Consider the following 57040-nt stretch of genomic DNA (forward strand, 5'->3'; position numbering starts at 1 on the left):
GAGCGCGTCCTGCATCGGCTTAATGCCCTGGCTGACGTAATCGCCATAGCTTTTCGCCACCTTTGCCAGCAGCGCCGCGCCCTGCTCATCATCAACGCCCGCGCTGATAACGCCAGTTAGAGAGTGCTCACCGAGCGCGATTTCGTTATTGATCAGTTTTACGGAGTTGGCTGCATCATCAAGCAGGCCCACCTCCATCATACGCACCGCCTGGCCGGCTTCGTTGCGCGCGCGCAGAATCATGGTGTAGCCGCTATTCAGGCGCGCCATCTTTTCGCCCTGAAGCTGGTTGATTCGCGCCAGCGAAGCGGAGCTCTTATTGAGCGCATAAATACCGATACCGCTGACCAGCAGCAGCAGAAGAGTCATAACAGCCAGCAGAGAAAGTAAGCCCGTACGGATCGAAAGCGTTTTAAGCATGATGTGGATTCCGGTAGCGAAGAACTTTTTGGCGTAAATTAAGCCCATTCGTCAGTTATCGACCGCTACCGGAATTCCTTTAGAAGAAAAATAGCAATTTCAATATCTTGTTACTTTGTTGCCGTTGGGCTTACTCGCGTCACCGGCGAGTTCTGTCGGCTCTCCCACAGCACCGTCAGGCCGCGTTGCAGGGCGATAAAGATAAACAGTAGGATGCCGATGGCGATCTTCGTCCACCAGGAGCTGAGCGTACCGTCGAAGTTGATATAGGTCTGAATTAGCCCCTGAATCCCCACGCCGAACAGCGTGCCGAGCACCGTGCCAACGCCGCCGCTCAGCAGCGTGCCGCCGATCACCACCGAGGCAATCGCATCCAGCTCGACGCCCACGCCCGCCAGTGCATAGCCCGCCTGGGTGTAGATGGAGAAGACAATCCCGGCAAGCGTTGCCAGCCCCGTTGAGAGCATATAGATGCGAATGGTGGTGCTGCGCGTCGAGATGCCCATCAGGTTCGCCGAGGTGGCGTTACCGCCAATGGCGTAGACTTCGTTGCCAAAACGGGTGCGGTGAGCAAGGAAAATACCGACCACCACCACCATCAGCATCAGCAGCCCCATCGCGCTCAGCCGCCCGCCGCCTGGGATGGTCCAGGCGAGGCTGGAGAGGGTGTCATACATCGGGTGGTTAATGGGAATCGACTCTTCCGACAGCAGATAGCTGACGCCGCGCAGGAAGAACATCCCGGCGAGGGTGATGATAAAGGCCGGGATTTTCAGCGCGTCGATCAAAAGCCCCATAAAGGCCCCGAAAGCGCAGCCGATCAGCAAAATCAGCGGGAAGGCGAGCAGCGGCGAGATGCCCCAGGCACCAATCGCTTTTGCCAGGAAGACGCCGGTAAAAGCAATCACCGAGCCAACGGAGAGATCGATACCGCCGGAGAGGATCACAAAAGTCATACCGACGGCAATAATGCCAAGAAAGGCGTTATCCGTCAGGATATTACAGATGACGCGCGTCGAGGCGAAGCCGGGAAACTGCGTCAGGCAGTAGAGATAGCCGAGCACGAAAACGCCCAGCGTGATCATCAACGGCAGGTTACGTTTTATCATGACCGCGCACTCCTTTAAGCAACGCAATAAAGCGCGGCGACTGGACAATCAGTACACACATCACCACCACCGCTTTCACTACCTGGTTAAGCTCCGGCTGAAAACCGGAGAGCAGGATGCCGGTGTTCATGCCCTGAATAATCAGCGCGCCCACCACCGACAGCACAATGTTGAAACGCCCGCCCATCAGCGAGCCGCCGCCAATCACCACCGCCAGAATGGCATCCAGCTCCAGCCACAGCCCGGCGTTGTTGGCATCCGCACCGCGAATATCCGCCGTGACAATCACCCCGGCGATGGCCGCGCAAACGCCGCTCAGCACGTAGGTCAGCATCACCACCAGCCGCGTATTCACCCCGGCGTTTTTTGCCGCGCGGATATTAATCCCCACCGCTTCGATAAACATGCCCAGCGCCGTTTTGCGGGTAAAGAGCCAGAAGATAACTAATGTCACCAGCGCGATGATCACCGGAGTCGGGAAGAGCAGCAACGAGCCGCTGCCGAGCCATGCCAACGACGGCGCGTTAAAGGTGACGATCTGCCCGGAGGTGATCAACTGCGCGACCCCGCGCCCGGCGACCATCAGGATCAGCGTGGCAACAAAGGGCTGGATCTTGAGGATCGCCACCAGAATGCCGTTCCACAGCCCGGCCAGCACGCCGGTGGCCAGCGCCGCCAGCAGCACTACCGTCAGGCTATGGCCGGAGACGGTTAATGACGCCGCCGTTGCGCCAGCAATCGCCATCACCGCGCCGACCGAGAGATCGATGCCGCCGGTGGCAATCACCAGCGTCATGCCAATGGCCAGCAGCGCCACCGGCGCTGCGCGGTTAAGAATATCGATCGGGCTGCCAAACAGGCGGCCATCCTGCAACACCACCTGGTAAAAATGGGGCGCGACCAGGCTGTCCACCAGTAAAACCAGCAGCAGGGCTAAGATCTGCGGCGTGCCGGTCGGCCAGCTAAAACGGCGCTTCGGCTGCGCTTGTTGGCCCAGTGATTGAGGCATCACACTCTACTCCTTACGCCGCAATGGCATTCATGATCGCCGGAACGGAAAGCTCGGCGAGCGGGATCTCGGCGACCTGCTTGCGATCGCGCATGATGATCACCCGATCCGCATAGCCCACCAGCTCCTCCAGCTCAGAGGAGATCACCAGCAGCGCCAGCCCGTCGGCGCAGAGGGTCTCGATCAGGCGGATGATTTCAGCATGCGCGCCAACATCAATCCCGCGCGTTGGCTCATCGAGGATCAGGAACTGCGGGCGCGTCAGCAGCCAGCGCGAAAGCAGCACTTTTTGCTGATTGCCGCCGGAGAGAAACTCAATCGGCTGTTCGGCGCTCGGCGTGCGAATGCCCAGCTGGCGGATAAAGAGCTCGGCAATCGCGTTCTGCTCTTTACGCGGGATTGGACGCAGCCAGCCGCGCTGGGCCTGTAGCGCCAGCACGATATTCTCGCGTACCGAAGCGGCAGCGATAATGCCGTCCGTTTTGCGATCCTCCGGGCAGAAACCGATCCCGAGGCACGAGGCGCGATGGGGCGATCGCAGGGTTTGCGGCTGGCCTTTGATCATCGCACTGCCGCTGTCGGCGGGCTTGATACCAAAGATCACCTCTGCCGTTTCGGTGCGCCCGGAGCCCAGCAGCCCGGCGAGACCGACGATCTCTCCGGGGCGAACCTCAAGATCGAACGGGGCGATAACCCCTTTCTTGCCATAGTTGTTAAAGGCGGCCACCGGCTTGTTGCTAAGCAGCGTGCGCCCGGCGCGTTGCAGGGCGTTACTCTCCAGCTCGCGGCCCAGCATCATCTTCACCAGCTCAATTTGCGGCAGCTCGCGTGTTTCGCGACAGCCGACAAAGCTGCCGTTGCGCAGCACGGTGATGCGGTCGCAAACGGTGTAAACCTGGTCGAGAAAGTGGGTGACGAAGATGAGGCTGACGCCCTGATCGCGCAACTGGCGCATCAGGGTGAAGAGCATCTCCACTTCCTGGGTATCAAGACTGGCGGTTGGCTCATCGAGGATCAGCACTTTTGCCGAGAGATCGATAGCGCGGCAGATGGCGACAATTTGCTGCATCGCCACGGAGAAGCGGTTAAGCGGCTCGCGCACGTCGAGCGAGAAGCCGTAAGATTGCATCAGTTTGCTGGCGCGCTGCTCCATCTCTTTGCGGCGCAGCAGGCCGAAGCGGCGCGGCTCTCGGCCAATAAACAGGTTATCCGCCACCGACATATTCGGCAGCAGGTTCACTTCCTGGTAAACGGTGCCGATCCCCAGTTGTTGGGCATGGGCGGTATTTTTGGGATTGATAGCCTGGCCTTCGAGCCAGATGGTGCCCTTATCCGCGTGGTAAACCCCGGTCAGCGCTTTGATAAGCGTCGATTTTCCCGCGCCGTTCTCACCGAGCAGGGCCATGATTTCACCGCGTCGCAGCGAGAAATCCACGTTATCGAGCGCTTTTACGCCGGGAAAGAATTTACTTAAGCCTTCGGTACGCAGGATTTCCTGGTGTGCTTCCGCGTTCATTGTTGACCCCTTACACAGATGCCCTCTCCCCGGCGGGGAGAGGGACGACAGGACTCAGTAACCCATGTTTTTCTTCTTCTCCAGCTCCTCTTTCGCCGTATCCGGCAGATAGAGGGTGGATTTGGTAATGGTCAACTTCGGCGGCTCGGTGCCATCCTTTTTGAATTTCTCCAGCGCGTCAAATGCCGGGCCTGCCATGTTCGGCGTCAGCTCGACGCTGGCATTGGCTTCGCCATCGATCATCGCTTTATAGATATCCGGTACGCCGTCGATAGAGCCGGTGAGGATATCTTTGCCCGGTTTCAGGCCCGCTTCTTTAATGGCCTGAATGGCACCAATCGCCATGTCATCGTTATGGGCGTAAACCATGCAGATGTTTTTGCCGTTGTTCTCGGCTTTGATAAAGCTCTCCATCACCTCTTTACCTTTACTACGGGTAAAGTCACCGGACTGAGAGCGGATAATTTTGATGTTAGAGGCTTTAGAGATCGCTTCTGCGAACCCTTTCTTACGGTCGATGGCAACGCTTGCGCCAACGGTGCCCTGCAACTCAACCACGTTACACGGTTTGCCAGCGACGGTTTTCACCAGCCATTCACCAATCAGCTTCCCTTCGAGGACGTTGTCAGCGGTGACGGTAGTCATGTAGAGCGATTTGTCTTTCACATCGATGGAGCGATCCAGCAGGAAGACCGGGATCTTCGCCTCTTTCGCCTCTTTCAGCACCGGCTCCCAGCCAGTTGCAACCACCGGGGCGATAAAGATGGCGTCAACGCCCTGCGCGATGAAGGAGCGCACCGCTTTCAGCTGGTTCTCCTGCTTTTGCTGACCGTCAGCAATCTTCAGGGTAATGCCGCGTTTGCTGGCTTCGCTTTTCGCGACGTTGGTTTCAGCGGCACGCCAGCCGGACTCCGAACCGACCTGCGAAAATCCCACGGTTAACGACGCAGCCATCGCCATAGACGACATAGCTGCCGAAACTGCTGTGACAAGAAGTAAACGCTTCCACATAAGAGCATCCTCGTAGGGTTATTGTTGGCTACTACTTCGCCTGCGGGGAAACTATAGACAATCGGAGATGTAACAAAATGAGTTACATCACAAATCGGAAAAGTGAATGAATTGTTAGTTATCAGTTGCGATCTGGCGCGCGAAAAGGGGAGGCGAAACACAGCAGGAATCTCCCTTGAAATTGCAGAAATTTACTGACGCAGCAAAATCGCATTTTTACGCTGTAACCGCTTACACAAAATTATTCAGTATGCTGCTATGGATATGGACAAAGTTGTCATTAAATGGCGCCGGTAAAGGCTCTGAAAAGTCGCTGGCGAGTAAAAGAGCCCAAGACATTCACCGCCAGTTGGCTATAATACCCGGCACTTGTTTGCCACACATTTTAAAGGAAACAAACATGAGCTTACTCAACGTCCCGGCGGGTAAAGATCTGCCAGAAGATATCTATGTTGTTATCGAAATTCCGGCTAACGCTGACCCGATCAAATACGAAGTCGACAAAGAGAGCGGCGCGCTGTTCGTTGACCGCTTCATGTCCACCGCAATGTTCTATCCGTGCAACTACGGTTACATCAACCACACCCTCTCTCTGGATGGTGACCCGGTAGACGTGCTGGTGCCGACGCCGTACCCGCTGGAGCCAGGCTCTGTGATCCGCTGCCGTCCGGTTGGCGTGCTGAAAATGACCGACGAATCTGGTGAAGATGCCAAGCTGGTTGCGGTTCCGCACACCAAGCTGAGCAAAGAGTACGATCACATTAAAGATGTGAACGACCTGCCGGAACTGCTGAAAGCGCAGATCACTCACTTCTTCGAGCACTACAAAGATCTCGAAAAAGGCAAATGGGTGAAAGTGGACGGTTGGGACAACGCTGAAGCGGCGAAAGCTGAAATCGTTGCCTCCTTCGAGCGCGCTGCCAAGAAGTAAGCCGTTTTCGTAAGAGAAGCCCTGTAGCGCCCTGTGCGCGCAGGGCTTTTTTTATGTGTGCGGGTTGGGGATGGCGGGTTAGCCCTCCGGCTTTCGGCGCTGACCTGCATTGCCGGATGGCGGCGGGGCCTTATCCGGCCTACGAAGTGCACACGTCCGGCTTTCGGCGCCGGCCTGCATTGCCGGATGGCGGCGGGGTCTTATCCGGCCTACGGAGTGCGCACGTCCGGCTTTCGGCGCGGGCCTGCATTGCCGGATGGCGGCGATGCCTTATCCGGCCTACGGAGTGCGCACGTCCGGCTTTCGGCGCGGGCCTGCTTTGCCGGATGGCGGCGGGGCCTTATCCGGCCTACGAAGTGCGTCGTCGGCATGCGGGATGACAGAGGTTGCGGTTAAACGTAGGCCGGATAAGCGCAGCGCCATCCGGCAAAAATGCGCGGTGCAAAAAAAACCGCGCCATTGGCGCGGTTCTCTGTGACTGATTACTACTTTTGATAATGGTCGCGGTCAAGCCAGTCGCCGCTTTCAATCAAGGTTTTCCCCTCAACCGAACGCTGGTAGACGTACATCCATGCGCCACCGTACGGCGTCTGGATCAACTGCCGTTTATACTCGCCGCCTGCGGTACGCAGGGCGTCCAGCTCACCGAGCGTTGAGGCGTCGATGCGATAGACTTCACCCAGCACGCTGCCGTTGCCCGGCACCGCGCCTGGGTAGTGCCCCAGGCTGTACAGCTGATGATTTTCAACGCTGAAGTCGCCCAGCCACTGAGCGTTGGTCATCCAGTGGCTGTTGCCCTGCTTGCGTCGTAAACTGCCGTAGACAAATATTCGCATTGCTAAAACTCAAACTGATAGAGCAAATCAAGTGCCTGATCTACGCCAGACACCGCTTCAAGATACAGCTTAGGCATCAGACGATAACGTAACGTGAGAGTCGCCAGTGAGTCAAAAATTCCTACACCATATTTTACTTGTAGACCCGGCAGCACATAGCCGCTGACCACCACTTGTGAGGAGTCGCCGACGCCCTGTGTGTCCAGCGCCAGGTTGCTGACGCCAAAGGTCTCGCCGATTTTACCCACAACCTGCCCACTTTGCGCAACCCCCAGACCAATTAGCATTGACGTCATTGCCGCACTATCGCTCTGTTCGCTCTCCAGCCCCTGCCCGCGAAGCAGGTAGGACAACGCTTCCTGCTGCGACATCGCCGGGTCGGAGAAGATCTCCGCTTTCGGCTCATCCGCAGAGCCGGTGACGCGCACCCCGGCAATCACATCGTTCTCCGTGGCTTCCGGGTTACGGATCGCTTCGAGGTTGAGCAGCGGCTGATCCGGCGGGCCGGAGAAGAGCAGCTCACCTTTACGCACAATCAGATCCTGCCCGTATGCGCGGAAGCGCCCTTCCGGAATATTGATCTGCCCGTTCAGCCCAAGGCCCTGCTTATCCTGCGCCACTTTCAGATCGCCCGTCAGCCGCGCTTTCAGGCCGAAGGCCGAGAGCCGCACGTTATTGCCGACATGCACCGTCACATTGCTGTTGATCGGGATCGACGCGCGCTGCTCCTCTTCCGGTTGCAGTTGGTCGTTGAGCATCACCTCATCGCTGGAGACACCGACCGCGCTCTCCGGCACATCGTGCACCACAATGCGCGCCCACGGCACATCAACATCGCCGTCGAGGGTAAACAGGCTCGGCGTCGCTTCAAACACTACATCCGGCGAGACATCGAGGCGCACCATCGGCGGCACGGTGATGCGCACCTTGCTGCCTTTCGCCGCAATACGCGCGCGCCAGTTGTCGATCTGGCTCCAGTCCGCATCGCCGCTGAGGTTAATCTGCCCCTGGCTGGTGCGCACCACACCCTGCAACGTGGAAGTGGTTCCGTTAAAGTTCATCGCCAGCTGGCTCGGCTGCATGTCGAACGGCATAAAGTTGCCCTCAACATCCAGCGCATTCAGCCCAAGCTGACCAAACAGCTGCGGGCTTTGAGCGTTGCCGCCAAGGCGCAGGTTGGCATTGAGCGTCCCCGCCGCTTTCTCGCCGCGACTGAAGATGGCATTCGCCATCGCCAGCGAGAAGTTGCGAATGTTCACCGTTCCGCCGAGATTGCGTCGCCCTTGCGGATCGGTGACCTGGATCTGGCCGTCGAACTGGCCATTATTGGTCAGCCGCATCAGCCAGCCGAGATCGGCGCGATCGTTTTGCAGCTTCGCATTCAGGTTCAGCGTGTCGAAGGCGACCGGCAATGGCGCACCATTGACCTCCTGCGTCACTTTCACCCCACGCCCGGCAAGCGTCACCTGCCCCTGCGGCAGACCCGGTTTGGTGCTGTCCCAGCTGACATCCGCTTTGCCGCTAAAGACACCGCTCGCCTGCGTCGCTTCCGGCATAAACGGTTTCAGCATCGCAAGATCGAAACGATTGAGATTGACCACCGCGCGCCCTGCCGCACCGGCATCAATGGTCTGCGGCACGCACAGCTCGGCATTCGGGTTGAGCCAGCAGTGCGGGCCAATGGCGATCTTCTGCTCCTGGTTGCGGTAATCGAGCGCAATCTGGCGCGTCAGCGACCATGGCCCCACCGGCGTGGCGAAACGCGTGTCGCTGAGCGTCCCTTTCCAGCGCTGCTGCTGGCGATCGAAACTGCCTGCCAGCGCCAGCTGACCGGAGACCGGTTCACCCTGCACGCGCAGCTGCAACTTGTGCTGCTTCTCATTGCCGTCGGCGGCCAGCGTCACCAGGCTGATGTTGACGCCAGGCTGGGCGATACGCTCAACGCGCACGTTCAGCTTGCCGCCAATCTGATCGCTGGATTTCACATCCCCTTCCACGCGCACGCGGGCGATGGAGAGTTCCTGCCAGCGCAGATTGTTGGCAGTAATGTCCGCCAGTGCCTGCGGCGCATCGACGGTGCCGCGCACTTTCACTACCCCTTTCGCCGTGCCGCCAAGACCCGGCAGCGCGTTATCGAGACCTGGCGCATTGATAGTGGCGTCAAGGTTGAGATCTTTTACCCCCAACTCGCCTTTGATGTCAGCACTGTTTTTGCCCAGCTCAAGGTGCAGGCCGGGGATCACCCATTGCAGGTAGCTGTTGCCTTTCAGCTGCCCGTCGACCTTGACCCGGTTCTGCTTAACGTTACCGTCAAGCTTCAGCTCCGGTACATCCATCTGCCAGCTGCCGCCGTAAAGGCTGCCACGGGTTTTCACCAGGCCATTGAGCTTCGCAGGCCAATCGGGGAAGGCTTTTGCCGTATCGATGTCCTTCAGCGTCAGTTCGCCGCGCCAGCTGATCGCCTGCTGCCAGTCGAGCAGCGCTTTCAGTTCGGTGGTGCCCTGTAGTGCGGCGATGGAGAGCTTATCGATACTGATCTGCTGCGCATTGCCTTTACCGTCCAGCGTGATGGTGGCCGGCGGAACCTGCTGCCCTTTTACCGCCGTGCGGAACGAAAGCGCATAGTCGGTCATTTTGCCGCTGAGCTTCAGCTTCAGGTTATCGGCCTGGTACTGCTTCTCGCCGGTAAAGGGCCAGTAGAGCTGCTGGCTGGTGATATCAAGATTGAGCGGTAACCCCGCTTCGGCCAGCCGCGTCTGCGCCCGAAGCACCATATCCACCGGGCCAGAGAGGTTAACGCCAAGCTCCAGCTGCTTGCGCAGTTCGCCGCCCACTTTCAGCTTCACCTTCTCGCCTTTCAGCGGATCGACATTCAGCGTCGAGTTGAGCGTGATATCGACCGGCCAGCTGTCGCGCAGCTGCGCGGTGCCGGTGGCGTTGACCTGGCCCTGATTCGAGTCGATATCGAAGGCGTCGAGCTTCATCTGCCCGTCAATGCTGCTCACTTTCAGCAGCAGGCTGCGCACGAGGATATCGGTGTCGCCGGTCAGGCGCAGCTGCTCGCCGCGAAACGCTTCAATATTCAGATTGAGCGGCAGATGCACATCCTGCATCTCCGGCAGCAGCGGCTTCTCAAACAACGCTTTCAGCGTTTCGCCCAGCGGTTTCTCTTCCGGTTTGGGGTTGTGAACCTTCGGATCCAGAACCTCTTCCTGCGCCACATCGGCCGCTTTCGGCAGGGCAATCAGCAAGCCCTGTAGCGAGGTCGGTTTCAGGGTCAGGTTTTTCTCCTGCCAGTTGAGACCGGAGCTAAAATCCATCAGCGAGACGGTGGTGTCATCGATTTTGATATTGATGTTTTCCAGCGCCACCCGGCTCAGCGTAATCGGGTACGGCGTGGAGAGGTTCAGCGGCCCGCTATCTTCCTCTTCCACCTTCTGCGCAGGCGGCATCTTTTTGGTGTCGATCGCCACGTTGATATCTTTCAGCGACAGATCGTTAACGCAAACACTGCTGTTGCGCAGGCAGCCGAGGTTAAGCGCAAAGTGGATCTGCCCCGCATCGACCGCCACGCCCGGTTGGGTATAGCGGATATTTTTCAGCGACAGATCGCGCCAGCCGCCGGTGACCTGGCCAATCTCCAGCCCCGGCACCCAGCGGTTCGCTGCTTTAAACAGCAGATGCAGGCCGCTGGTGGTGCCGACCAGAAAGATCGCCGTGCCCAGCAGTAACACAAGAAACGCCACCACGCCGAGGCTGATCTTCTTCCATAAACTCATAATTCTGGCCCCAACCCGATGTAAAACTGCAACCCGTGCTCCTCTTTATCGCCGACCGGTACCGCGAAATCGAGCTTGATCGGCCCGACCGGTGACTGCCAGCGCACGCCGACGCCGGTGCCGGTTTTAAAGTTGCTGCGGCGGATATCGCTCACCGCTTCGCCGCTGTCGACAAACACCGCGCCCCACCATTTCCCGGTGACATTGTACTGGTACTCCAGCGAGCCGGTGGCCAGTTTTGAGGCGCCGATCAGTTTGCCGCGTTCGTTCTCCGGCGAGATCGATTTGTATTTATAACCACGAATGCTGCGATCGCCCCCGGCGAAGAAGCGCAGATCCGGCGGCACGCGCTGGAAATCCCCGGTTTCAATCCAGCCGAGGTTGCCACGCGCGATAAAGCGGTGGCGATCGTAGAGCGTGCGGATCCAGACGTTCTGCGCCTGCAAGACGAGGAAGTCGACATCCGATCCCCACGCGGTGTTGGAGTAATCGACCGAGTAGCGCTGAGAGTCGCCCCAGGTCGGCATCAGGCCGCCGCGCGAGCGGGTACGGCTAATCATCACGCCCGGATAGAGCAGCATGGTGGTGTTAGTAACGTTGGCCTGGGTAAAGTGATCGAGGCTCCAGCGCAGGTTGATCGCCCGCTGCCAGCCGCTGGAGAGGTCCCAGTAGCGCGACAGCGCGAGCGTCGTTGAGTCCGCTTCCGTATCGTTAAGATCGGTACGCTTGAACCCGCCCTGCACCAGGTAATACTGCTCCAGCGGATTTTTCAGCAGCGGCATTTTGTAGCTGAAATCGAGCTGCTGCTCCGGCGCCGAGACGCTCATGCTGGTGGTAAAGCTGTGGCCGTAGGAGTTGACCCACGGTTTTTTCCACGTCGCTTTGACGCGCGGCCCGACATCGGTCGAGTAACCGACGCCGGTCTCAATGGTGTTTTCCGTGCGCGGCGAAACCACGCCTCTCAGCGGCAGCACTTTGGTCTTACGCGCTTTATCAAATTCCGGCGCGACAATCACCGAGTTAAACCAGCCGGTGGCGGAGAGGCGGCGGTTAAGCTCTGCCAGATCCTGGGTCTGGTAATAGTCCCCCTCGTGGAAAGGGATGAGGTTTTGCAGATACTCGTCGCGAATTTGCGAGCCCTGGAAGGTGACATCGCCGAAGCGGTAACGCTGACCGCTGTCATAATCGATATCCCAGAACGCCTGGCGGCGATCCAGCGCAATGCCCAGCTGGCTTTTGTTGAACTGGCTGTCGAAGTAGCCTTTACGCAGCGCAACGCTGGTCAGGGATTTTTTAAAGCTGTCGTAGTCGTGGTGGTTTAACACCGTGCCGATAGCCGGGCGCTTTTTCAGCAGCGAAAGGTAGTCGCTGTCGGTGCGCGCGCCGCCGCGCAGGATCACGTTGTTGCCGCCGATGCGCACAGGCTCACCCGCCGTAACGCGGGCGATCAGCACCTGGCGCCCCTTTTCCGGCGGTGGACGCAGTTCGAAAACAATGGTTGGCTCGTAGTAGCCTAACGCTTTTAACCCTTCGCGGATGGCATCATCAACGCGCGCCTGGAAACGGCGGTCGGGCGTCACTTCATCACTCTGGATAGTCGACAGTTGGGCGCGCACATTTTTTTGCAGTTGCCCGGTTAACCCCTCAAGTTGCAATCGCACATTGGCGGCGAATGCCGTTTCGCTCACCAGCAACAAACCGGCAAAACATAAAAGACGGATCTTTGGCACGTTCTCTCCTGAATATCCTCGCTCCCACTCCTGGAAGGAAACGTAAGCGCAGCTCCGCGCTGGGCCTGATTGTGCCACGACAGCAGCAGCCAGGCTGATAAAAACCCGCATTATCGGGTTGAAAAACGGACGACTAGCCCAAAATTTCTTATGTTTAAATCTAGTCTGATTTAGGTCGTACATTGTGTTAAAACACCATCCTTAACACAACCCTAACCGCAATGACACTCGCCGGGAGGTATTACCGTGAGCCTGTTCGATAAAAATAACCTTGTTTCTCAGTCTGATGCTCTGCCCGGACGCCCGACGCCGATGCCTGTCGCCAGTTTACACGCTGTTAACGAGCACTCGATGACACACGTCCCGGAAGGGATGGAGGTGGCGATTTTCGCCATGGGTTGCTTCTGGGGCGTGGAACGCCTCTTCTGGCAGCGCGAAGGGGTCTACAGCACCGCCGCAGGCTACACCGGCGGCTACACGCCAAACCCGACCTACCGCGAAGTGTGCAGCGGCGATACCGGGCATGCCGAAGCGGTACGCGTGGTTTACGATCCGAAGGTGGTGAGCTACGAGCAGCTGTTACAGATCTTCTGGGAGAACCACGATCCAGCCCAGGGGATGCGTCAGGGCAACGATCGCGGCACGCAATACCGCTCCGCCATCTATCCGCTCACCCCGGAGCAGGACGCCGCCGCCCGCGAAAGCCTGGCGCGCTTCCAGGCCGCAATGCGTGAAGCGGGTGACGCACGCACCGTCACCACTGAGATCGCCAGCGCCAAACCGTTCTATTACGCGGAAGATGAGCACCAGCAATATCTCTATAAAAATCCGCAGGGCTATTGCGGGATTGGTGGTATCGGCGTGTGCTTGCCGCCGCAGCTTAACCAGTAACGGGATAGTCGACCTGAAAAGGTCGGCTTTTTTTGGTGTTCATGGAAGTCAGATAAATGGAGCTATTTCAGCCTCTGCCGATATGGCCGATTATTCTCTATTACACTCTTTCAATAGCGATATTCGCGCTACTTTTTACTATCAAAACTAAGATCAACAACAGAAATTATTATTGGCTCTTTGTGTTTTATACTTTTTTTGTCGTTGCGGTGGCCGCCATTCAGTTTTGTATTTTGATGCATGGCACCTCTTTTATGAAAGGCTTCTTGCATATCAACCTCGATGTCGATCGATACGACTCAATACGCTGGGGTGCCGGATTTTTTGCCTTGATAAGCTATTTCGCTATGCCGCAAAACAAATACGTTAAAGTTGCCAAATAACCTTAATTATTGTGCGTAATTTTAACTATCAGGCGGTAAGTAATCCGGAAAAGACCCGATGTTTTTCTGCACGGTAACAAAGCGACTACGCCTCTGGCAGCGTCACCTGAGCTTACGCTATACTAACGGCGCAATTGCCGGTCCACCGCTTCGGGCCGGCATTCATTGTGTTTACCACATGGATATTCCAAAAAAACCTTCCGAGGATCCGGTTAATAGCTGGATAAATTATGTTAAACAGTATCTTAGTCATACTCTGTCTGATCGCGGTGAGCGCGTTTTTCTCGTTATCTGAGATCTCGCTTGCCGCATCGCGAAAAATCAAACTTAAACTGCTTGCCGATGATGGCAACATCAACGCTCAACGCATCCTGAAAATGCAGGAAAATCCCGGCACCTTCTTCACCGTGGTGCAGATCGGCCTGAACGCCGTCGCCATTTTGGGTGGTATCGTCGGTGACGCCGCCTTCTCCCCCGCGTTTTACAATCTGCTGCTCAATGTCGTTTCACCACAGCTTGCCGATCAGCTGAGCTTTATCATCTCGTTCACGCTGGTAACGAGTCTCTTTATCCTGTTTGCTGATTTGACGCCGAAACGCATCGGTATGATTGCGCCTGAAGTTGTGGCTTTGCGCATCATCAACCCGATGCGCTTCTGTCTCTTCGTTTTCCGCCCGCTGGTCTGGTTCTTTAACGGCATGGCGAACGTCATTTTCCGCATCTTCAAGCTGCCGATGGTGCGCAAAGATGACATCACCTCTGACGATATCTACGCCGTGGTGGAAGCCGGTGCGTTAGCCGGGGTGCTGCGTAAGCAGGAGCATGAACTGATTGAGAACGTGTTTGAGCTGGAGTCGCGCACCGTTCCCTCGTCGATGACTTCGCGTGAAAACGTGATTTGGTTCGATCTGCACGAAGATGAGCAGAGCCTGAAAAACAAAGTGTCGGAGCATCCGCACTCGAAGTTTCTGGTCTGTAACGGCGATATCGACCATATCGTCGGCTATGTTGACTCAAAAGATCTGCTTAACCGCGTACTGGCGAACCAGAGTATGGCGCTTAACAGCGGCGTGCAGATCCGCAACACCCTGATTGTGCCGGACACGTTGACGCTCTCTGAAGCGCTGGAAAGTTTCAAAACTGCGGGTGAAGATTTCGCCGTGATCATGAACGAATATGCGCTGGTGGTGGGGGTGATTACCCTCAACGACGTAATGACCACGCTGATGGGCGATCTGGTCGGCCAGGTGGAAGAGATGATCGTCGCCCGCGATGAAAACTCGTGGCTGATTGACGGCGGTACGCCGATTGACGACGTAATGCGCGTGCTGGATATCGATGAGTTCCCGCAGTCCGGCAATTATGAAACCATTGGCGGTTTTATGATGTTTATGCTGCGTAAAATCCCGAAACGCACCGATGCGGTGAAGTTCTCCGGCTACAAGTTTGAAGTGGTGGATATTGATAACTACCGCATCGATCAGCTGCTGGTGACGCGTATTGATGCCCGCACCACGGTGCTGACGCCGAAGTTACCGGATATGGAAGATAAAGGCGCGGCGTAATGCCGGAAGCGGAAACATCAACGGCCCCATTGGGGCCGTTTTTTATAGGACTTTATTACTGCATAGCACAACAGATTAAGCCATTTCGGTCTGCAGGCGCAGAACCTGGCGGTTAACTTCAGACATAACAGAAAAGTGCTGTTTGTCTTTCACTTTCGGCAGAAGGATCTTGCCCTTATCAAACTCGAAAGCGCCAACGTCCTTGATATACAACCGTCCACGGAACAGGATCTTGACGTACTTAGCCACCTGAAGTGGGTTGTAACGCTGGAAAATTTTCATTCTTCTATCTCTCCTGTAAAACAGATTACGCCCTTGCGGTGCCACATTTGGTCCGACGTTGATGAGCGCAAATTTTGATGCCCAGTGACTATAGTCCACAACATGAGCGATACATAGTCTGAATGGGTTTATTTACCTTTTGATGACAATTAATCAGAATTTTCTTTTCAAACCCTGAAACTTCGCAGTATAAGCCTACGTTTTTTAACCGATATGTGCGTTAACCCGCAAACTGGCACCCCAATTGCGGGAAAAGCGTATTGATCGCACATATGATTAAACTGCCGTACCGAGTGGTCGGATCACCTGCATATAAACATGAGAGATGGAGACACCATGACCCTACGTAACATTCTGGCAGCGACATGCTTGTTACTGCCGCTGGTCGCTTCAGCGCATAACTTTGAAACCAACCAGCGCGTGCCGCCTGTGGGCGTTGCCGACCGCGGGGAGTTGCTGCTGAATAACGACAAGTTTAGCTACAAAAACTGGAATAGCGCGCAGCTGGCTGGAAAAGTGCGCGTGGTGATGCATATTGCCGGTCGCACCTCGGCAAAAGAGAAGAATGCCGCGCTGATTGAGGCGATCAAAAGTGCCAGCCTGCCGCACGACAGATACCAGACCACCACCATTGTGAACACCGACGACGCCATTCCGGGCAGCGCGATGTTTGTGCGCAGCAGCCTGGAGAGCAATAAGAAGCTCTATCCATGGTCACAATTTATCGTCGACAGCGAAGGTTCCGTGCGTAAAGCCTGGCAGCTGGAAGAGAAAGGCTCCGCGATTGTGGTGCTCGATAAAGAGGGTCGCGTAGAGTTTGCAAAAGATGGCAGCCTGAGCCAGCAAGAGGTGCAGCAGGTGGTTGCCCTGCTGCATAAACTGCTCAGTAAATAGAGACGCGAAAGCCGGGGTTGAGGAATGACTCGCGTGGGGTGTAATCCAGCGTCAGTCCCTTCCAGTCATGAACGTGCGCCCCGGCCGCTACCGCCACCGCGTGGCCGGCCGCCGTATCCCAGACGCTGGTCGGCCCAAAGCGCGGGTAGAGCTGCGCTTTCCCTTCCGCCACCAGGCAGAACTTCAGCGATGAACCAATCGCCGTGGTTTGATGCTCGCCAAGCTGGTGCAGATACTCCTCCAGCTCCGGATCGTTCGAATGCGAGCGGCTGATAACCACCAGCGGCGGCCGCGCATCACGCACCTGAATCGGCTGGCGATGACCGCCCTCCTCTTTCCATGCACTGCCCTCTGCGGCGGCGTACATCACATCAAGCACCGGAGCATAGACCACGCCCAGCACCGGTTTGCCCTGCTCAATCAGCGCGATGTTGACGGTAAACTCACCGTTACGCTTGATAAACTCTTTGGTGCCGTCGAGCGGGTCCACCAGCCAGAAACGATCCCAGCTCTGGCGCGTCTCCCACGCCGGAGGATCTTCTTCAGACAGGATCGGAATATCCGGCGCTAACGCCTGCAACCCGCGCACAATCACATGGTGTGCGGCGATATCCGCCGCCGTCACCGGCGAGTCATCCACTTTACTGGTCACATCCATCGGCTGATGGCCGTCGTACACCTGCATAATGGCATCGCCCGCGTCGCGCGCGAGCTGACAAATTGCATCTAACATATCCACCTCTCTCTGTGCAGTGGTGCGTAACTCATTGTTTTACTTATATCGCATTGCGCCGCGATCTGCCAACTGTGAGAGGGATTGCAGTTTTATTGCTCACTTTTATGGCACTATTCACAATTCTGTAAGCAACACACTGTACATAACAATTTCTTTTGTGGCTTAGATCGAAAAGGACGCCTCTGATGATTAAGTTTAGTGCAACGCTTTTGGCCACGCTGATTGCGGCCAGCGCGCAAGCGGCAACGGTGGATTTACGTATTATGGAAACCACTGATTTGCATAGCAATATGATGGATTTTGATTACTACAAAGACTCGGCAACGGAAAAATTTGGCCTGGTGCGCACCGCCAGCCTGATTAATGCCGCGCGCGGCGAAGCGAAAAACAGTGTGCTGGTCGATAACGGCGACTTAATCCAGGGCAGCCCGCTGGGCGACTATATGGCGGCAAAAGGGCTGAAAAAGGGCGATATTCACCCAGTCTACAAAGCGCTGAACACCCTCGATTACGCGGTCGGCAACCTCGGTAACCACGAATTTAACTACGGGCTGGATTACCTGCATATGGCGCTGGCTGGGGCGAAATTCCCCTATGTGAACGCCAACATCATCGATGCTAAAACCAACAAACCGCTCTTCACCCCTTATCTGATCAAAGAGACGCCGGTGGTGGATAAAGAGGGTAAAACCCACACCCTGCGAATCGGTTATATCGGCTTCGTGCCGCCACAAATTATGGTGTGGGACAAAGCCAACCTGAGCGGCAAAGTGACGGTGAACGACATCACCGAAACCGCGCGCCACTATGTGCCGGAGATGCGCGCGAAAGGCGCCGACCTGGTGGTCGTCGTTGCTCACTCCGGTCTCTCGGCGGAGCCTTACCAGGCAATGGCGGAGAACTCCGTTTACTACCTCAGCCAGGTGCCGGGCGTTGATGCGATCCTGTTTGGTCACGCGCACGCCGTCTTCCCGAGCAAGGAGTTTGCCGCCATTAAAGGCGCGGATGTCAGCAAAGGGACGCTGAACGGTATTCCGGCGGTGATGCCGGGCATGTGGGGCGATCACCTCGGCGTGGTCGACCTGGTGCTGAATAACGATGCCGGTAAGTGGAAAGTGAGCGACGCGAAAGCGGAAGCGCGGCCGATTTATGATGCCGCGGCCAAAAAAGCGCTGGTCGGCGAAGATGCCAAGCTGGTGCAGATCCTCAAGCACGATCACGATGCTACCCGCGAGTTCGTCGGTAAACCGATTGGCAAATCGGCGGACAACATGTACAGCTACCTGTCGCTGGTGCAGGATGACCCGACCGTGCAGGTGGTGAACAACGCGCAGAAAGCCTATGTTGAGCACTTTATTCAGGGCGATCCGGATCTGGCGAAGCTGCCGGTGCTCTCTGCCGCCGCACCGTTTAAAGCGGGCGGGCGTAAAAACGATCCGGCCAGCTTTGTTGAAGTGGAAAAGGGGCAGCTCACCTTCCGTAACGCCGCCGATCTCTACCTCTACCCCAATACGCTGGTGGTGGTGAAAGCGACCGGCAAAGAGGTGAAAGAGTGGCTGGAGTGCTCCGCCGGGCAGTTCAACCAGATCGATCCCAACAGCGACAAGCCGCAGAACTTAATTAACTGGGACGGTTTCCGCACCTATAACTTCGACGTTATCGACGGCGTGAAGTACCAGATTGATGTCACGCAGCCCGCGCGCTATGACGGCGAGTGCCAGAGCATCAATCCCAAGGCGGAGCGCATTAAGAACCTGACCTTTGACGGCAAGCCTATTGACCCGAATGCGGTGTTCCTCGTTGCCACTAATAACTACCGCGCTTACGGCGGCAAGTTTGCCGGTACCGGCGACAGCCATATCGCCTTTGCGTCGCCGGATGAGAACCGCGCGGTGCTGGCGAAGTGGATCAGCGATGAGACGCAGCGCGCAGGGGAGATCCACCCGGCGGCGGACAACAACTGGCGTCTGGCACCGATCAGCAGCAGCCACAAGCTGGATATTCGCTTTGAAACTGCGCCAACGGAGAAAGCGGCGGCGTTTATCAAAGAGAAAGCGCAGTATCCAATGCAGAAAGTCGGCAACGACGAAATTGGCTTCGCGCTCTACAGCATCGATTTACGCAAGTAAGCAATTTACCCGCAGTCGATAGCGGCTGCGGGTTGATTACGCCACATCGCGCTCGCGGTGATGGGCCATCACTTCGGGCAAGTTCAGCTCAATCCAGTCTGCCAGCGCGGCAACCTTTTCACTCACCTGCTCGCCGAGCGGCGTCAGGCTATATTCAACATGGGGCGGCACCACCGGAAAGGCGACGCGGTTAACAAAACCATCCTGCTCCAGCCACTGCAGGCTCTGCGCCAGCATCTTCTCACTGACGCCGCCCATTTTGCGGCGCAGATCGCTAAAGCGGTGTGTCCCTTCGCGCAGGGCGACCAGAATTAAGACGCCCCAGCGGCTGGTGACGTGTTTCAGCACATCCCGGGAGGGGCACTGCTCGGCGAAGAGATTGCCGTCGCGCATCTGTTCGCTCAGGGTTTGTGGGTGAGTTTGCTGTTTCATACTTACCTTTTTGTACGTACTTACTAAAAGTTAGCTAGGGTGCTAGCCTACCACAACACTTACCCCCACGCAGGAGAAACATCATGATTGCACTCACCGGCGCCACCGGCCAACTCGGCCAGTTTGTTGTAGAAGCCCTGTTAAAAAGCGTTCCCGCAAAAGAGATTGTCGCCATCGTGCGTAACCCAGCGAAAGCCGAAGCGCTCAGCAAACAAGGCCTTATTGTTCGCCAGGGCGATTACAACGATCAGGCCGCCCTCACCCAGGCGCTGGCGGGCGTCGAAAAACTGCTGCTCATCTCCAGCAGCGAAGTCGGCCAGCGCGCCGCGCAGCACCGCAATGTGATCAACGCTGCGAAAGCCGCAGGGGTGAAATTTATCGCCTACACCAGCCTGCTGCATGCCGATACCTCACCGCTTGGCCTGCACGTTGAGCATGTGGAAACCGAAAAGCTGCTCGCCGAATCCGGCATCCCGTTTGCCCTGCTGCGTAACGGCTGGTACAGCGAAAACTACCTCGCGAGCGCACCGGCGGCGCTGGCGCACGGCGTCTTCATCGGTGCGGCGGGCGAGGGCAAAATCGCCTCGGCAACGCGTGCCGATTATGCCGCTGCTGCCGCGCGTGTCATTAGCGAAGAGGGTCATGCCGGCAAGGTTTACGAACTGGCGGGCGACAGCGCCTGGACGCTGAGCGACCTGGCGGCACTGCTGAGCGAGGCGAGCGGTAAGAAGGTGGTTTACCAGAACCTGAGTGAAGCGGATTTTGCCGCCGCGCTGAAAGGCGCAGGTCTGCCGGACGGGCTGGCAGAGATGCTGGCGGATTCCGATATCGGTGCCTCGAAAGGTGGGCTGTTTGACGATAGCCAGACCCTGAGCAAACTGATCGGTCGCCCGACCACCTCGATCGCCGACAGCGTTAACGATCTGCTGTAACGTTAATAATTGGTTAAATTTTATAGCCTCTCACCGGGTCATCCCTAATAATAGAGGGCATGTTCCGGGGGAGGTGAAGTGTGGAAGGCGTACCTGAGCAGTTTATTGACGAGCGCGACAGCGCGCGGTTTCGCCACCTGGCGCAGTTACCGGGTGTGGAGCTGTACCATGCGCACATCTCCCGCTACGCCTTTGAGCCACATACTCATGAAGCGTTTGGCATTGGCGCGATTGAATCCGGTGCCGAGCGCTTTCGCTATCGCGGAACGCAGCATGTCGCCCCGACCAATGCGATCGTCACCATGAACCCCGATGAGATCCACACCGGCGAAGCGGTAGGTGAAGAGGGGTGGCGCTACCGCATGGTCTATCTCGACCCCGATCTGTTGGAGCAGGTAACCGGCGTGCGTCACTGGTGGTTTCGCGATGTCACGCGGCTCGATGCGCTGCGCGCGCGCCAGATCTCCAGCCATATTTATGCCCTCTGGCATACCGACGATCCACTGGCGCAACAGGGCGTGCTGCTCGATCTGATTGATACCTTTCGCCCGCTGGCGCAACACGCGCCGCAGCGCCCGGAAGGAGCGCACCGTTTTGAGCGGGTGCGCGAATACCTGCATGACAACTATATGCGCAGCCTGACGCTCGACGATCTGGCAAGCGTCGCGGCGCTCAGCCCCTATCACTTCCAGCGCCAGTTCAAAGCCCATTTTCACGTCACGCCGCACCAGATGCTGATGGCGATCCGCCTGTGGCGCGCCAAGCATTTTCTCACCCAGGGGATGCCTGCGGCAGATGTTGCCGCCTTAACAGGCCTGACGGATCAATCCCACCTCACCCGTGCCTTTACCCTGCGCTACGGCATTACTCCGGTGCGCTACCAAAAGCAGGTTGCGCGCCGATAATGCGCAATCTCCTACAATACGCCCCCGCCCTGCTCCCCTACACTGGCGTCAACCAGATAAAAGAGGTGAAGAGATGGTAAGTGGTGTGTTGTATGCCTTGCTCGCCGGGCTGTTTTGGGGGCTGATTTTTGTCGGGCCGCTGATCGTGCCGGATTACCCGGCCGCCCTGCAATCGACGGGGCGCTACCTGGCACTGGGGCTGATCGCGCTGCCGCTGGCGTGGCTTGGGCGCGCGCGTTTGCGCCAGCTAACGCGCGGCGACTGGTGGACAGCGCTATGGCTCACGTTAATGGGTAATCTGATCTACTACGTCTGCCTTGCCAGCGCTATTCAGCGCACCGGTGGCCCGGTGTCGACGATGATCATCGCCACGCTGCCGGTGGTGATCCCGGTGTGTGCCAACCTGCTCTACAGCCAGCGTGACGGCAAGCTCGCATGGGGCCGGTTGCTACCGGCGCTGATCGCCATCGCTGTCGGGCTGGGGTGTGTGAACGTTGCCGAACTGCGTCAGGGCATTGCGGATTTTAGCTGGAGCCGGTATGGCTCAGGCATTGCGCTGGCCTTTGTTTCCGTGGCGTGCTGGGCGTGGTATGCGCTGCGTAACGCGCGCTGGCTGCGGGAAAACCCGGATAAGAACCCGATGATGTGGGCAACGGCACAAGCGCTGGTGACGCTGCCGTTGTCCCTGGTAGGCTATCTTGCGGCGTGTCTGTGGCTTGACGTTCAGCAGCCCGACTTCGCGCTCCCCTTCGGCCCGCGTCCGCTGCTGTTTATCGGCCTGATGTTCATCATTGCGGTGCTCTGCTCGTGGGTGGGTGCGCTGTGCTGGAACATTGCCTGCCAGCGTCTGCCGACGGTGATTGTCGGCCCGCTGATCGTCTTTGAAACCCTTGCCGGGCTGCTCTATACCTTTCTGCTGCGCCAGAGCCTGCCGCCGCTCTTAACCCTGCTCGGCATTACCCTACTGATTGGCGGCGTGGTGATGGCCGTCGCGTCGAAACCGCAGAAAGCCCGTATCACATCCCTTGAGCAGCCATAAAAAAACCCGGCTTACGCCGGGTTTTAATCAGAAGGTTTCCCAGTTGGCTTCGTTAACGCTGGCCGTGGCCGGTGTCTTCGCCATCGCAACCGGCGAGCGCAACGCAGGACGCTGAACGTCACGGCTGCGGTTCACTTTGAACACCGCAACGGTTTCGGTCAGGCGCGCAGCCTGCTCTTCCAGCGCAGCGGCCGCAGCGGCGGACTCCTGCACCAGCGAGGCGTTCTGCTGGGTCACGCGATCCATCTCCGCAACAGCCTGGCCAACCTGGTCGATACCACGGCTCTGCTCATCGGACGCAGAGGAGATTTCGCCCATGATATCCGTCACACGCGTTACCGCGCTGACAATCTCAGCCATGGTTTCACCGGCTTCGTGAACCAGCGCCGAACCGGCGCTTACGCGGTTACCGGAGTCATCAATCAGCCCTTTGATCTCTTTCGCGGCCTGCGCGCTGCGCTGTGCCAGCGTACGCACTTCACCTGCCACTACGGCAAAACCACGACCCTGCTCACCGGCACGCGCGGCTTCTACCGCGGCGTTCAGCGCCAGGATGTTGGTCTGGAAGGCGATACCGTCGATCACGTTGGTGATCTGGGCGATTTTGCTGGAGCTGGCGGCGATTTCGTCCATGGTACGCACCACGCCATCAACTACTTCACCGCCTTTCTTCGCGGTACCGGACGCGTTAAGCGCCAGCTGCGTTGCCTGACGGGCGTTGTCGGCGTTCTGTTTCACCGTCGCGGTCAGCTGCTCCATGCTGGCTGCGGTCTCTTCCAGCGAGGCCGCTTGCTGCTCGGTGCGCGAGGAGAGATCGTTGTTACCGATAGAGATTTCACCGGCACCGGTATAGATAGTGTCTGCGCCATCGCGCACCACGCTAACGGTTTTCACCAGCGACTGCTGCATCTCCTGCACGTTCTGCGCCAGACGCGCCATCTCGTTGGAGCCTTCGGCATGGATCGCGTGAGTCAAATCACCGGTCGCGATATGGCGAATGTGGCCCATAACTTCATGCAGCGGCTTCAGCAGCACGCGCTGCATTGCTATCCAGCTCATGGCGATAACGCCCAGCACAACAACCATCACTGCCGCCAGGATCCAAAGAATGCGGATGTAGTCATGTTCGTTCTGCTGCACGCCTTCGCTGGCAAGCCTTGCCTGCTCGGCGCGCCAGGCGCGGTAGCTCTTCTCCATCCCTTCCTGTTTTTTCTGCGCATTCTGACGGAACATATCTTCCAGCTTACCGGCCAGCAGCAGGCGGTTCATCTCGGTCAGCGTTGCGTGGTAGGTGGAGTACTGCTTCTCCAGCTCGTCAGAGAGGGCCTGGTCCATACCCGGCGTCTGCGGCAGCTTGTAGTAAATATCGTAATGCTGCTGCGCCTGGTTAAGCAGGTTGGTGGCGTTTTGCACCAGCTCACCGAGCTGGCCGCCGTTAATCTGGCTGGCGGTGCTGCTCTGTAAGCGCAGCATGCCGCGGTTCAGGGTCACGCGCGCCTGGTTGAGGCTGATCCACGCATCGGTAAATTCGGATACGTTCTGGCTCGATACCTGGGAAACATTGAAGTTGTGCTTGTCATTGTTTAGCGCACTAATGAAAACGCCAGCTGAAATCAGCTGAAGTGCGCCAAGCACAACTAAAACCATGATTAATAAAGTTATAACTTTGATACGTTTGAACATCGTCGGCCTTTATCGCGTACAGAATATTGTCAGAACAGAGACTATCGGCAGCGGTGAAAAGTTGTTTAATGTCAATAATTTGCCCTATCCAAAACTTTCCAGAAAAAGTAATTGTATTCAATGTGTTAATTTCGAAAGATTTTTTGTGATTCATATCACGGTTTTTCACGCAGGAAAGGAATAAGGGCTGCCGCGTTCTCCGTAAGGGGTATATCATCGATATAAAGATGCATTTAAAATACAACTTATAGATTCCACGATGAGGTAACTGCTATGGCTTTCCGCGATCAACCCCTGGGCGAGCTGGCGCTCTCCATCCCCCGCGCCTCTGCTCTGTTTCGTAAATATGATATGGATTACTGCTGCGGCGGTAAGCAGACGCTGGGCCGCTCGGCGGCGCGTAAAGAACTCGATATCGATGCTATCGAAGCCGAACTGGCGAAGCTGGCCGAGCAGCCTCTCGACAAGGAGTGGCGCACGGCGCCGCTGGCAGAGATCATCGATCACATCATTGTGCGTTACCACGATCGCCACCGCGAACAGCTGCCGGAGCTGATTCTGCAAGCCAGCAAAGTGGAGCGCGTCCACGCCGATAAACCGAATGTGCCGCTCGGGTTAACCAAATACCTCACCATGCTGCATGAGGAGCTCTCCAGCCACATGATGAAGGAGGAGCAAATCCTCTTCCCGATGATTAAACAGGGCATGGGCGCACAGGCGATGGGGCCCATCAGCGTGATGGAGAGCGAGCATGATGAGGCGGGCGAGCTGCTGGAGGTGATTAAGCACACCACGCAGAATGTGACGCCGCCGCCGGAAGCCTGCACCACCTGGAAGGCGATGTATAACGGTATCAACACGCTGATTGATGATTTGATGGAACACATCAGCCTGGAAAATAACAATCTTTTCCCGCGTGCCCTCGCAGGCGAAAAATAAAAAGACGCCCGAGAGCGTCCTTGATATGGAAGTTTAGAGCCGCCTCGCGGCTCTTTTTTTATGGCTTGCGGTTAGCAATGCGCTTCTTACCGGCAAAGAGCCAGCCCGCGCCCAGCACCACGAACCACAGCGGTGTGACGATCAGCGCCTGACGGGTGTCCGCTTCAAGGGTCAGCAGCACCAGCACAAACAGGAAGAACGCCATGCACACCCAGCACATCACTTTGCCGAGCGGCATCTTGTAGATCGATTTTTCGTGCAGCTGCGGGCGCTGTTTACGGTAGACCAGATAGGAGCAGAGAATAATGGTCCAGACGAACATAAACAGTATCGCCGACACGGTGGTGATCATGGTGAACGCCGCAATCGCGCTCGGGTTGACATAGAGCATCACCACACCGCCCAGCAGGCAGATGCAGGAGAAGGTGAGCCCTTTCGCCGGTACCGCGCGTTTAGAGAGCTTGGCGAACGCTTTCGGTGCCACGCCATCCTGCGCCAGGCCAAACAGCATACGGCTGGTAGAAAAGACGCCGCTGTTGGCGGAAGAGGCGGCAGAGGTCAGCACCACAAAGTTGATGATGCTCGCCGCCGCCGGAATGCCGACCAGCACGAACAGCTCAACAAACGGGCTCTTATCCGCTACCACGGAGCTCCACGGCGTGACCGACATAATGACGATCAGCGCGAAGACGTAGAACATGATGATACGAATCGGAATGGAGTTGATGGCGCGCGGCAGGGATTTCTCCGGATCTTTCGTCTCGGCGGCGGTCGTACCAACCAGCTCAATACCGACAAAGGCAAACACCGCTATCTGGAAACCTGCAAAGAAGCCGCTGATACCTTTCGGGAAAAAGCCCCCCTCATTCCACAGATGGCTGAAGGAGGCTTCAACGCCGGTCGGCGATTTGAAATGCATCAGCACCATACCGACGCCGACAATAATCAGCGCCACAATGGCGACGATTTTGATCATCGCGAACCAGAACTCCATCTCGCCGAACATTTTCACCGTCGCGAGGTTGAGGCTCAGCAGCACGACGACCACGGCCAGCGCGGCGATCCAGTCGGCAAGGCCGGGGTACCAGAATTGTGCATAAGCGGTAATGGCGACCACATCCGCCATGCCGGTGACGACCCAACAGAACCAGTAGGTCCAGCCGGTAAAGTACCCCGCCCACGGCCCGAGCAGGTCGGCGGCGAAGTCGCTAAAAGATTTATATTCGAGGTTGGAAAGCAGTAATTCGCCCATCGCACGCATAACGAAAAACAGCATAAAGCCGATGATCATATAAACGAAGATGATTGACGGACCGGCGAGGCTAATTGTTTTGCCGGAACCCATAAATAAACCGGTACCAATAGCACCGCCAATAGCAATTAGCTGAATATGCCGGTTCGTAAGATTACGCCGTAGCGACTGTTCAGCCGGAGCCGCATTATCAGCGTCGGCTTTAACTTGATCTACCATGTTGTTTTCCTGTCTGTGTTGTTGGGCTCTGCTGGCCTTTACGTGTCTGCTTCGTCCTTAATGGACGCATCGATATTAGGTAAGAATCGGCGGGATGAATACTCTGAATTAAATCGAATGTTAAATATTTGTTTAAAGTGAGTGTTATATCACCTGGCAAATGCGAAACAGCTCACAAAAATACACCTGATTGTGCGCTTTGCAAGATAATATATTGCTAATAGTTCTGTTTACCAACGATCCGCGAAGTCAGAAACCCTCTCCGATATTAAAAGAGAGGGCTTCACGCTGGAGCTTACAGAATTTCCAGCAGTTCCACTTCGAACACCAGCGTGCTGAATGGCGGGATGGATGCGCCAGCGCCGCGCTCGCCGTAAGCGAGGTTGTGCGGAATGGTCAGTTCCCATTTGGAGCCAACCGGCATCAGGGTCAGGGCTTCGATCCAGCCTGCGATCACGCCGTTAACCGGGAATTCAGCCGGTTCGCCGCGCGCGACGGAGCTGTCGAATACGGTGCCGTCAATCAGCTTACCGGTGTAGTGCACGCGTACGCGGTCGGTGCGCGCCGGGATAGCGCCTTCGCCCTGGGTGATAACGCGGAATTGCAGACCGGATTCGGTGCTGTTAACGCCTTCGCGCTCGCGGTTTTCATCAAGGTATTTCACGCCTTCTGCCGCCATCTCTTCGAAACGGGAGCGACGAACCGCGTCAGCACGTTCGTGGATTTCACGCAGCGCGCGATGAACAACGTCTACCGGCACAGCAGGCTGTTTGCCCGCCAGCGCATCGGCAATACCCGCGACCAGCGCTTCCGGTAACAGCCCCTCTAACCCGGATTCGCTCAGCTGCTGTCCTACCTGCAAACCAATGCCGTAGCTGGCTTGCGCTTCGATCGTGTCAAAAGTTGGGGTGGTCATGGGTTTTCCTTCCATCGCTTTTTAAAGTAGCGCGCAGCATAACAGCCGCCCTGGGCCAGGCACAACTTTGTCACGGGAAAGATGACAAAAGGGCGCGAAAGGGAAAGAATGGTTCACGTTAGCAAAACCCTGCATTGTGGTGACAAAATAGTAGTTTGTACGGGCTTTCATGCGCTTAAACGCCGCGAACGCCAATGCAGGAAGATAAAGTGTATATACTCAACGAGACAGGATATTAAATGACGCGGAGCAGGAGGAGAGCCATGCCCGGGCGATTTGAACTGAAACCTACCCTTGCGAAGATCTGGCATGCCCCGGACAATTTTCGCCTGATGGACCCGCTCCCGCCCTTTCACCGTCGCGGCCTGATTCTGGCGGCGCTGCTGGTTATTATCGGCTTTCTGTTGCCGACAACGGATGAGAGCGTGCCGCAGCGCAGTAGTGAGGCGCGCGATGCGCAGCTCGATCTGCAAAACTCGCCTAATGTCGCGCCGCCGCAGGTGGTCAACGATCCGCAGCTTAACGCACCCAGCGCGGAAGCGTCGATGCAGCAGCAGGAGTCGATTGAGCAGCAGCCTTCCACTGAGCAGCAGCCCACCGCAGATCAAAACAGCCAGCCGCTGGCGACCAATAGCGGCATTGAGCAGCAGTGGCGCACCTACCGGGTGGGCGAAGGGAAAACCCTCGCGCAGCTCTTTCGCGATCATAATCTGCCGCCAACGGATGTCTACGCGATGGCGAAGGTTGAGGGCGACGGCAAGCCGCTCAGCAATCTGCAAAGCGGCCAGATGGTGAAGATCCGCCAGAATGCCAGCGGCGTGGTGACTGGCCTGACGATTGAGACCAGCGGCCAGCAGGTGCTCTTTACCCGCCAGCCGGACGGCAGCTTTATCCGCGCCCGCTAAACCAGATGCGCCGGGCAGCGATCACCCGGCGCGCTTATTAACCCATGCGATCCCCGTACAGACCAGCACCAGCGCGACAGCGTATTTCCACTCCAGAATATTCTCGCCGAGGAAGATGGCCGACAGCACCGAGCCCGCCACCGGAATCACAAAGTTAAAGGGCGCGATCATGCTGACGCGGTTCACTTTCAGCAGCGCGCTCCAGAGAGCGAAGGCGACAGAAGAGAGTAGCGTCAGGTAGGCGAGCACCGCGACCGCCGCCGCGCTATCCACCGCCAGCGTTCCGCCCGTAAGATAGCCGCCTGCCAGCAGCGCCAGGCCGCCTATCGCCAGCTGCCAGCCGGTCATCACCGTCGGATCGACCGTTTGCGAGATACGCTTACCGTACAGCGTGGCGGCAGAGAGGATAAACGCCGCCAGAATGACAAAGCCGTCGCCCTGCCAGACAAAGCGGAAATCCGCCAGCCCGCTATGGAAGTTCACCAGCATCACGCCAGCGAAGCCCAGCACGCAGCCGAGGGTTTTGTTGTAGCTCAGCTTGTCATTGTGATAGATGAAGTGCGCCAGCAGCACGCTGAAGAAGGTGCCGGTAGTATTCATGATCGATCCGTTTACCCCCGTCGTATAGGCAAGGCCAATATAAAAGAAGGTGTATTGCAGCGAGGTCTGGGTCAGCCCGAGCAGCGTCAGCTGCCCAAACTGCGAAGCGCTAAGCCTAGCGATGGGTTTACGCTGCGCCAGCGCGAACAGCAGCAGTAGCGCCCCGGCAAAGAGAAAACGGTACCCGGCGAACACCACTTTAGAGGGGATGTCGTCGGTAGCGATATGGAACAGTTCATAACCGCTTTTGATCGCCGGGTAGGAGCTACCCCATAACAGACAGCAGAGCGTGGCGCAGGCGTAAGCGATATGACGACGGGCAAAAACGGGGGTGGGCAGAGGGGAGTCCATGGCTAATCTCAAAAATAAAATTGCGTTTCAATTTAGTATCTGAGAATGCGGCGCAAATAGCTACCGGGAAAGGCGGGAATTGTGGGCGGGGCAGAAAAGCAAAACGCCGGCACAAGGCCGGCGCTTCGTCTCTCGTTGTCGTTCACGTTGCAGAGGCGTTAGCGCCTGCAGACCCGAACAACTCAGAGCGCAGTGAAGAGTAAAAAATTACTCAGCAACTACGTTTACAGTCAGCTTAGCGAATACTTCGCTGTGAACCTGGAAGTCCACTTCGTGCTCACCGGTGGTACGCAGAACGCCGTTCGGCATACGAACTTCGCTCTTCGCCACTTTAACGCCAGCTGCAGTTACAGCGTCAGCGATATCGCGGGTACCGATGGAACCGAACAGTTTACCTTCGTCGCCTGCTTTAGACGCGATGGTAACGGTGCCCAGTGCATTGATTTGCTCAGCACGAGCGTTAGCAGCCGCCAGAACGTCAGCCAGTTTGGCTTCCAGCTCAGCGCGACGTGCTTCGAAATACTCAACGTTTTTCTTGGTAGCCGGAACAGCTTTACCCTGCGGTACCAGGAAGTTACGAGCGTAGCCCGCTTTAACGTTAACCTGATCACCCAGGCTACCCAGGTTTGCTACTTTATCAAGCAGAATAACTTGCATTACCTTATCCTCTCAAAGTCGTATTAATGGACCGTGACCGATTACTGATGACGATCAGTGTACGGCAGCAGGGACAGGTAGCGAGCGCGTTTGATAGCGCGTGCCAGCTGACGCTGATATTTTGCACGGGTACCGGTGATACGGCTCGGGACAATCTTACCGCTTTCGGTGATGTAGTTTTTCAGCGTAGCGATATCTTTGTAATCAATCTCAACAACGCCTTCCGCGGTGAAACGGCAGAACTTGCGACGACGGAAATAACGTGCCATTTGGCTAGTCTCCAGAATCTATCAATTCAATCTGCTCGGCATGCAGAACCATTTTGCTCAGGCCGTTCTTTGCCTTGTGGCAACTGATGAACCCCTGAACGGTTACTGCGCTACCGACCGTTATACTGTGAGTAATGGCCTGGTTCTCCTGCCCGCTGATTATTACAGGCATTTGGCACCACGCCTGCCGGTGAAAACCGGCTTCCTCCTGCACAGAGCGGTGCTCAAGCACGAACTGGCAGTGTGGAATTCCTGACGGGCTGACCTTTCGCAGCGGCGTCCTGCACACGGTGCCGGACAACACCAGACGGTTGGTCATCAGGAATTACTCTTCAGAATCCCCAGCATCTGCATCATCTGCGGTTTCATTTGCGAAATCATCGCGACGCTCACGGCGCTCGTCTTTCGCTTTAACCATCGGAGATGCTTCGGTTACCGCGTTCTTAGTACGCATAACCATGCTACGGATAACGGCGTCGTTGAAGCGGAAGTTTGTTTCCAGCTCATCGATCGCTTCCTGCGGCGCTTCAACGTTCAGCAGAACGTAGTGTGCTTTGTGCAGTTTATTGATCGGGTAAGCCAGCTGACGGCGGCCCCAGTCTTCCAGACGGTGGATCGTACCTTCTGCTGCAGTGATTGCACCAGTGTAACGTTCGATCATGCCCGGAACCTGTTCGCTCTGGTCAGGATGGACCATAAAAACGATTTCGTAATGACGCATCGAATTGCTCCTTACGGATTATTCAGCCTCCTGTCTGGGTCAGCCGAGGCCCGGGGAGGCAAGGAACGTGTTAAAGGTCGGCTGAAAAATTGACGCGTCATAATACTGGCGTCACCCCAGGAACTCAAGGTGAATTGCACAATTAATTCGCACTAAGCGCCAAGAGAAGCCGCCACGGCGAATTACACTTAACCAGCGCACCTCATAACCTAAGGAGAAGAGATGTACAGGCGATAGTTCCCGAAGACGTACTGGAGCGTAACATCATGAAATACATCGCACTTTTACTAGCAACCCTGCTGCTTAGCGCCCAGGCTAGCGCAGCGATCGCCCCTCCCCCACCGCAAGCCCGCAATATGGATGACGTGCAGAGCTTAGGTGTTATCTATATTAATCATAACCTTACCGACGAAAACGACGCCGAACCGGTGTTGGTTCAACGTCCGGATGCCGCCCCGCCGCTTAAAGATGACGGCTGAAGAAGCCGACCGTCGCCTCCAGCGCCTGCGGCGTAATACGATGAGCAACCCCCGCTTCCCACAGAGTGGTAAGCCTGGCGTCACGCTGTTCGTCGGCCAGCGCCTGCTGTAACCGGAAGGAGTCAGCTGCGGGCACGACATCATCCGCTTCGCCATGCCACAGCAGTAGCGGGCGATCGGCGACTCTCTCCAGTTGGCCCGTCACTTCCCATTTCGCCAGCGGCGCGAGAATAGCGTCGAACGTCTCCTGCTGCGCGGCGTTGGTGACCTCAAGCGGCGGAAACAGCGTGCGGGCAAGCGAGGTGAAGTAGCCCGATCCCATCAGGCTGGCGACGCAGCGCACCTCCGGGTGACGGGTCATAATACCCAGCGCCGTCATGCCGCCCATGGATGCGCCGCCCACCGCCAGCCGGTTATCTTCAATCAGGTTGCGCTGGTGCAACGCATCGCGCAGCGCGGCAAACTCTTCAAGGTTGCCCTGCAGGATTTGCCAGAACTGACGCAAGCGGCGCTCAGCGTTGCCGCTAAAGCGTGCGCCATGATCGGGCGCGTCGGGCATGATCACGCGAAAACCCGCCTGCGCCAGCGCGACGGCGAAGTAGCTGTAAACCAGCTTTGATGAGGTGAAGCCGTGGTAGAACACGACGCAGGGGAGCGGTTGGTGCCCTTTTCCGGCCGGGAAGCCGTGCAGCGCCTCATTACCTGCAAAGTGGTCTGTCTGAATTTCAATCATTTTACCCTCCGTGATCTATAGTGCAGATATGCCACTCGCAGCGCGCTGGCGCAAGCCAGATTCCGCATAAGCATTGCGCATGATGAGAGCCAGATTACGCTTTCAAAACACTTTCATTCGAAATCAGTGCTCAAGCTAACACTTCGGGAATATCACCCCCAAAGTGAAACCCATCAGGAACTACACTATGGCTATCAGTAGAGATAAGAAACCGATGCGCGCCCTGCTGCCGCTGCTGTTTGCCCTGCTTGTCAGCGGCTGTGCCGCGCTGCAAGGCAAACCGCAACCTGCGCCGCCGGCCACGGAAACGCCGCAAGAGATCAGTCGAAATCAGACGCAGGGATTGCGGGAGATCGGGGCGGTTAACGTCACGGTGATGGGCTCGCCCATGGATGTCGAAACAGCGCTCAAAGCCAAAGCCTCCGAGGCGAAAGCAGACTATTACGTCATCATCATGATGGATGACAGCGTATTCCCCGGCCGTTGGTATGGTCGCGCCCTGCTTTATCGATCGTAGCGAGGTATTGATTTTAAGGACTTTTACACTGCTTTGCGTCCATTGATGTTCTTCTGTGCACTATTGGGTTCTGACTTCTCTTGTGCGTAAGGAAGCCCCGATCCGACTCGGGGTAGCGAAAAATGGAGCTGACGACAATGAAACAATCTCTCGCCTTAAACTCGCTGTTACTCTCTGCCGGTATGCTGCACACCACCGCGCAGTCCGCCGAGTTCGCCTGCGCCGACCGCGTAACGGGGCTTAACGAAATTGGCCTTATCTCGGTCGATAACGTCGCTGGCAGCCAGCAAGATGTTGAGCGTGTTATTGCCCTGAAAGCGGATGAACAGGGCGCCTCCTGGTATCGCATTATTCGCATGCAGGAGGCGATGCAGGTTGATTCATGGCAGGTGCAGGCGATTCTCTACGCCTGAGTGTCGTCAATAAAAGCCACCAAATCAGGGCGTTTCTTTATGCCCCTACTTTCTTTAAGATTATGTTATTTGGGTGATACATCCGTGTAACATATTGTTACAAATCTACGCTAAATGTTGTCCGCTCCCTGCCGTTAAGGAGGCTCACACATACAAAAACGGACACATTATGAGCGCCCTCTTTCGTCGTGCCAGCCTTGGTGCAAAGCTCTCTTTGCTGACTGGTGCAAGCGTTGCGACGCTATTTCTCTTATTTACCTTTCTGATGAGCAACAACGCCAGCCAACAGCTGGAAACGCTGGCTATGGAAGATCTGCACAGCCAGTCTACCGGCGTGGTCGACATGGTAGAGATGTTCAACAGCAGCCTCACTGAAGAAGTTGAAAGCTACACCCGCTTGTTCGGCAGTTTCCTGCCGCAGCCGCTTGCCATTGACCCGCAGCAGCGCCGCGAGATTAACGGCATCGACGTTCCACTGCTGAAAGCTGGTGACGTTGAGCTGCACAACAACAACGCCATTCCCGATGATTTCCTTAACCGCACCGGCGCGATTGCCACCCTCTTCGTGCGCAGCGGCAACGAATTTGTGCGTGTTGCCACGTCTCTGCGTAAAGAGAATGGCGATCGCGCGATCGGCACCAAGCTCGATCCCGCCGGCCCGGCGTTTGCACAGGTGATGAAAGGTGAGGTCTATCGCGGCCTCGCGCTGCTGTTCGGCAAGCGCTATATCACCCAGTACCAGCCGGTAAAAGATGCCAGCGGCAATACCATCGCCATTATGTTTGTTGGCGTTGATATCACCCGCTCCTGGCAGGTGATGCGTGGCAAAATCCTCGGACGCAAACTGGGCGAGAGCGGGCATTTCTTCGTGATTGACCGCAACCCGGGGAAAAACCTCGGCAACTACCTGTTCCACGGTGACCAGGAAGGCAAACGCCCGCAGTGGAGCGAAAGCGATCTGCAGGCGGTGCTGAACAACGAGAGCGGCACGCTGACACAGCAGAGCGCCGATGGCTGCACGCTGCTGCTCTCCTACACCGCGCTGCCCGGCTGGAACTGGGCGGTCGTGGGCGAAGTCGATAAAGCCACGCTGCTGCACGATGTAAACGCGATGCGTAACCAGTTCCTGCTGGCGGGCGTGATCGTCTCCCTGCTCTTCGCGACGCTGTTTGTGGTGATTATTCGCCGCTGGCTGTCGCGTCCGCTGCGTAGCGTGATCGATCTGGCACAGCAGTATGCCGCAGGCGATCTGCGCGCTACGCTGGCAGTGGATCGTCACGATGAAGTCGGAGAGCTGATCGCCGCGATCAATGGCATTGGCGATGGGCTGCATAAAATTGTGCTGCAGGTGCGTGAATCCGCCGCCGAGATCAACCTCGGCACCAATGCTCTGGCCGCCGACAGCAGCGAGATCAGCGATCAAATCAATAAGCAGGCCAGCAGCGTGGAAGAGACCTCCGCCAGCATGGAGCAGATTGCCGCCACCGTGCAGCAAAACGCCGCCAATATGGAGCAGACCCAGCACCTGGTAAATGAAACCACCGACGCGGTGAAAAAAGGTGGTCAGACCGTCGAACACTCCGTCGAGACAATGGAAGATATTCGCGCCGCTTCACAGCGTATCGCCGATATTACCCATGTGATCGAGTCAATTGCCTTCCAGACCAACATCCTCGCACTTAACGCAGCGGTGGAAGCGGCGCGCGCAGGCGAGCATGGCAAAGGCTTTGCCGTTGTCGCCCAAGAAGTACGCGCGCTGGCGGCACGCAGCGCCAACGCGGTGAAAGAGATCGACGCACTGATTGGCGATACGCTGAAAAAAGTGGGCGAAGGTCACTCTCAGTCAGAGGCGACCCGCATCGCGATGCAGGCGATCATCAATCACATGAACAATATCAACCAGTTGGTTCATGAGATTAACCATGCTTCCCATGAACAGTCTGCCGGGATTAATCAGGTGAACCTGGCGATGACGCACATTGGCGATGCCACACACATCAACGCCGGACGCGTGACCCAGAGTGAAGAGACCGCGCGCATTCTGCGTGAGAAAGGGGCGCATCTGAGCGAGCTGGTTAGCCTGTTCCGCTTAAAAATGGATTAATGGGCTCCGCCCGTGGCGCGCAGCAGCAGGTCACTTTTGACCTGTTCATCAAGGCGCGACGCGCCACGGGTATCCAGCATCATCTGGCACCACGCCTGCGCTATCGGCGGCGATGCGTGCCGCAGCATTTGCGCACCGACGCCCAGTAGCCAGAGCTGCCGGGTAATCTCCCGCCCTTGCGCCTCGTCCGGCTTACGCAGCCGCGGCTGGAGCTGCCGCCAGGCGCGTTCGAAATGGCGATCCCGCCCTTTGACCGCCGCAAACTCTTCGCTTAATAACGCCAGCACGCCCGGCTGTTTGGTCAGCACGCGCAGCACATCCAGGCACATCACGTTTCCCGACCCTTCCCAGATACTGTTGACCGGCACTTCGCGGTAGAGCCGCGGCAACTCGCTCTCTTCGCAGTAACCGATCCCGCCCAGCACCTCCATCGCTTCGGCGACGAACGGTATGCCGCTTTTACACACTGCGAACTTCGCCACCGGCGTAAAGAGCCGCGCCCATAACGCGTCCTGTTCATCAGCCCGGTTATCCCATGCGCGGGCGAGGCGAAAGATCATTGCCGTTTGCCCCTCCAGTTGCAGTGCCATGCGGCTGAGCACGTCGCGCATTAAGGGCTGATCGACAAGGTTTTTGCCAAATGCCTGGCGATGATGGGCATGATAGAGCGCCACGGAGAAGGCGCGGCGCATCAGGCCGTGGCTGCCGAGCGCGCAGTCAAAGCGCGTCAGCCCGCCCATTTTGAGGATCTGGCGCACGCCGTCGCCCTCTTCGCCAAGCAGCCAGCCGCAGGCGTCAACAAACTCCGCTTCGCTGCTGGCGTTCGAACGGTTGCCGAGCTTCTCTTTGAGCCGCTCGAGACGCACGCCGTTACGCTCACCGTCCGGCAGAAAGCGCGGCACAAAGAAGCAGGAGAGCCCGCCCGGCGTCTGCGCCAGCACTAAGTGCGCATCGCTTTGCGGCACCGAAAAGAACCACTTATGCCCCACCAGCCGGTAGTGATCGCCGCTCCTCTCCGCGCGCGTGGTGTTACTCAACACATCGGAGCCGCCCTGCTTCTCCGTCATCCCCATGCCGATAAGCAGCCCGCGCTTCTCCCCGCCCGGCAGCAGATGGGGATCGTAGCGATCGCTCAGTAGCGGTTGCTGCCAGCCTGCAAAAGCAGCGGGAAGTGCCTGTTGCAATAGTGGCGTGGCGGCAAAGGTCATGGTGATGGGGCAAAGGGTGCCGGACTCCACCTGCGCATGCAGCACGAAACGGGCACTGCGCGCGACAAACGATCCGGCGCGCGCCTGCTCTTCCCACGCCAGGTTATGCACGCGGTTGCTGCACAGCCCCTGCATCAAAAGGTGCCAGGCCGGGTGAAAGCGCACATCATCCAGCCGCTCGCCGGTGCTGCTGTAGCGCAGCAATTCCGGCGGATTAGCATTTGCCAGCCGACCGAGTTCAAGAGATTCTGCCGTGCCGAGCTGCTGGCCGATGCTGGCGAGCAGTTCTGCATCCCACGCCGCGCCTTCACGCATCACTGCGTCGTAGAGCGGGCGGTCAGACAGAAACAGGTTGCTGTTATGCAGGGGAATGGGTTGGTTAAAAACGGTGTGCGTTTGCCAGCGCATGCTCTCGCCCTCCTTCAATGGCCACGCCGCTAAGTATGGACAGCCCGCGCTGGCGCTGCATGGGAGGGGAGTCACACAGCGGTAATATCATTGCGATCAATCGTGAAACGGCTCACATTATTCAGGAATAATATATTTCTCTGCGAACATTCTAATGAATAATTTATTCTCACCTTCACAACGAGAATCATTATGCATTCACCTCACCCTGCGCCAGATGCGCACAAGCGTGCGCTTATCGCCGGCTCGATTGGCAACTTTATCGAGTGGTACGAATTTGCGGTGTATGGCTTTCTCGCCACCGTAATTGCGAAAAACTTCTTCCAGCTGGCGGGCGACACGGGGTTGACCAGCCTGATCCTCACTTACGCCTCGTTTGCTATCGCCTTTTTCTTTCGCCCGCTGGGCGCGGTGCTGTTTGGGCGCATTGGCGATCGTCTCGGGCGTAAACCGACGCTGATTATCGTGCTGGTGCTGATGACGCTGGCGACCGCCGCTATCGGTATGGTGCCGGTCTATGCCTCGATTGGCATTGCCGCACCGCTGATCATTACCGGGCTGCGCATTTTGCAAGGGCTGTTTGCCGGCGGTGAGTATGGCGGCGCGGTGTCGCTGATGACCGAGTTCGCCCCGCGCGGTAAACGCGGGCTGTATGGCGCCTGGCAATCCTTTACCGTTGCGCTGGGGCTGCTCAGCGGCGCGGGCGTGGTGGCGCTGCTCTCGACGATCCTCACGCCGGAAGCACTGCATGAGTGGGGCTGGCGCATCCCCTTCTTCCTCGCCCTGCCGATGGGCGTGGTTGCGCTGTGGCTGCGAGTGAGCATGGAGGAGACGCCGAGCTTTGTGCAGCAGCAGGAGAAACCGGTCGCCCAGCGCGCCAACCGTGCCGCGACGCTGAAAGCGATTTTTATGGGTATCGGCCGGGTGATGGTGTGGTCCGCCGCCGGGTACACCTATCTGGTGATTATGCCGACCTACCTGCAATCGGCGCTGCATACCGGCTTTAACCAGGCGTTGCTGATTGCGGTGATCTCCAATGTCGGCTTTGCGCTGACCATTATTCCTGCCGGGATAGCGAGTGACCGTTATGGCCGCCGCACGGTGATGGTGACGGCGACCATCTTGCTGCTGATCCTCGCGCTGCCGCTGCTCAAAATCTTGCAGGCAGAGTCGAGCACGCTGGCGGTAAAGGCGGTAGTAGTGCTGATTGCGGGCGGTCTGGTAGGTGTGCTGGCAGGCCCCGGCCCGGCGATGCTGTCGGAGATGTTTCCAACGCGCGTGCGCTACACCGGCCTGGGCGTGGCCTATTCGCTCTCAAACGCGCTCTTTTCGGGCTGTGCGGGGTTGATCATTACCGGGCTGATTAAGCAGACCGGTAATCTGGATATCCCGGCCTATTACGTGATGGCGACAGCAGTGGTGAGTATTGCGGCGCTGATGACGCTCAATAAGGATGACCATCTGCGGTCGCTTGAGGAGTAACGGTGGCGGTTACGTAGGCCGGATAAGCAAGGCGCCATCCGGCATTACGTGCACTTAACTGCGCTGGCGCACCGCTTCAAACAGGCAGATACCGGTCGCGACCGAAACGTTCAGCGAGGAGACGCTGCCCGCCATCGGAATGCTGATCAGCTCATCGCAGTGCTCGCGGGTCAGACGGCGCATACCTTCGCCTTCCGCGCCCATCACCAGCGCCATCGGGCCGGTCATTTTGCTCTGGAACAGGGTGTGATCCGCTTCGCCCGCAGTGCCGACGATCCAGATACTCTCTTCCTGTAACAGACGCATGGTGCGTGCCAGGTTGGTCACACGGATCAGCGGTACGTTCTCCGCCGCGCCGCAGGCCACTTTTTTCGCCGTGGCGTTCAGCTGCGCCGATTTATCCTTCGGCACGATCACCGCATGGACGCCCGCCGCATCGGCGCTACGTAAACAGGCCCCGAGGTTATGGGGATCCGTAACGCCATCGAGGATCAAAAAGAAGGGTTGATCGAGGCTGGCGATCAGATCCGGCAGATCGTTTTCCTGATACTGACGGCCAGGCTTAACGCGTGCAATGATCCCCTGGTGCACCGCGCCTTCGCTCTTCTCATCCAGATACTGGCGGTTCGCCACCTGGATCACCACGCCCTGCGCTTCCAGCGCGTGGATCAGCGGCATAAGACGCTTATCTTCGCGGCCTTTCAGAATAAAGACTTCCTGAAAACGCTCCGGGGCGCGCTCCAGCAGGGCCTGCACCGCATGGATGCCGTAAATCATTTCACTCATTGATGGTACTCATTTGGGGCGGTTTGCGCCGGGTTGTTAGGGCCGTGATAGATATCACCGGCGCCCATTATAACTAACCCACGCCTCAGGTCGAACTTAACCCGCCGCACGAGGCGGCAGGTTTATCTAAACCCCGGGCAATGCGCGTTAAAAACTCTCCCAGCTTGTCTCTGCCAGCGCCGGTTTAAGCGCGGCGGCCTTGCTTGCCGCTGGCTTTTTCGCGGCCTGCGCTTTATGGCCGGAGAGGGTAAAGATGGAGATAGTCTGCTCCAGCTCGCGCGCCTGCTCTTCGAGGGAGCTTGCCGCCGCTGAGGACTCCTCCACCAGCGCGGCGTTCTGCTGGGTGGTGGTATCCATCTCTGCCATCGCCTGACCAATCTGCGAGATGCCACGGCTCTGCTCTTCAGACGCGCCGGCAATCTCATTCATGATATTGCGGACCTGGGCCACAGAGGTGACGATCCCCTCCATCGCTTCACCGGCACCCGCCACCAGCTTAGAACCATTCTCCACTTGGCTGCCCGCTTCGTGGATCAGGGCCTCAATCTCTTTCGCCGCCGTGGCGCTGCGCTGCGCCAGCGTTCTTACCTCGCCTGCGACCACCGCAAACCCGCGTCCCTGTTCGCCCGCACGCGCCGCTTCTACCGCAGCGTTGAGCGCGAGGATATTGGTCTGGAAAGCGATGCTGTTAATAACGTTGATGATATCGCCAATTTTGTGCGAGCTGGCGCGGATCCCCTCCATGGTGGTGACCACTTCACCAACAATCTTGCCGCCGCGATCGGCGCTGGAAGAGGCCTCTGCCGCCAGTTTGCTGGCGTGGCTGGCGTTTTCCGCATTCTGTTTCACCGTCGAGGTCAGCTCCTCCATACTGGCGGCAGTTTCCACTACCGCAGCGGACTGCTGCTCGGTACGCGAAGAGAGATCGATATTGCCAGCGGCGATTTCCGCCGAGGCGCGCGACACACTCTCCACGCCGCTACGCACGCGGGAGATCACCTCTTTCAGGTTCTCATTCATCACGGAAACGGCCTGCAGCAGCAGCCCCGGCTCATCGCGGCGTTGGGTTGAGATGGACATGGTGAGATCGCCCTGCGAAATGCGCTCGGCAATGTGCAGCGTTTCACGCAGCGGACGGGTAATGTTGCGGGTGATGCGCCAGGCAATCAGCAGCGCAATCGCAATGCCTACTGCGGCAGCAAGCAGCATGATAGTCATCGCATGAGACATGGTTTCCTTCACCTGCGCCTGCTGCCAGACGAAGAAATTCTCAACGGATTCGTTTAATTGAGTGGCGGTGCCGGTCAGAGTTTTAGATTGAGTTGCCTGATTGGCAAACGTAGTAACGAACTGGTCAATATTCCCCTGCAGGCTGGCAAGCTCGGTGGTCAAGGCGGCATTTAAAGAGGCGAGTTCTCCGCCCTGCCCGGCCAGCGCTTTACCATATTCCGCGCTTTGCTGAAGCGCGGTGCTGAGACGGGCGGCGGTATCAGCGCTGCCGGAGTCAATCAGCTCTTCAATTAACAGCGCCGACTGCTGCAACCTGGCTTCAAGGCGCACGGCCACCAGCGCACTTTCAGGTGGCAGGCTATCGCTGGCGCTCAGTGAGGCGGCCTGCTGGGCGATATCTTCAATCTTTGCGCTGCGCAACGCGGCGGCCAGTTCATTACGGCGTTGTATTGATGAGACAAAGACGCTCCTTTGTGCCATATAGGTTTCGGTTTGCTGTTGCAGGCTGTCAATTTTTGCCTGCCCTTCCTGGCTCCAGGAAAAGGTATCCAGGGTTTTCGCCAGCTCGATAATTTGTTGTAAAGCCTTGAGGTTTTTATCAGCGTTTTCTGCCGAGCCGGTATATTGATAAAGGGTGCGGTTAAGACGTGCGGTGCTGAGTGTATTTACCATCTGCACGGTAACCGCTTCTTTGTCCGCATTTTCTTCAACTTTTTTAAAGCCAATAAGACCTGTTGCAACGGTAATCATCATAATAATAAGCACGATAATAAAACTGGAGGTCAGTTTTTTGCCGACGCTTAGGTTATTCGCGATGTTTCCTACAAAAGCGGTAACGGACATACGGTTCACCATAAAGTTAGATTGGGGGCGCTATTTTCAGTTATCGTCCGCCTTAAAATTTAACTTTATGATTTATTCTGCAGCTTATGCGTAAAGTACAGTATTCATGATCTAAATCACGTATTACTGCAACGCACGATAAATCCATTTCGGCATAAAATATTACCGCTTCGCTTAGGATATATCATATTTATTTAGCTTTTTAGCGATGGCATTTTATTAGGGTGCTATTAATGTCGTTAAAAATAATTTTACACCACGCGGTTGCGCGCTGGAGCAAGCGTGCTTTAGCGAAGCGGAGCAGCCCTTCAGCAATGGCCGATAGATAATGCAAACCTGTAAGCAAGCAGGGTTATAAAGTTCGTGACAGATATAATTATTTCAAAGAATGTAACTGCATATTAAGGTCAAAGAGAAATGATTATTATTAATTGCGATGGTAATACTTTTCACATTTGAATCGATGGTTAAAAAAAGAACAACCAGGGAAAATATTCACTATTAATTGAGGCGGGGAATTAAACCAACGCTAAACCAGACAGGTAACCAGCATTGACATCATTAAATAATGACCATAACGAACATTAAATATCAGGCGTTACGTAATTTACATTTTGAGACCAGCGCAATTTTTCAGACAGCCGCTCACTTGATAAGTTCACTGCGAAATTATTGAGGAGTAACAAACGTGAAAAAATTATCCGTACTTTTATCTTTATCTCTGGTGATGGCATCGGGTTCAGCCCTGGCAATGGGTTTTACCGCCGAACAAAGTAAGAACTACACCAATCTCAATGCTGAATTAGGTAAAAGCTCAGACGGCTTATATGCCGAGAGCAACTGGGTAAAAAACACCAAAGATGGCGCGCAGCTGGGCAGCCTGGGCGTAGGTTACAACTTTGGCCTTGGTCCGTTGACCCTCTCTGCCGGCACAAAAGTGGTCTACCTCGGGCCGAAAAAAGGCGATAACGGCGTGGCCTTCCCGATTGGCGGCGGCATCGACTGGGCGCTGACGGACAGCATTCATCTCTATGGCGAAGGCTACTCTGCTCCGGAAGGTCTGACCAACAGCGTGAAAAACTACGTTGAAGCGAATGGCGGCATTAAGTGGACACCTATCACCCCGCTTACGCTTAAAGCGGGTTACCGCCACGCAAGCGTCGATGGCAAAGATGGTCGTCCGGGCCACACCATTATCGATGGAGCCTATTTAGGCGCTGGCGTCACCTTCTGATATCTCGCACAGCGGGGAGCGCACGTCTCCCCGATTCCCCCGCCTTAACATTGGCATGCAGGCAGGATCGATCCTCTACTGCGCCTCTCCTTCCAGTAGCAAAGACATAACCCCGCGAGCCAGGCATTACCGCATAAAGATTATGTTTTACAGAGTTATATTCGTTCGAATAATAACTTCTCCTGACCATCATATTTGTTACTATTTCGCTGTTCTTTATATCCGTTCAGGGCAACCAACCTATGGAATGAATAGATTATGAGTGAACAACATCTTTCGACAATTAAGGCCGGGAACACGATCAATAAGCCTGTGTTTGCTACATCGGCGTTATTAATCGTGCTCCTTGTGGCTTTTGCCTCGCTTTTTCCCGAGCTCGCCGACAGCAAATTCAAGCTGTTACAGCAGGAGCTTTTCACCAATGCCAGCTGGTTTTATATCCTTGCCGTCGCGCTGATCCTGCTGAGCGTCACCTTCCTTGGGCTTTCGCGCTACGGCGACATAAAACTTGGGCCCGACCATGCACAGCCCTATTTCAGCTACCACTCCTGGTTCGCCATGCTCTTCTCGGCAGGCATGGGGATCGGCCTGATGTTCTTTGGCGTCGCCGAACCGGTGATGCACTACTTGTCCCCACCGGTGGGGACTCCTGAAACTATCGAGGCGGCGAAGCAGGCGATGCGCCTCACCTTTTTCCACTGGGGTCTGCATGCCTGGGCCATCTACGCTATCGTCGCGTTGATCCTCGCCTTCTTCAGCTACCGCCACGGTTTGCCGTTAACGCTGCGCTCCGCGCTCTACCCGATTATCGGCGATCGCATTTATGGGCCTTTGGGTCACGCCGTCGATATTTTCGCGGTGATTGGTACGGTCTTTGGCGTTGCCACCTCGCTGGGCTACGGCGTATTGCAGGTCAATGCTGGCCTGAATCACCTATTCGGCGTGCCGATTAATGAAACGGTACAGGTTATTTTGATCGTCGTGATCACCGGCCTTGCCACGATTTCCGTGGTATCGGGGCTCGATAAAGGGATCCGCATCCTCTCTGAGCTGAACCTCAGCCTGGCGCTGCTGCTGCTGGCGTTAGTGATGCTGCTGGGTCCGACGGTGCTGCTGCTTAAATCCTTTGTCGAGAATACCGGCGGATATCTCTCTGAACTGGTGAGTAAGACATTCAACCTTTACGCCTATGAGCCGAAGTCGAGCAACTGGCTGGGCGGCTGGACGCTGCTCTACTGGGGCTGGTGGCTCTCCTGGTCGCCGTTTGTCGGTATGTTTATCGCCCGCGTATCTCGTGGCAGAACGATCCGCGAGTTTGTCACCGGCGTACTGTTTGTCCCGGCAGGCTTCACGCTGCTGTGGATGACGGTGTTTGGTAACAGCTCGATCCATCTCATCATGACCGAAGGCGCGCGCGACCTGGCTGACACCGTGCAGCAGGATGTCGCGCTGGCGCTGTTTAACTTCCTTGAGCATTTTCCCTTCTCCAGCATCCTGTCGTTTATCGCCATGGCGATGGTGATCGTCTTCTTTGTCACCTCTGCTGACTCTGGTGCCATGGTGGTGGATACCCTTGCTTCCGGCGGCTCAAGCCATACGCCAGTCTGGCAGCGCATCTTCTGGGCCGCGCTGATGGGTGTGGTGGCGATTGCGCTACTGCTGGCGGGCGGGTTAAGCGCCCTGCAAACGGTGACCATTGCCAGTGCGCTGCCCTTCTCGGTGATCCTGCTGATCTCGATTTATGGGCTGTTAAAAGCGTTGCGCCGGGATCTCACTAAACGTGAGAGCCAAAGCATGGCGACCATCGCGCCGACTGCGGCGCGCAATCCGATTCCGTGGCAGCGCAGGTTACGCAATATCGCCTATCTGCCGAAACGCTCGCTGGTAAAACGCTTTATGGATGATGTTATCCAGCCGGCAATGACGCTGGTGCAGGATGAGCTGAATAAGCAGGGAACGCGCAGTACCATCAGCGACGCGGCGGACGATCGTATTCGCTTTGAAGTCGACCTCGGCGATGAGCTTAACTTTATCTATGAAGTGAGGCTGCGCGGGTATAACGCCCCAACCTTTGCGATTTCGGGCCTCGAGAGCGATGAACAACAGGCGGAGCAGCATAAGTACTACCGCGCGGAAATCTACCTCAAAGAGGGCGGGCAAAACTATGATGTGATGGGCTGGAACCAGGAGCAGTTGATCAACGATATTCTTGATCAATATGAAAAGCATCTACACTTCCTGCATCTGGTTCGTTAACCACGACAACACCGCCTGCGGGCGGTGTTTTTTCATCTGGTTATCAAAGCCTGACGCGCTTAATTTTGCCGAAATGACAACGAGTTAATGGAGACCCTGGATGGCCAATTTTTTTAAGAAGTTGTTTGGCGGCGGTAACGATAACGCGAAGGATGAAGCGCTTCGCGAACCCGAGCTGACCATTGCCCGCGCCAATAATGAGATGCAGCAGCGTACGCAGGCGGCAAGGGAGATGTGGGGGATCGACAGCGCCGAGTGGGGTGTCGATCTCGATGCCGGCACCATTACCTTTACCAATCATGAAAAGGGGTGGGTCATTACCGCGCCGGTTCAAGTGGTGGGCACCTATGACACGGAAGAGGGCTCCTGGCTATGGGGATGGGATCACCCTTCTGTGCGCGAACCGCTCGGCGAATATGCCGCCTGCGTGCGCACGTTCGGCGAGCAGCATGGCCTTGAGGCCTTAACCACACGCCAGATTAGCGCTTCAACAGAAGATGCCTGGACCTTTACCGCACTCGCCTGCCATCTTGGCGGCGGTCAGGGTGGATATAGCGGCCTCGCTGGCACGACCCGGGTATTTATGGTCTATGACAATGTGACTATTAATAAACAAGCGTAACCGTATGTTGCAGATCTGGAAAATAACCGCCACGGCAGCTTTTTTCCGGATCTCAGCATTAAGCAAAATCTCAATTCATGTTCAACTGTTATCAAATAAATAGAGCAGACTGTTATGGTTTTTAATAACTTCCCATAGCCACCCGCCTGAGAAAAACCTCATCTAACCATATGAAATACAAACTCTTTTAAACCACAACTTTTATGCATACTTATTATTAATAACAGAATAAAAAGCAGATAGTTCTCAAAAAAAAGAGAGCGCGCAAATGTCTTTTATAATTAAATAAACAGTGATTAATTCAAAACAGCGACTTATTATTTATTATACAAAGTGTCTTACCGCTTATAAGAAAACTTTTTTTAGCGACAACGCTTATAAGGCGATTTAAATATGCATCTTTATTCGCTCAGGGCGATTTTTTATTAAGATGCAGGTTTGACTCAGCTGGAGATCTTTTCCAGACAATGCTCACCAACGCAGGGGCGGCAGAAAAAGCAGAGCGCACTGAAAGAGTGAGAGCCTCGCTTCGCAGCCCCTTACAGGAGGAGACCATGAGCACCATTGATACCGAAAAAAAGGCAGGCGTGCTTATCGAGAAAGCTGTTAAACAGCTGCTGAACACGGATGAGGCAGTCTCTTTTCGCGCCGTGCTGGAAATACTCAATGACAAACGCAAACAGGCAGTAAACCGCGAAGGCATTGCCGCCTGCGACAGCGCTATTGATGAGATTCAGGCGATGATTGCCAAAACGACGAACGAACGTTCGCGTGCGCCGGTGAGCCGTAAGAACTTCCTCGCACAGTGGAAGCCAGGCGCAGACGACAAGATCCATTAATAAAAAACGGCAGCCTCCACTTGCGCAGAGGCTGCCGTTCTAAATCCATTTACTTAGATATCATCCTGGGTGCGATGAACAATCATCTCCAGCGCGTTGCGCAGGATGTCGTTCTGGACAACATCGGATTCCGTTTCGAGGCGGCTAATAAGGGCCAGAATCAGATCCTTATTGGTTACCACGGTTTTCACTGATTTCAGTGCAAAGGTCAGCTCGTCAATAATCTGTTTTTCGGCCTCAAAGGCATGAAGCTTGCTGTCTGTAGTCTCAAATGTCTTAAAAGTCGCGTTATTCATCATAAACTCGCTAGAAAAAGTGACGTGGCTATCCTTTGCAGTCAGCCCAGTATGTTGTACAGATTTCCCCACGAAACTTGTACAACACCGACAAGTTAGACGTGAAAACGTTAGCGCGCAATCTTTTTAAAGATATATCCTCTCGTTTTGATAACCTTCTCCCTACCGAACCCTTGTAGAGCGCGCTCTGACGCGGCTTTTCGTGGGGATGCAAACCTGCTCAGGAGAGAAGAAATGGGCTGCGATGACCGCGATTTTTATCAAGATGATGAAGGTATAACGACAGATTTAACCCTGCCCGCTTTTGGCGCGCAGGCGGTGCAATGTACTGCCCTTGAGTGCGATGTGGTGGATGAAAATATAAGGGAGACAATCGCCTTTCTTATTCATCAGCAACACGCCATTTTTGATACCGCGATTATCGAAGCGCAGAACTATACGGCGCGGATCTATTCCGCAGCGCTCAGCGAGCTGACGCTAATAAAGATCTATCTGCTGCCGCAGGAGGAGAAGAGTTTCGGTTTACTCTTTTCGACGCAAATCGATCCAGAGCACGGCATCGGTATGAAATTCAAAAGATATGACTTAACGGAAATTGGCAGCGCCGAAACGGCTTTCCTCTGACGCATTATTTCGCGGAGCGTTATTGCCCTGACGCTATAAAGAAAAACCCCCTCTTTGCAGAAGGGGTTTTGATTATCAATCGGCTTTTTTCTTGCGCGACGCGCGTTTTGCTTTGGTCGCGGCGGCTATTTTTTGCGTTTTCTCAGAGGGCTTTTTCGCTTTTTTTGCTTTGCCCTTGGCTTTATCGCCACGGAATTCGCTATCCGGCTCGAAATTCACCTTTTTATTGGCCTGCCGACGCGGCGGTTTTTTGCTCGCGTTGCTGCGACCTGCGGTGCCTTTCTTGTTACGCTCGCGATCGGTTTTACCCGGGTTACGCGGGGCGCGCTCGCTGGAGATAAGCGAGAAGTCGATCTTACGCTCATCCATATTGACCGCTTCAACCTTCACTTCAACCCGGTCGCCCAGGCGATAGGTCTGACCGCCGGATTCGCCAATCAGGCGCTGACCAACCTGGTCAAAGCGGTAGTAGTCGTTATCCAGCGACGATACGTGCACCAGACCATCGATAAACAGGTCAACAAGACGCACGAAGAAGCCAAAGCCGGTGACGCTGGCGATGACGCCGGAGAAGGTGTTACCCACCTGATCCTGCATAAAGTCGCACTTCAGCCAGTCCGCAACATCACGGGTCGCTTCATCGGCGCGGCGCTCGGCCATCGAGCAGTGCTGACCCAGCTGGAGGATCTCTTCCATGCTGTAGTGCCAGCCGCCCGTCGCAGTGCTGTTGCCTTTCTCGCCGTTCTCTTTCGCCAGCAGATACTTGATCGCACGGTGCAACGAGAGATCCGGGTAGCGGCGAATCGGCGAGGTAAAGTGCGCATAGGATTGCAGCGCCAGGCCAAAGTGGCCGCGGTTTTCCGGATCGTAGATCGCCTGTTTCATCGAGCGCAGCAGCATGGTTTGCAGCATCTCGTGATCGGGACGATCGGCGATCGACTCCAGCAGCGCGGCATAATCGCGCGGCTCCGGCTTGTTGCCGCCCGGCAGCTCCAGACCCAGCTCGGCGAGCACGGTGCGGAACGAGGTAATAGCGTCGTTGGTCGGTTTATCGTGAATACGGAACAGCGCAGGCTCCTCTGCCTTCTCAACGAAGCGTGCCGCAGAGATGTTGGCGAGGATCATGCACTCTTCAATCAGCTTGTGCGCATCGTTACGCTGCGTCTGCTCAATGCGCTCAATACGGCGTTCGGCGTTGAAAATAAACTTCGCCTCTTCACTCTCGAAGGAGATGCCGCCGCGCTCGGCGCGCGCCTGCTCAAGGGTTTTATAGAGGGTATGCAGCTCTTCAATGTGTTTCACCAGCGGCGCGTATTGCTCGCGCAGCTCGCCATCGCCCTGCAACATATGCCACACCTTGGTGTAGGTCAGACGCGCGTGGGAGCTCATCACCGCTTCGTAGAACTTATAGCCGGTCAGACGCCCTTTGGCGGAGATGGTCATCTCACACACCATACAGAGGCGGTCTACCTGCGGATTCAGCGAACAGAGGCCGTTGGAGAGCACTTCCGGCAGCATTGGAACAACCTGCGACGGGAAGTAGACGGAGGTGCCGCGATTACGCGCTTCGTTGTCCAGCGGCGTACCGTGGCGCACGTAGTAGCTGACATCGGCGATGGCAACCCATAAGCGCCAGCCGCCGCCGCGTTTCTTCTCGCAGTAAACGGCGTCATCAAAGTCGCGGGCATCTTCGCCATCAATGGTGACCAGCGGCAGATTACGCAGATCGACGCGGCCCACTTTGGCCTCTTCCGGCACCTGCTCTTTCAGGTCAGCAATCTGCTTCTCAACTTCTGGCGGCCACTGGTAGGGAATTTCATGGGTGCGCAGCGCCATATCGACGGCCATGCCGGTGCCCATGTTATCGCCCAGCACTTCAACGATTTTACCCACCGCTTTGGTACGGCGAGTCGGGCGCTGGGTCAGTTCGACCACCACTACAAAGCCCATGCGCGCGCCCATAATCTCTTCAGGCGGGATAAGGATATCGAAGCTCAGGCGGCTGTCGTCCGGCACCACAAAGCCGACGCCAGCGTCGGTGAAGTAGCGGCCGACAATCTGCCCGGTTTTCGGCACCAGCACGCGGACAATGCGCGCTTCGCGACGCCCTTTGCGATCCGCGCCCAGCGGCTGTGCCAGCACCTGATCGCCGTGGATACAGGTTTTCATCTGCTCGCTGGAGAGATAGAGATCGTCTTTGCGGCCTTCGACGCGCAGAAAACCGTAGCCGTCGCGGTGGCCGATAACAATGCCTTTCAGCAGGTCGAGACGTTCCGGTAAGGCGTAGCACTGGCGGCGGGTGAAGACCAACTGCCCGTCGCGCTCCATGGCGCGCAGACGGCGGCGCAGGGCTTCGTGTTGTTCTTCGCCTTCGATATTAAGCTCAACAGCCAGTTCATCGCGGCTGGCAGGCTTTTCGCGTTTGGAGAGATGGTCGAGGATAAATTCGCGGCTGGGAATAGGATTAGAGTATTTTTCAGTTTCGCGTTCGAGGAAAGGATCTTGTGACATAGCGGTTCCTCCGTTGTCAGCTCTGGCGGAGCGTTTCGTCATTCCACCAGCAATAATTTGTAAAGCGGTTGATTCTCTTCAACCAAATCGGCAAGCGTGTAGTTATCAAGTTCCTTCAGGAAACTCTGCACGGCTTTTGAGAGGGCGACTTTCAGTCGGCAAGCGTTGGTGATGTGGCAAAAATCGCTGTGGCAGTTCACCAGCGTTAGCGGTTCAAGGGAGCGCACAACATCACTGATACGAATATCTCGCGCGGGCTTGCCCAGACGGATACCGCCATTTTTTCCACGCACCGCCGCGACATAGCCTTCACGACTTAGCTGATTGATTATCTTAACCATATGATTACGGGAGACACCATACGTTTCTGTCACTGCAGAAATGTTGGTCATCTGCCCTTCCGGCAATGCCGCCATGTAAATCAAAGCGCGTAAACCGTAATCGGTAAAGCTTGTTAACTGCACACCAACCTCAATAACAGGAAAAAAAGCGAGATACCCGCAGGTATTGACTTTATTGATGATAAACCAGCCACCAGTCAGGTCGCTAATTTATTTGAACAGAAAGGTAAAAAAAGCGAGGAGAAAGGGCGCGAATTTCGCGCCCTTAAGCAGGATTATGCGTCGAACGGGTCGCGCAGAATCATGGTTTCAGTGCGATCCGGACCAGTAGAGATGATATCGATCGGTACACCAGTAAGTTCTTCAATACGTTTGATGTAATTGAGCGCTGCCTGCGGCAGACCGCTGCGCTCTTTCACGCCAAAGGTGGTTTCAGACCAGCCCGGCATGGTTTCGTAGATCGGCTCGATACCTTCCCAGTTGTCGGCAGCCAGCGGCGTGGTGTCCACTTCGCGGCCATCCGGCATGCGGTAAGCGACGCAGATTTTCACCTCTTTCAGGCCATCCAGCACGTCCAGCTTGGTCAGGCAGAAACCAGAAAGGGAGTTGATCTGTACGGCACGGCGCACGGCAACGGCGTCCAGCCAGCCGGTACGACGACGACGACCGGTTGTCGCGCCAAATTCGTTACCCTGCTTGCAGAGGAACTCGCCGGTTTCATCAAACAGTTCGGTCGGGAACGGACCTGCACCCACACGGGTGGAGTAGGCTTTGATGATGCCCAGCACGTAATCAACGTAGCGCGGGCCAAGGCCGGAACCGGTCGCAACACCGCCAGCGGTGGTGTTAGAGGAGGTGACGTACGGATAGGTACCGTGGTCGATATCCAGCAGCGTGCCCTGCGCGCCTTCGAACATCACGAAGTCGCCGCGCTTACGCGCCTGATCCAGCAAGTCGGAAACGTCAACAACCATGGCGGTCAGGATGTCGGCGATTGCCATCACATCGTCCAGCACTTTCTGGTAGTCAACCGCTTCAACTTTGTAGTAGTTCACCAGCTGGAAGTTGTGATATTCCATCACTTCTTTCAGTTTATCGGCGAAGGTCGCTTTATCGAACAGGTCGCCAACGCGCAGACCGCGACGGGCAACTTTATCTTCATAGGCCGGGCCGATACCGCGACCGGTGGTGCCGATCGCTTTCGCACCGCGCGCTTTTTCGCGAGCGACATCCAGCGCAACGTGATAATCAAGGATTAACGGGCAGGCTTCAGAGAGCAGCAGACGTTCGCGAACCGGGATACCACGGTCTTCCAGTTCTTTCATCTCTTTCATCAGCGCAGCAGGCGACAGCACAACACCATTACCGATGATGCTGGTGACGTTTTCGCGAAGAATGCCTGATGGAATAAGATGGAGGACGGTTTTTTCACCGTTGATTACGAGAGTATGGCCTGCGTTGTGACCGCCCTGGTAGCGTACAACATATTTAGCCCGTTCAGTCAGAAGATCGACAATCTTCCCTTTACCTTCGTCACCCCATTGGGTGCCCAGTACGACGACGTTGTTACCCATTTTTTCAAAATCACCGTTTGCTTAAAAATGGATTCTACCACCGCTTTTTTAGAGAATCAGCACTTTTTCCGTGCAAAATTCCCGCGAGTTAGCCGATTATTGCCTCAGCCAATCGTTTTCCTCAACATGTAGTAGACAACGATGCCTGCAACCACAAGTCCGCCGCCAAAACGGCGCAAAATATTATCCGGAAGCTGGCTCAATGAGGCGATCATTCGCCGCCAGGCACGCGGATAAAGCATCGGGCCAAGCCCTTCAAGCACCAAAACTAACGCCAGCGCGAGCCAGATTGTTGCGTTCATGGGTCATCCTCACAAAAGAAAAACCACCGCCCGGATTGAGGCGGTGGTTTTCATTATCAAAACCGTTGACGCGATATTAACGTGCGGTTGAGGTCGGCGTCTTCATATAACGGAAGAAATCGCTGTCCGGGCTCAGCACCATCACATCCTGGTTGCTGTCGAAGCTATTTTCGTACGCACGCAGGCTACGGATAAAGGCGTAGAAGTCCGGATCCTGGCTGAAGGCATCAGCAAACAGTTTCGCCGCTTCGGCATCGCCTTCACCACGCATGATGCGACCCTGGCGCTCGGCTTCTGCCAGCGTTTTCGTCACTTCATAGTCCGCAGTAGCGCGCAGTTTTTCCGCCTCTTCCTGACCCTGTGAACGGTGGCGACGCGCAACCGCTTCACGCTCGGCGCGCATACGGTTGTAGATCGCATCCGACACTTCCGTCGGCAGGTTGATCTGCTTAATACGCACATCGACCACTTCAATGCCCAGCGCGGCCATACTGTTCGGGTTGATGACCGGCACTTTACCGTTCGTTTCAGCCTGAACGCGTTCCGCGGCTTTCGCGATAGCGTCATCCGCCGCTGGCGTGACCACTTCATCTTCGGTGCCCGCAGAGCCGGAGTTCAGCGCGTCGCGCACTTCCGAGGTCAAACGGCCGCGGGAGTCGGTGACGATATCTTTAACATCCAGGCGACCAATCTCAGAACGCAGACGGTCAGAGAACTTACGTTTCAGCAGCACTTCTGCCTGGGAGACGTCACCGCCGCCGGTAGCCAGGTAGTAACGGCTGAAATCGCTGATGCGCCACTTGATATAGGAGTCGACGATCAGGTCTTTCTTCTCTTTGGTCACAAAGCGATCCGCCTGGTTATCCATGGTCTGGATACGCGCATCAAGCAGTTTGACCGATTCAATAAACGGCAGTTTGAAGTGCAGGCCCGGTTCGAAGACTAACGGCTTGTTGTCGCCGTCACGCAGCACTTTACCGAAGCGCAGCGAAATTCCACGCTCGCCCTCTCGCACCACGAAAATCGAGGTGAAAAACACTACCAGCACGATGATGATGATCGCGATTACTGACTTACGCATCGTTATTCCCCCTGACGCTGGTAGTCGTTACGCTGCGCGTTGACGCGGCGTTGATCCATGATATCTCCCGCTGAGGAAGTCGAATTGCTGTTGGCGTTGCTGCCGGAACTGGAGGCAGGCGGCAGACGCAGCAGATTATTTGCGCCGTTGCTGTCGCTCTTCGCCGCCGGCGCGTTACCGCCTTTCAGCATCTGATCCAGCGGAAGCACCATCAGGTTGCCGCCTTTATCATTCACCAGCACTTTACGGGTGTGGCTCAGCACTTTCTCCATCGCTTCGATATAGAGACGCTCACGGGTGATTTCCGGAGCAGCTTTATACTCAGGCAGGATCTTGGCAAAACGCGCCACTTCACCCTGCGCTTCCAGCACGGTCTGCGTTTTGTACGCGCGCGCCTCTTCGAGGATACGCTGCGCCTGGCCGTTCGCACGCGGCTGCACTTCGTTGGTGTAGGCTTCCGCTTCACGGATGAACTGCTGCTCGTTCTCACGGGCGGCAATCGCATCATCAAACGCGGCTTTCACCTCTTCCGGCGGACGAGCGGCCTGGAAGTTGACGTCCAGCAGAGTAATACCCATGTTGTAAGGACGAATGGTCTCTTCCAGCTCGCGCTGGGTATCGCTACGAATAACGGTACGCCCTTCGGTCAGAATACGATCCATGGTGTATTTACCGATCACGCCGCGCAGGGCGCTGTCGGTAGCCTGGCGCAGACTGTCGTCAGCGCTGGTGACGCTAAACAGATAGCGCTGAGGATCGGTTACGCGGTACTGCACGTTCATCTCAACGCGCACGACGTTTTCATCAGAGGTGAGCATCACGCCAGAGGCAGCCAGTTCACGAACGGATTCGACGTTCACCGCCGTCACGTTGTCGATAAAGGTTGGCTTCCAGTTCAGACCCGGTTCAACCAGGTGACTGAACTTACCAAAGCGTGTCACCACGCCGCGCTCCGCTTCTTTAATGGTGTAGAAGCCGGTCGCAGCCCAGATCACCACGGCAGCAACGGCAGCGATGCCGAACACGCGCCCGCCCAGTGGACTGCGAGGGCCAGAAGCGCCTGGATTACTCCCGCCGGTGCCTTTGCCACCGCCCAGACCGCCGAGCTTTTTGCTCAGCTTGCGGAAGATATCATCCAGATCAGGTGGCCCCTGATCGCGACCGCCTTTGTTTCCATTTCCCTCAGAGTTGCCGCCTGGTTTGCTGCTTCCCCACGGGTCGCGGTCTTGTCCGTTGTTACCGGGCTGATTCCACGCCATGTATGTGCTCCATATTTATTTTGCGGTGTATGCCCGCACAGGCGGGCACCCCCAAAGGGGAAAAATCTTCAGGCTTTGCCGATCAAACGATGTACTCTTCGAGCGCCGGTTCTTGTTTACAGAGTCGACGCCAGTCAACGATGGGCATCCGTATCTGCATACCTACGCTGCCATCCTCTTCCGTCCACTCTTTTTCTATTGCCTGAAGCTGATAAAACCGGCTTCTTAAACGCCCCTCTTCCGCTGGCAGCCGCAGCGTGTGCTGCGCAACTTCGCCGGCAAGACGTTCTGTCAAAGCCTGGAATAACAGTGGTACGCCAGCCCCCGTCTGGGCGGAGAGCCAGACGCGGGTCGGTTTGTTCTCTTCATCTCTGTCGATACGCGGTTCGAAATCCTCCAACATATCGATCTTGTTCATCACCAGCAGCGTCGGGATCTCGTGTGCGTCGATCTCTTCGAGCACCGTGTTCACCGCGTCGATATTTTCCTGTACGCGCACATCAGCGCCGTCAATCACGTGCAGCAGCAGCGTCGCCTGGCGCGTCTCCTGCAGCGTCGCTTTAAACGCGGCAACCAGATCGTGCGGCAGATGGCGAATAAAGCCGACGGTATCGGCCAGTACGGTTTCACCGACATCGGCAACGTCAATGCGTCGCAGCGTCGGATCCAGCGTGGCGAACAGCTGGTCAGCTGCGTAGACCTGCGCTTCGGTTATCTGGTTAAACAGCGTCGATTTACCGGCGTTGGTATAACCCACCAGTGAAACCGTAGGAATATCCGCCTTGGTACGGGAACGACGCCCCTGTTCACGCTGCTTCTCAACCTTTTCCAGGCGCGAGAGGATTTGGGTAATGCGATTACGTAACAAACGACGGTCGGTTTCGAGCTGGGTTTCACCCGGACCACGCAAACCAATCCCGCCCTTCTGTCTTTCAAGGTGGGTCCAGCCACGCACAAGGCGCGTCGCCAGATGGCGCAACTGCGCCAGTTCTACCTGCAATTTCCCCTCGTGCGTTCGTGCACGCTGGGCAAAAATATCCAAAATCAGGCCGGTGCGATCGATAACGCGACATTCGCACAGTCGCTCCAGGTTACGTTCCTGGGCAGGGGATAGCGCATGATCAAAGAGTACGACGGACGCACCCGTTGCTTTTACGGCTTCTGCAATCTCGACTGCTTTACCTTCACCAACGAAATATTTGGGGTGCGGTGCTTTACGGCTACCGGTAATCACCTGCATTGCTTCGACACCGGCGGAAGAGACCAGAGCTTCAAACTCCTGGAGATCTTCCATATCTTTGTCTTGCGAAAAATAGATGTGTACCAGCACCGCCTGCTCACCGGCGTCATAACGGTCAAACAAGCGTAAACCCTCATTAAATACCAGCGGGGAACACAGCGAAACTGGCTCCCCGATCTGGAAATCAGCCTTCAACCTTACTCGGTTTCTTCGCTGTCCTGCTGTGCAGAGCCTTGCGCGTTGCTACCATGGTGGTAGTTGTTGTTGGAGCCGCCACCCGCATTGTTGCTGTGATGTGAAACCGGGCGGGACGGAACAACAGTTGAAATCGCGTGCTTATAAACCATCTGGCTGACTGTATTCTTCAGCAAAATTACGAACTGATCGAAAGACTCAATCTGTCCTTGCAGTTTGATACCATTCACCAAATAAATTGAAACTGGAACACGTTCCCGACGCAGTGCGTTCAGGAACGGATCTTGTAAAGATTGCCCCTTAGCCATTCTATCTTTTCCTTATATGCTTGTTTTGTACTTAGAACCCGGAAGCTCTGAAAACTGCGTAAAAATTTGCGCACGATACGCGGTAATTGTACACATTCACCCTGCGATAGCACTAACTACCTGTAACACGTCATGGTAAGACTTTTCTGGCTTTTCACTCTCTAACCAGTGAACCTCATCCCATCCGCGTAGCCAGGTCATCTGTCGCTTGGCTAACTGCCTCGTCGCGCAAATACCTCGATAAACCATTTCATCGTATGAAATCTCGCCTTCGAGATAGGACCACATCTGGCGGTATCCCACACAACGAACGGAAGGCATATCCGTATGCAAATCTCCGCGAGCAAATAGCGCCCGCACTTCTGCTTCAAAACCTGAAGCTAACATCTGGTGAAAACGCTGCTCGATTCGCTGATGGAGCAGTTCACGGCTCGCCGGGGCGATGGCGAACTGATGCACCTGGTAAGGCAGAGCGTCTCCTGACGTTTGCGTCAGATCTGTTAAAGTTTTACCCGAAATGAAAAAAACTTCCAGTGCCCGGGAAAGCCTTTGCGGATCATTCGGATGGATTCGTGCTGCAGCGACAGGATCGATTATCTGTAACTGCGCATGTAACGCATCCCATCCACGCTCTGCAGCCTGCTGTTCAATCTCGGCTCGTACCTTCGGATCGGCTGATGGCAAAGGGGATAATCCTTCCAGCAGCGCCTTAAAGTAGAGCATCGTGCCGCCTACCAGCAGAGGAATACGGCCCGCATCGGTGATGGCTTTCATTTCTGCCAGCGCATCGCGGCGGAAATCCGCTGCCGAGTAGGCCTGCGCCGGATCCCGGATATCAAGCAACCGGTGCGGCGCAGCGCGAAGCTCTTCCGCGTTCGGTTTAGCTGTACCGATATCCATGCCTTGATAAATAAGGGCTGAATCAACGCTTATCAACTCAACTGGCAAAACTTTACGTAACGCGATTGCGAGCGCTGTTTTACCGGAGGCCGTTGGGCCCATCAAAAAAATTGCCTTCGGCAGGCTTGCCTTACTCACTTCACTCATCGTTCAGGGCGTTCATCGCCTTTTGTAAATCAACAGGTTGTAATAAACCATCCGGCGGGGTCTTTAC

Annotated in this window: 54 protein-coding genes and 1 pseudogene (2 of these 55 only partly in view); 21 read left to right on the plus strand and 34 right to left on the minus strand. The window is 56.1% G+C overall.

What is annotated here, in order from left to right:
- The 5 genes from IAE48_RS09125 to ytfQ all read right to left on the minus strand — a co-directional run.
- A protein-coding gene (locus IAE48_RS09125) for a methyl-accepting chemotaxis protein (protein WP_200134157.1) crosses the window boundary here: on the minus strand, positions 1 to 420 show its start. The gene continues 1146 nt to the left of window position 1, outside the view; only the first 420 of its 1566 coding nucleotides appear in the window; it begins with the start codon at positions 418 to 420; the stop codon falls past the left edge of the window.
- Positions 421 to 530: 110 nt separating this feature from the next.
- A complete protein-coding gene (gene yjfF / locus IAE48_RS09130; RefSeq protein ID WP_200134158.1) occupies positions 531 to 1529 on the minus strand; it encodes a galactofuranose ABC transporter, permease protein YjfF in 999 nt (332 codons plus the stop codon).
- The gene (ytfT, locus tag IAE48_RS09135) at positions 1516 to 2541 is read right to left on the minus strand and encodes a galactofuranose ABC transporter, ATP-binding protein YtfT (RefSeq protein ID WP_164483628.1); all 1026 of its coding nucleotides are present in this window, start codon (positions 2539 to 2541) and stop codon (positions 1516 to 1518) included. The genes yjfF and ytfT overlap by 14 nt, the downstream gene beginning before the upstream one ends.
- A 10-nt stretch (positions 2542 to 2551) precedes the next feature.
- Positions 2552 to 4054: a galactofuranose ABC transporter, ATP-binding protein YtfR gene (gene ytfR, locus IAE48_RS09140; RefSeq protein ID WP_200134159.1), complete on the minus strand. Its 1503-nt coding sequence runs from the start codon at positions 4052 to 4054 to the stop codon at positions 2552 to 2554.
- A 54-nt stretch (positions 4055 to 4108) separates the two neighbouring features.
- Positions 4109 to 5065, minus strand: coding sequence for a galactofuranose ABC transporter, galactofuranose-binding protein YtfQ (gene ytfQ / locus IAE48_RS09145; RefSeq protein ID WP_023478471.1), 957 nt, complete (start codon positions 5063 to 5065; stop codon positions 4109 to 4111).
- 400 nt (positions 5066 to 5465) lie between these two features.
- Here ytfQ and ppa point away from each other — a divergent pair, with 400 nt between their 5' ends.
- Positions 5466 to 5996 (plus strand): inorganic diphosphatase, encoded by a 531-nt coding sequence (ppa, locus tag IAE48_RS09150; RefSeq protein WP_023478348.1) that lies wholly within the window; start codon positions 5466 to 5468, stop codon positions 5994 to 5996.
- A 485-nt stretch (positions 5997 to 6481) separates the two neighbouring features.
- Here ppa and IAE48_RS09155 read toward each other — a convergent pair whose 3' ends face one another.
- Genes IAE48_RS09155 through tamA form a run of 3 tightly spaced genes read right to left on the minus strand, consistent with a single transcriptional unit; the run spans position 6482 to position 12341 of the window.
- On the minus strand, positions 6482 to 6832 hold the full coding sequence (locus tag IAE48_RS09155; RefSeq protein WP_023478402.1) for a gamma-glutamylcyclotransferase: 351 nt from the start codon (positions 6830 to 6832) through the stop codon (positions 6482 to 6484).
- A gap of 2 nt (positions 6833 to 6834) precedes the next feature.
- Positions 6835 to 10611, minus strand: coding sequence for an autotransporter assembly complex protein TamB (tamB, locus tag IAE48_RS09160; RefSeq protein WP_200134160.1), 3777 nt, complete (start codon positions 10609 to 10611; stop codon positions 6835 to 6837).
- Positions 10608 to 12341 (minus strand): autotransporter assembly complex protein TamA, encoded by a 1734-nt coding sequence (gene tamA, locus IAE48_RS09165; RefSeq protein WP_023478416.1) that lies wholly within the window; start codon positions 12339 to 12341, stop codon positions 10608 to 10610. The genes tamB and tamA overlap by 4 nt, the downstream gene beginning before the upstream one ends.
- A 246-nt stretch (positions 12342 to 12587) precedes the next feature.
- Between tamA and msrA the strand changes: the two genes are divergently transcribed.
- The 3 genes from msrA to IAE48_RS09180 all read left to right on the plus strand — a co-directional run bounded on the left by msrA (position 12588) and on the right by IAE48_RS09180 (position 15180).
- Positions 12588 to 13232 (plus strand): peptide-methionine (S)-S-oxide reductase MsrA, encoded by a 645-nt coding sequence (msrA, locus tag IAE48_RS09170; RefSeq protein ID WP_200134161.1) that lies wholly within the window; start codon positions 12588 to 12590, stop codon positions 13230 to 13232.
- A gap of 56 nt (positions 13233 to 13288) precedes the next feature.
- On the plus strand, positions 13289 to 13615 hold the full coding sequence (locus IAE48_RS09175) for a hypothetical protein (RefSeq protein ID WP_023478468.1): 327 nt from the start codon (positions 13289 to 13291) through the stop codon (positions 13613 to 13615).
- Positions 13616 to 13845: 230 nt separating this feature from the next.
- Positions 13846 to 15180, plus strand: coding sequence for a hemolysin family protein (locus IAE48_RS09180; protein WP_200134162.1), 1335 nt, complete (start codon positions 13846 to 13848; stop codon positions 15178 to 15180).
- Positions 15181 to 15255: 75 nt separating this feature from the next.
- On the opposite strand, the gene IAE48_RS09185 is transcribed toward IAE48_RS09180, so the two are convergent.
- Entirely contained in the window at positions 15256 to 15462 is a 207-nt protein-coding gene (locus IAE48_RS09185; protein WP_023478541.1) for a DUF1107 domain-containing protein, read from the minus strand.
- Between the two features lie 336 nt (positions 15463 to 15798).
- Here IAE48_RS09185 and IAE48_RS09190 point away from each other — a divergent pair, with 336 nt between their 5' ends.
- Positions 15799 to 16356: a YtfJ family protein gene (locus IAE48_RS09190; protein WP_094419211.1), complete on the plus strand. Its 558-nt coding sequence runs from the start codon at positions 15799 to 15801 to the stop codon at positions 16354 to 16356.
- Here the strand turns inward: IAE48_RS09190 and cysQ are convergent.
- On the minus strand, positions 16346 to 17089 hold the full coding sequence (cysQ, locus tag IAE48_RS09195; protein WP_128483776.1) for a 3'(2'),5'-bisphosphate nucleotidase CysQ: 744 nt from the start codon (positions 17087 to 17089) through the stop codon (positions 16346 to 16348). The genes IAE48_RS09190 and cysQ overlap by 11 nt on opposite strands.
- A gap of 188 nt (positions 17090 to 17277) precedes the next feature.
- On the opposite strand from cysQ, the gene IAE48_RS09200 reads away from it, so the two are divergent.
- Positions 17278 to 19221: a bifunctional 2',3'-cyclic-nucleotide 2'-phosphodiesterase/3'-nucleotidase gene (locus IAE48_RS09200; protein WP_200134163.1), complete on the plus strand. Its 1944-nt coding sequence runs from the start codon at positions 17278 to 17280 to the stop codon at positions 19219 to 19221.
- Positions 19222 to 19257: 36 nt separating this feature from the next.
- Here the strand turns inward: IAE48_RS09200 and IAE48_RS09205 are convergent, their stop codons facing one another.
- Positions 19258 to 19653 carry a helix-turn-helix domain-containing protein gene (locus tag IAE48_RS09205; RefSeq protein ID WP_200134164.1) on the minus strand — a complete coding sequence of 132 codons (396 nt, stop codon included), beginning with the start codon at positions 19651 to 19653 and terminating at the stop codon, positions 19258 to 19260.
- Positions 19654 to 19736: 83 nt separating this feature from the next.
- Between IAE48_RS09205 and IAE48_RS09210 the strand changes: the two genes are divergently transcribed.
- The 3 genes from IAE48_RS09210 to IAE48_RS09220 all read left to right on the plus strand — a co-directional run bounded on the left by IAE48_RS09210 (position 19737) and on the right by IAE48_RS09220 (position 22529).
- Positions 19737 to 20585 carry an SDR family oxidoreductase gene (locus tag IAE48_RS09210; protein ID WP_042714600.1) on the plus strand — a complete coding sequence of 283 codons (849 nt, stop codon included), beginning with the start codon at positions 19737 to 19739 and terminating at the stop codon, positions 20583 to 20585.
- An 80-nt stretch (positions 20586 to 20665) separates the two neighbouring features.
- Positions 20666 to 21490: an AraC family transcriptional regulator gene (locus IAE48_RS09215; RefSeq protein WP_094419206.1), complete on the plus strand. Its 825-nt coding sequence runs from the start codon at positions 20666 to 20668 to the stop codon at positions 21488 to 21490.
- 73 nt (positions 21491 to 21563) lie between these two features.
- Positions 21564 to 22529 carry a DMT family transporter gene (locus IAE48_RS09220; protein ID WP_200134165.1) on the plus strand — a complete coding sequence of 322 codons (966 nt, stop codon included), beginning with the start codon at positions 21564 to 21566 and terminating at the stop codon, positions 22527 to 22529.
- A gap of 27 nt (positions 22530 to 22556) precedes the next feature.
- On the opposite strand, the gene IAE48_RS09225 is transcribed toward IAE48_RS09220, so the two are convergent.
- Positions 22557 to 24212 carry a methyl-accepting chemotaxis protein gene (locus IAE48_RS09225; RefSeq protein ID WP_200134166.1) on the minus strand — a complete coding sequence of 552 codons (1656 nt, stop codon included), beginning with the start codon at positions 24210 to 24212 and terminating at the stop codon, positions 22557 to 22559.
- Positions 24213 to 24485: 273 nt separating this feature from the next.
- On the opposite strand from IAE48_RS09225, the gene ytfE reads away from it, so the two are divergent.
- Complete coding sequence (gene ytfE, locus IAE48_RS09230) at positions 24486 to 25151, plus strand: iron-sulfur cluster repair protein YtfE (protein WP_200134167.1); 666 nt, start codon at positions 24486 to 24488, stop codon at positions 25149 to 25151.
- A 58-nt stretch (positions 25152 to 25209) separates the two neighbouring features.
- On the opposite strand, the gene cycA is transcribed toward ytfE, so the two are convergent.
- Together cycA and fklB are read right to left on the minus strand one after the other, a co-directional pair.
- The gene (gene cycA, locus IAE48_RS09235; RefSeq protein ID WP_076768994.1) at positions 25210 to 26622 is read right to left on the minus strand and encodes a D-serine/D-alanine/glycine transporter; all 1413 of its coding nucleotides are present in this window, start codon (positions 26620 to 26622) and stop codon (positions 25210 to 25212) included.
- Between the two features lie 295 nt (positions 26623 to 26917).
- Positions 26918 to 27538: an FKBP-type peptidyl-prolyl cis-trans isomerase gene (gene fklB, locus IAE48_RS09240; RefSeq protein WP_054803029.1), complete on the minus strand. Its 621-nt coding sequence runs from the start codon at positions 27536 to 27538 to the stop codon at positions 26918 to 26920.
- Between the two features lie 263 nt (positions 27539 to 27801).
- On the opposite strand from fklB, the gene IAE48_RS09245 reads away from it, so the two are divergent.
- A complete protein-coding gene (locus IAE48_RS09245) occupies positions 27802 to 28443 on the plus strand; it encodes a LysM-like peptidoglycan-binding domain-containing protein (protein ID WP_200134168.1) in 642 nt (213 codons plus the stop codon).
- 21 nt (positions 28444 to 28464) lie between these two features.
- Here IAE48_RS09245 and IAE48_RS09250 read toward each other — a convergent pair whose 3' ends face one another.
- From IAE48_RS09250 to rpsF, 5 genes are all read right to left on the minus strand, one after another.
- Positions 28465 to 29394, minus strand: a complete 930-nt coding sequence (locus IAE48_RS09250) for a DMT family transporter (protein WP_200134169.1) — start codon at positions 29392 to 29394, stop codon at positions 28465 to 28467.
- Between the two features lie 207 nt (positions 29395 to 29601).
- On the minus strand, positions 29602 to 30051 hold the full coding sequence (rplI, locus tag IAE48_RS09255) for a 50S ribosomal protein L9 (protein WP_042711846.1): 450 nt from the start codon (positions 30049 to 30051) through the stop codon (positions 29602 to 29604).
- A gap of 41 nt (positions 30052 to 30092) precedes the next feature.
- Entirely contained in the window at positions 30093 to 30320 is a 228-nt protein-coding gene (gene rpsR, locus IAE48_RS09260) for a 30S ribosomal protein S18 (RefSeq protein WP_005974788.1), read from the minus strand.
- Between the two features lie 4 nt (positions 30321 to 30324).
- Positions 30325 to 30639 carry a primosomal replication protein N gene (gene priB, locus IAE48_RS09265; protein ID WP_023478447.1) on the minus strand — a complete coding sequence of 105 codons (315 nt, stop codon included), beginning with the start codon at positions 30637 to 30639 and terminating at the stop codon, positions 30325 to 30327.
- A gap of 6 nt (positions 30640 to 30645) precedes the next feature.
- The gene (gene rpsF / locus IAE48_RS09270; RefSeq protein ID WP_042711843.1) at positions 30646 to 31041 is read right to left on the minus strand and encodes a 30S ribosomal protein S6; all 396 of its coding nucleotides are present in this window, start codon (positions 31039 to 31041) and stop codon (positions 30646 to 30648) included.
- A 266-nt stretch (positions 31042 to 31307) separates the two neighbouring features.
- On the opposite strand from rpsF, the pseudogene IAE48_RS09275 reads away from it, so the two are divergent.
- Positions 31308 to 31493: pseudogene (locus tag IAE48_RS09275) on the plus strand (hypothetical protein); the annotation flags it as partial.
- 10 nt (positions 31494 to 31503) lie between these two features.
- Here IAE48_RS09275 and yjfP read toward each other — a convergent pair.
- Entirely contained in the window at positions 31504 to 32253 is a 750-nt protein-coding gene (gene yjfP, locus IAE48_RS09280) for an esterase (RefSeq protein ID WP_200134171.1), read from the minus strand.
- A 214-nt stretch (positions 32254 to 32467) separates the two neighbouring features.
- Here yjfP and bsmA point away from each other — a divergent pair, with 214 nt between their 5' ends.
- From bsmA to IAE48_RS09295, 3 genes are all read left to right on the plus strand, one after another.
- Positions 32468 to 32770 carry a biofilm peroxide resistance protein BsmA gene (gene bsmA, locus IAE48_RS09285; RefSeq protein WP_233631512.1) on the plus strand — a complete coding sequence of 101 codons (303 nt, stop codon included), beginning with the start codon at positions 32468 to 32470 and terminating at the stop codon, positions 32768 to 32770.
- Positions 32771 to 32892: 122 nt separating this feature from the next.
- Entirely contained in the window at positions 32893 to 33183 is a 291-nt protein-coding gene (gene yjfN, locus IAE48_RS09290; RefSeq protein ID WP_042711837.1) for a DUF1471 family protease activator YjfN, read from the plus strand.
- Positions 33184 to 33352: 169 nt separating this feature from the next.
- On the plus strand, positions 33353 to 35287 hold the full coding sequence (locus IAE48_RS09295; RefSeq protein ID WP_200134173.1) for a methyl-accepting chemotaxis protein: 1935 nt from the start codon (positions 33353 to 33355) through the stop codon (positions 35285 to 35287).
- Here the strand turns inward: IAE48_RS09295 and IAE48_RS09300 are convergent.
- Complete coding sequence (locus tag IAE48_RS09300) at positions 35284 to 36903, minus strand: isovaleryl-CoA dehydrogenase (RefSeq protein WP_200134174.1); 1620 nt, start codon at positions 36901 to 36903, stop codon at positions 35284 to 35286. The two genes, IAE48_RS09295 and IAE48_RS09300, sit on opposite strands and share 4 nt — an antisense overlap.
- Before the next feature lie 192 nt (positions 36904 to 37095).
- Between IAE48_RS09300 and IAE48_RS09305 the strand changes: the two genes are divergently transcribed.
- Complete coding sequence (locus IAE48_RS09305; protein ID WP_139566767.1) at positions 37096 to 38385, plus strand: MFS transporter; 1290 nt, start codon at positions 37096 to 37098, stop codon at positions 38383 to 38385.
- Between the two features lie 54 nt (positions 38386 to 38439).
- Here the strand turns inward: IAE48_RS09305 and rlmB are convergent, their stop codons facing one another.
- Both rlmB and IAE48_RS09315 read right to left on the minus strand, forming a co-directional pair.
- On the minus strand, positions 38440 to 39171 hold the full coding sequence (gene rlmB, locus IAE48_RS09310; protein ID WP_042711831.1) for a 23S rRNA (guanosine(2251)-2'-O)-methyltransferase RlmB: 732 nt from the start codon (positions 39169 to 39171) through the stop codon (positions 38440 to 38442).
- Positions 39172 to 39318: 147 nt separating this feature from the next.
- On the minus strand, positions 39319 to 41244 hold the full coding sequence (locus IAE48_RS09315; protein ID WP_200134175.1) for a methyl-accepting chemotaxis protein: 1926 nt from the start codon (positions 41242 to 41244) through the stop codon (positions 39319 to 39321).
- A gap of 688 nt (positions 41245 to 41932) precedes the next feature.
- On the opposite strand from IAE48_RS09315, the gene IAE48_RS09320 reads away from it, so the two are divergent.
- The 4 genes from IAE48_RS09320 to IAE48_RS09335 all read left to right on the plus strand — a co-directional run bounded on the left by IAE48_RS09320 (position 41933) and on the right by IAE48_RS09335 (position 46195).
- Entirely contained in the window at positions 41933 to 42478 is a 546-nt protein-coding gene (locus IAE48_RS09320; protein WP_200134176.1) for a YfaZ family outer membrane protein, read from the plus strand.
- A gap of 258 nt (positions 42479 to 42736) precedes the next feature.
- Entirely contained in the window at positions 42737 to 44734 is a 1998-nt protein-coding gene (locus IAE48_RS09325) for a choline BCCT transporter BetT (RefSeq protein ID WP_200134177.1), read from the plus strand.
- Positions 44735 to 44834: 100 nt separating this feature from the next.
- Positions 44835 to 45356, plus strand: a complete 522-nt coding sequence (locus tag IAE48_RS09330; RefSeq protein WP_200134178.1) for a DUF6882 domain-containing protein — start codon at positions 44835 to 44837, stop codon at positions 45354 to 45356.
- Positions 45357 to 45910: 554 nt separating this feature from the next.
- Entirely contained in the window at positions 45911 to 46195 is a 285-nt protein-coding gene (locus tag IAE48_RS09335) for a hypothetical protein (protein ID WP_042711827.1), read from the plus strand.
- A 53-nt stretch (positions 46196 to 46248) separates the two neighbouring features.
- Here the strand turns inward: IAE48_RS09335 and IAE48_RS09340 are convergent, their stop codons facing one another.
- A complete protein-coding gene (locus tag IAE48_RS09340; RefSeq protein ID WP_094192953.1) occupies positions 46249 to 46494 on the minus strand; it encodes a biofilm development regulator YmgB/AriR family protein in 246 nt (81 codons plus the stop codon).
- A 231-nt stretch (positions 46495 to 46725) separates the two neighbouring features.
- On the opposite strand from IAE48_RS09340, the gene IAE48_RS09345 reads away from it, so the two are divergent.
- Complete coding sequence (locus IAE48_RS09345) at positions 46726 to 47115, plus strand: hypothetical protein (protein WP_200134179.1); 390 nt, start codon at positions 46726 to 46728, stop codon at positions 47113 to 47115.
- A gap of 75 nt (positions 47116 to 47190) precedes the next feature.
- Here IAE48_RS09345 and rnr read toward each other — a convergent pair whose 3' ends face one another.
- The 10 genes from rnr to mutL form a co-directional block, all read right to left on the minus strand.
- On the minus strand, positions 47191 to 49626 hold the full coding sequence (gene rnr, locus IAE48_RS09350; protein WP_124970421.1) for a ribonuclease R: 2436 nt from the start codon (positions 49624 to 49626) through the stop codon (positions 47191 to 47193).
- A 38-nt stretch (positions 49627 to 49664) separates the two neighbouring features.
- Complete coding sequence (gene nsrR, locus IAE48_RS09355) at positions 49665 to 50090, minus strand: nitric oxide-sensing transcriptional repressor NsrR (protein ID WP_023478375.1); 426 nt, start codon at positions 50088 to 50090, stop codon at positions 49665 to 49667.
- 152 nt (positions 50091 to 50242) lie between these two features.
- Positions 50243 to 51541, minus strand: coding sequence for an adenylosuccinate synthase (purA, locus tag IAE48_RS09360; protein WP_023478343.1), 1299 nt, complete (start codon positions 51539 to 51541; stop codon positions 50243 to 50245).
- A 104-nt stretch (positions 51542 to 51645) separates the two neighbouring features.
- Positions 51646 to 51843: a DUF2065 domain-containing protein gene (locus IAE48_RS09365; protein ID WP_023478406.1), complete on the minus strand. Its 198-nt coding sequence runs from the start codon at positions 51841 to 51843 to the stop codon at positions 51646 to 51648.
- 76 nt (positions 51844 to 51919) lie between these two features.
- Positions 51920 to 52924 carry a protease modulator HflC gene (gene hflC / locus IAE48_RS09370; RefSeq protein WP_023478485.1) on the minus strand — a complete coding sequence of 335 codons (1005 nt, stop codon included), beginning with the start codon at positions 52922 to 52924 and terminating at the stop codon, positions 51920 to 51922.
- A 2-nt stretch (positions 52925 to 52926) separates the two neighbouring features.
- Positions 52927 to 54183: an FtsH protease activity modulator HflK gene (gene hflK, locus IAE48_RS09375; RefSeq protein ID WP_200134180.1), complete on the minus strand. Its 1257-nt coding sequence runs from the start codon at positions 54181 to 54183 to the stop codon at positions 52927 to 52929.
- An 82-nt stretch (positions 54184 to 54265) separates the two neighbouring features.
- Positions 54266 to 55546, minus strand: a complete 1281-nt coding sequence (gene hflX / locus IAE48_RS09380) for a ribosome rescue GTPase HflX (protein WP_023478522.1) — start codon at positions 55544 to 55546, stop codon at positions 54266 to 54268.
- A gap of 74 nt (positions 55547 to 55620) precedes the next feature.
- Positions 55621 to 55926: an RNA chaperone Hfq gene (hfq, locus tag IAE48_RS09385; RefSeq protein WP_023478362.1), complete on the minus strand. Its 306-nt coding sequence runs from the start codon at positions 55924 to 55926 to the stop codon at positions 55621 to 55623.
- A 96-nt stretch (positions 55927 to 56022) separates the two neighbouring features.
- Positions 56023 to 56973 (minus strand): tRNA (adenosine(37)-N6)-dimethylallyltransferase MiaA, encoded by a 951-nt coding sequence (gene miaA, locus IAE48_RS09390; RefSeq protein WP_124970427.1) that lies wholly within the window; start codon positions 56971 to 56973, stop codon positions 56023 to 56025.
- Positions 56966 to 57040, minus strand: the final stretch of a protein-coding gene (gene mutL / locus IAE48_RS09395; protein ID WP_200134181.1) for a DNA mismatch repair endonuclease MutL. It continues 1803 nt past the right edge of the window; 75 of the gene's 1878 nt are visible here — the last part of the coding sequence; its start codon lies off the right edge, out of view; its stop codon occupies positions 56966 to 56968. Before mutL ends, miaA begins: the two co-directional genes overlap by 8 nt.

It is taken from the genome of Kosakonia sp. S57 (genome assembly GCF_016516575.1).
Classification (GTDB): Bacteria; Pseudomonadota; Gammaproteobacteria; order Enterobacterales; family Enterobacteriaceae; genus Kosakonia; species Kosakonia cowanii.

Excerpts from the sequence above, each read along its gene's own strand:
- hflK (WP_200134180.1), bottom strand. The coding sequence starts at position 54,183 with ATGGCGTGGAATCAGCCCGGTAACAACGGACAAGACCGCGACCCGTGG.
- IAE48_RS09365 (WP_023478406.1), bottom strand. The coding sequence starts at position 51,843 with ATGAACGCAACAATCTGGCTCGCGCTGGCGTTAGTTTTGGTGCTTGAA.
- fklB (WP_054803029.1), bottom strand. The coding sequence starts at position 27,538 with ATGACCACCCCAACTTTTGACACGATCGAAGCGCAAGCCAGCTACGGC.
- ytfQ (WP_023478471.1), bottom strand. The coding sequence starts at position 5,065 with ATGTGGAAGCGTTTACTTCTTGTCACAGCAGTTTCGGCAGCTATGTCG.
- rpsF (WP_042711843.1), bottom strand. The coding sequence starts at position 31,041 with ATGCGTCATTACGAAATCGTTTTTATGGTCCATCCTGACCAGAGCGAA.
- rlmB (WP_042711831.1), bottom strand. The coding sequence starts at position 39,171 with ATGAGTGAAATGATTTACGGCATCCATGCGGTGCAGGCCCTGCTGGAG.
- bsmA (WP_233631512.1), top strand. The coding sequence starts at position 32,468 with ATGCGCGCCCTGCTGCCGCTGCTGTTTGCCCTGCTTGTCAGCGGCTGT.
- IAE48_RS09220 (WP_200134165.1), top strand. The coding sequence starts at position 21,564 with ATGGTAAGTGGTGTGTTGTATGCCTTGCTCGCCGGGCTGTTTTGGGGG.
- IAE48_RS09345 (WP_200134179.1), top strand. The coding sequence starts at position 46,726 with ATGGGCTGCGATGACCGCGATTTTTATCAAGATGATGAAGGTATAACG.
- IAE48_RS09225 (WP_200134166.1), bottom strand. The coding sequence starts at position 24,212 with ATGTTCAAACGTATCAAAGTTATAACTTTATTAATCATGGTTTTAGTT.
- cycA (WP_076768994.1), bottom strand. The coding sequence starts at position 26,622 with ATGGTAGATCAAGTTAAAGCCGACGCTGATAATGCGGCTCCGGCTGAA.
- yjfF (WP_200134158.1), bottom strand. The coding sequence starts at position 1,529 with ATGATAAAACGTAACCTGCCGTTGATGATCACGCTGGGCGTTTTCGTG.
- yjfN (WP_042711837.1), top strand. The coding sequence starts at position 32,893 with ATGGAGCTGACGACAATGAAACAATCTCTCGCCTTAAACTCGCTGTTA.
- IAE48_RS09295 (WP_200134173.1), top strand. The coding sequence starts at position 33,353 with ATGAGCGCCCTCTTTCGTCGTGCCAGCCTTGGTGCAAAGCTCTCTTTG.
- IAE48_RS09250 (WP_200134169.1), bottom strand. The coding sequence starts at position 29,394 with ATGGACTCCCCTCTGCCCACCCCCGTTTTTGCCCGTCGTCATATCGCT.
- yjfP (WP_200134171.1), bottom strand. The coding sequence starts at position 32,253 with ATGATTGAAATTCAGACAGACCACTTTGCAGGTAATGAGGCGCTGCAC.
- rpsR (WP_005974788.1), bottom strand. The coding sequence starts at position 30,320 with ATGGCACGTTATTTCCGTCGTCGCAAGTTCTGCCGTTTCACCGCGGAA.
- IAE48_RS09330 (WP_200134178.1), top strand. The coding sequence starts at position 44,835 with ATGGCCAATTTTTTTAAGAAGTTGTTTGGCGGCGGTAACGATAACGCG.
- priB (WP_023478447.1), bottom strand. The coding sequence starts at position 30,639 with ATGACCAACCGTCTGGTGTTGTCCGGCACCGTGTGCAGGACGCCGCTG.
- IAE48_RS09180 (WP_200134162.1), top strand. The coding sequence starts at position 13,846 with ATGTTAAACAGTATCTTAGTCATACTCTGTCTGATCGCGGTGAGCGCG.
- hfq (WP_023478362.1), bottom strand. The coding sequence starts at position 55,926 with ATGGCTAAGGGGCAATCTTTACAAGATCCGTTCCTGAACGCACTGCGT.
- IAE48_RS09325 (WP_200134177.1), top strand. The coding sequence starts at position 42,737 with ATGAGTGAACAACATCTTTCGACAATTAAGGCCGGGAACACGATCAAT.
- rnr (WP_124970421.1), bottom strand. The coding sequence starts at position 49,626 with ATGTCACAAGATCCTTTCCTCGAACGCGAAACTGAAAAATACTCTAAT.
- IAE48_RS09340 (WP_094192953.1), bottom strand. The coding sequence starts at position 46,494 with ATGATGAATAACGCGACTTTTAAGACATTTGAGACTACAGACAGCAAG.
- ytfE (WP_200134167.1), top strand. The coding sequence starts at position 24,486 with ATGGCTTTCCGCGATCAACCCCTGGGCGAGCTGGCGCTCTCCATCCCC.
- IAE48_RS09185 (WP_023478541.1), bottom strand. The coding sequence starts at position 15,462 with ATGAAAATTTTCCAGCGTTACAACCCACTTCAGGTGGCTAAGTACGTC.
- IAE48_RS09210 (WP_042714600.1), top strand. The coding sequence starts at position 19,737 with ATGATTGCACTCACCGGCGCCACCGGCCAACTCGGCCAGTTTGTTGTA.
- IAE48_RS09335 (WP_042711827.1), top strand. The coding sequence starts at position 45,911 with ATGAGCACCATTGATACCGAAAAAAAGGCAGGCGTGCTTATCGAGAAA.
- IAE48_RS09175 (WP_023478468.1), top strand. The coding sequence starts at position 13,289 with ATGGAGCTATTTCAGCCTCTGCCGATATGGCCGATTATTCTCTATTAC.
- cysQ (WP_128483776.1), bottom strand. The coding sequence starts at position 17,089 with ATGTTAGATGCAATTTGTCAGCTCGCGCGCGACGCGGGCGATGCCATT.
- IAE48_RS09305 (WP_139566767.1), top strand. The coding sequence starts at position 37,096 with ATGCATTCACCTCACCCTGCGCCAGATGCGCACAAGCGTGCGCTTATC.
- IAE48_RS09205 (WP_200134164.1), bottom strand. The coding sequence starts at position 19,653 with ATGAAACAGCAAACTCACCCACAAACCCTGAGCGAACAGATGCGCGAC.
- purA (WP_023478343.1), bottom strand. The coding sequence starts at position 51,541 with ATGGGTAACAACGTCGTCGTACTGGGCACCCAATGGGGTGACGAAGGT.
- miaA (WP_124970427.1), bottom strand. The coding sequence starts at position 56,973 with ATGAGTGAAGTGAGTAAGGCAAGCCTGCCGAAGGCAATTTTTTTGATG.
- ytfR (WP_200134159.1), bottom strand. The coding sequence starts at position 4,054 with ATGAACGCGGAAGCACACCAGGAAATCCTGCGTACCGAAGGCTTAAGT.
- IAE48_RS09155 (WP_023478402.1), bottom strand. The coding sequence starts at position 6,832 with ATGCGAATATTTGTCTACGGCAGTTTACGACGCAAGCAGGGCAACAGC.
- hflC (WP_023478485.1), bottom strand. The coding sequence starts at position 52,924 with ATGCGTAAGTCAGTAATCGCGATCATCATCATCGTGCTGGTAGTGTTT.
- tamB (WP_200134160.1), bottom strand. The coding sequence starts at position 10,611 with ATGAGTTTATGGAAGAAGATCAGCCTCGGCGTGGTGGCGTTTCTTGTG.
- IAE48_RS09300 (WP_200134174.1), bottom strand. The coding sequence starts at position 36,903 with ATGCGCTGGCAAACGCACACCGTTTTTAACCAACCCATTCCCCTGCAT.
- IAE48_RS09245 (WP_200134168.1), top strand. The coding sequence starts at position 27,802 with ATGCCCGGGCGATTTGAACTGAAACCTACCCTTGCGAAGATCTGGCAT.
- rplI (WP_042711846.1), bottom strand. The coding sequence starts at position 30,051 with ATGCAAGTTATTCTGCTTGATAAAGTAGCAAACCTGGGTAGCCTGGGT.
- IAE48_RS09200 (WP_200134163.1), top strand. The coding sequence starts at position 17,278 with ATGATTAAGTTTAGTGCAACGCTTTTGGCCACGCTGATTGCGGCCAGC.
- ppa (WP_023478348.1), top strand. The coding sequence starts at position 5,466 with ATGAGCTTACTCAACGTCCCGGCGGGTAAAGATCTGCCAGAAGATATC.
- IAE48_RS09190 (WP_094419211.1), top strand. The coding sequence starts at position 15,799 with ATGACCCTACGTAACATTCTGGCAGCGACATGCTTGTTACTGCCGCTG.
- IAE48_RS09315 (WP_200134175.1), bottom strand. The coding sequence starts at position 41,244 with ATGTCCGTTACCGCTTTTGTAGGAAACATCGCGAATAACCTAAGCGTC.